This window comes from Kitasatospora sp. NPDC008050, from assembly GCF_042957465.1.
In the GTDB taxonomy this organism is placed as follows: domain Bacteria; phylum Actinomycetota; class Actinomycetes; order Streptomycetales; family Streptomycetaceae; genus Kitasatospora.
The window spans coordinates 226,736-282,280 of sequence record NZ_JBIBIJ010000011.1 but is presented as its reverse complement, the minus strand read 5'-3'; the positions used below and the strand labels follow the sequence as shown (position 1 = coordinate 282,280).

Genomic DNA, 55,545 nt, shown 5'->3' with positions numbered 1-55,545 from the left:
GTGTCGGCAGGAGGCGGCTTGGCGGCGGCAACTTCCCGGAGCCGGTGGCGGTCGACCAGCCTGGTTCGCGGGTGCTGACCGGTTCACTCCGGCGCGGGCAGGCACTCGGCAAGCAGGTCGACGACGTCGCGCCAGGCTCGCTGCGCGTGCCGTGGGTGGTGACCGACGCCGGGGAGCACGGTGTGGTCGACCGGCGGGTGGTGGAAGGCGTGCAAGGCGCCGCCGTAGACCGCGAGGCGCCAGTCGACGCCGGCGGCCTGCATCTCGGCCGTGAACGCTTCCCGTTGCGCGGGCGGCATGATCGGGTCTTCCGATCCGACCCCGGCCCACACCGGGCAGCGGATGCGCGCCGCCTCGCCCGGTCGGCCCGTGGTCAGTGCGTTGACCGTCCCGATCGCGCGCAGGTCGACGCCGTCGCGCCCGAGTTCCAGCACGATTGCGCCCCCGGTGCCGTAGCCGACGGCAGCGATCCGGTCGGGGTCGGTCCGCGGTTCGGCGCGCAACACGTCGAGCGCCGCGTGGCCGATGCCCCGCATCCGGTCGGGGTCGGCGAGCAGCGGCATGCAACGGGCCAGCATCTCCTCGGGGTCGCCCAAATAGCGCCCGCCGTGGAGGTCGAAGGCCAGCGCTACGTATCCCAGCTCGGCGAGCGCATCGGCCCGGCGGCGCTCGACGTCGCTGAGCCCCACGCCCTCTGGTCCGAGCAGCACCGCAGGCCGGCGGTCGACACCGGCCGGGAGCGCGAGGTGCCCGATCATTGTCAGGCCATCGGCCGGATACTCGACCGTGCGTGCAGTAATCGTCGTCATGAGACGGGACTGTAGTGACCGACGAGCCCGGTCGGGCCGGAGTTCACCGCTGGCAGAACAGCGCGGGTGTGCCTCTGGATCACGGCGCCGGCTCATGGCCCCGGCCAACGTGGCAACGTCGCTTGAGACCAGCCGTGAATCCAACAGGGTCACGTGAGACAGCGAGAACGTTGCGAGAGACGGGACACGTGCTGACTCACGGGGGTTGACGCATGCGACAACCCCCGTATGGTTGACGCATGCGGAAACCTATCCCACGGGACACCATGGGCCCCATCCCGCCGAGCAATCCCGGCGGACGCCCCGAAGTCGGCCCCAAGATCGATGTTCGCCTCCCGCTCGACACTCGCCGGCGCCTCGACGACCGGGCCGGAGCCGCCGGCAAGTCCCGTGCCGACACCATCCGCACCCTCATCGACGACGGCCTCGAACACCCTCGCACCCTCGCGGAGCTCGCCGCCGAACGCCCCCTCGAGCTCGTTGACCAGGTCGTCGACGGCAACCGTCCCCACGGCGTGTCCGTCCACAGCAGCGGCCGCACGTTCTGGCTCTCCAGCTGCCCGGACGGATGGATCCTCGCCCACAGCAGGGACACGCACCTCATCGCCGCCTTCCAGGGCGCGGCACTGCTCGCCTTCCAGCGCCTCACCGTCAGCGAAGTGACTCCCCATCTGCACTCCGACGAGCCCGCCTTCCCCGCCCTGGTCGCCGCCGGACGGGCCATCCTCGACGACATCGACGCACAGGAACGCCACCTGACGCGGAACCTCAACACCATGCACTGGCCACCCATGCTCTGACTGCTGCTGCTCCTCCTCGTACTCGGCGAGAGAGCAGCAGTTGCACGCACAGCTGATGTCGCTTCCTGCCGGTGCTTCTCTTCACCGGGTCGTAGCCGCTGGTCGCCTTGAGCACGGTGCCGACGGCTTTCACCGACTGGCTGTCGACGACCGGGGCCACCGGCTGGGGGCTGCGGCCCGGGCGTGAGCGGATCCGCTGCCGGAGCAGGTCGAGGATCCTCCCCAGGGTGCCGTCCTCGGCCAGCGGGCGAAGAACCCGAACACGGTGCGCGGGGGCGGGAAGTCGGCAGGTAGGGCGCGCCACTTCGCGCCGTTGTCGACGACACAGCGGACGGCAGTACCCGGGCGCCCGGGCCCGCCGAGCCCCGCTCCGTTCCGTTCCGCGAGAGGACGGCTGGAGCGGGGGCCGGTCGAGGGGCCGGACGGACCCGGGCGGTGCGGTTCAGCCGGTGGCTGCCGTCGTCACGCTCACGAGCTCTGGCCCGACGGGTGGCCGTGGTCGTGGCCGTGGCCGTGGTCGTGGCCGTGCTCGCAGTCGATGCGCAGGGTCAGGGACTTGTCGGCCTCCTGGTTCTGCGCGAAGTCGATCGAGTGGTACAGCAGTTCGTGCCGGCCGTCCGTGGTCAGCGTGATCGGGCCGGTGTAGTCCGTCCAGCCGGCGCCGTCGAGGTTGTACTCGGTCCGGCTCACGCCCGAGATGTCGTCCGTCGCGCTGATGGTGACGGTGACGTCCTTCGTGAAGTAGTCCTTGCGACCGGCGGGGTCGGTGGCGGCGATGGTGACCGGCGGCGTGGTGTCCAGCGGCAGGATGCCTTCCTCCTGCTCCATGGTCGGCTCGTTGTTCGGGGTCGGCAGGTCGGGGAGGAGGGGGGCGCCGAGCAGGCCGATCCCGCCGGCGCGCAGCCGCAGGGCGCTCCAGTCGTCGTGGCCGGAGAGCCGGGTTTTCTGCCCGTCACCGTTGACGTCGGCAGTGACCACGCCGCGGTTCTGGACGCCGTCGCAGTTCCAGTCGACCCAGCCCTTGCTCCGCGGTGTGGTGATGTACGGGCCCTTCGGGTCGTTCTGGCAGTAGTGGACGACGTCGTAGTTCTTGCTGCTGAACGGGTAGTTGCTCTCGTCGATGAACACCTCGTTCAGGCTTCGGGCGTCGCGGGAGTAGTCGGCGATACCGGTGGTCGTACCGGCGGTCAGGCCTCGAACGGAGTACGAGTAGTTCATCACGCTGAAGTACTGCGGCTTGTAGTTCGGGAGGTCCGCGTCACCGCCGTGCCGCAGGTCCAGGTTGTGGCCCAGTTCGTGCATGAAGTCGACAGCCTGTGCGGCGATCTGGGGGACGTTCGGGGAGAGGGCACCCAGGCTGAGGATGAAGTCACTGCCCGGGAGCTCGGCGATGCCGAGGCTGGTCGATCCGGACTGCAGGTGGTCGGCCGAGATCGCGTAGTGGAAGACCGGGACCCGGCCGGAGCTGACGAAGCCGCCCTTCTCCGTCTTGATCTTGGTGAAGGCATCCCACTGGTAGTTGCCGTTGCCGTCCACGGTGCCGAGGTTGGTCGTCTCGGTCAGTTCCCGCGCCTTGCTGAGCGCGCCCCAGGTGGCGTTGGTGTCGAAGTTGAGGATGCTGTTCGACCCGGCGTCGATGTGCAGGTTGATGCCGGTGGTCGGCGAGTGCTTGTTGTACGGGGAGTTCTTGAACGCCTCGACCACCTGGCGGATGGCCTGCGGGTCGAGTGCGTGGCTGTGGGTCTTGTCGGCCATCCAGTCGAGCTGGACGAAGATGTCCGGCTTGTTCACGGTGGCGCCCATCTTGGGCAGGTCGATGAACTGCGGGCCGCTGCCGTCGCTGGGGAGGATGGTGACGCCGTTGCGCTTCCAGTCGTCGGGGATCCCGTCGCAGGTGGTCGAGTTGCAGTCGAAGGTGAACTGGACGGTCGGGTTCGAGCCCTCGCCGCCGCTCTGGCTGATGACGTAGCCGCCCGGTGCCGTCTGGGTGTAGCTGTTCGGGCCGGTGGTCGGGCTGTCCCAGCTCACCTGCACCGTGCCGACGTTCTCTCCGGCGACCTGGAAGGAGGCGTTGCCCGCACTGCCGTTCGAGCCGAGGCAGGGCCCGGACGACCAGCTGGCGGAGGTGCCCGCGGCGATCTCGCTCGGCTGACCGCCGATCAGGCAGCCCCTGGTCATGGTGAACGTCGCGAGTGACAGGGCGCGGTCGCTGTTGTTGGTGAAGTTGACCGTCACACTGCCGCCCTCGCGCCGCGCGGCGGCGGCCGGCGAGATGACGGCGGCGAAGGTGAACATGGCCAGCACCATCACCAGTACGGCAGGGAGCCCGGTCCGCGGTGCGTGCCCGGGTCTGCCCGGCCTGCCCGGCTCCCCGGCTACGGAGAGTGCATATTCTGTATCCATACCGTCACGCTAGGGTGTGCGCCGACGCTGGACTGTCACGACCTGACGGGTTGTCACCCTCTCGGACGCGCTCCGCTTGCCATGCGGGCCGGGCGAGGTCTATGCGTCGGCGCCCGGAGTGAGGTCGAGGGAGCGGCCCTGCTGGAACGCCCGGACGAACACCGGCTCGCTGCGGAAGTTCACCCGCGGCCGCACCGGGTGGCCCTGAACGTCCCGGATGAAAGGCGCAGTGATCAGTGGTTCGGGGCGTGGCCGATACCGGGTGCCGGGCGACGGGACTCAGCGGGCGGGAACCGGCTCGGACGAGGGCTGCCACTCCCGCCTGATCAGCCCGTAGACCCACGAGTCGGAGACCTCGCCGTTGACGACGCAGTCTTCCCGCAACGTCCCTTCACGCACGAAGCCGAGCTTCTCCAGCACGCGGGCAGATGCCACGTTGCGCGTATCGGCCTCGGCTTGGACGCGATTCAGCTCCAGCGTGTCGAATGCCCACCGCAGCAGAGCACGCGCTGCCTCGGTCGCGTAGCCGTGGCCCCACGCCGCATCGTCGAAGCAGTAGCCGAGCGACGCGCTGCGGAAGTCCGGATTCCACCTGTTCAGGCTGCACCAGCCGATGAACGCCCCGTCGGAGACACGATCTACCGCCAGCCGCGCCCCGGTACCCTCCTGCGCCATCTGCCGGCAAGCCGTGATGAACTTCTCGGCGCGCACGCGTTCGCTCCACGGTGGTGCGTCCCAGTAGCGCAGCACGTGGGCGCTGCTGTGCAGCGCGAAGAGGTCGTTCGCATCCGCGTCCTCGAAGGCACGCAGTCGAAGGCGGGCGGTGTGCAACGAGGGGGTGGGCAGCGACATACTCGCGTTTCCTCCCGTGATCGGTGTCGATCAATCAGACATCCGATGCGGGTCACTCGCAATGGGTTTTCCCGGCGGGCCGGGGCCGCTGCGGGGGATGCTCTTGGCCACGGCCGGCTGTCGGGGCCGGCCGGCCGTGGGCGGTGGACCTGTGTGTTGCCGTCGGGGCCGAGGTCCCCGGCAGTCACCTCAGTGTCCACCGGCGCGGCGCTCGGCATCGACGGCGGTGCCATTGACGGGGAGGTTGTCCGGAGGGGGGAGCGATCCGTGTGCGAGGAGGTTCGTGTACACGGATTCCAGTGCGGTGCTCAGTGGGTCCAGCAGGTCGCGGGGAATTCCACCGAAGAACAGCCGCTGGATCAGTTCGACATGACCGGGGGCGGCTCGTTCGAGGGTGACGCGGCCCTCGGCGGTCAGGCGGACCTCGGTGGCTCGCCGGTCGGAGTCGGCGGTCGCAAGTTCGACCAGTCCCCGGCTCGCCATCCGCTTCGCGTGGTGGGACAGCCGGCTTCGTTCCCAGCCGATCTGGGCGGCGAGGGCGGTGACGGTCAGGCTCGCGGACTGGCTTGCGCCGAGCGCGGTGAGTACATCCCAGTCGGCGAGGGACATGCGGCTGTCAGCCTGTAGCTGTCGGTTCATCTCGTGGACCAGCCGTAGCTGGACCTTGATGTAGGCCAGCCACGCCCGTTGTTGCTCCTCGTCGAGCCATCCTGTGACGGGCTCGGGTGCGGGCCGCTTGCGGGGCATCAGGTGCAGGCCTTCCTCGGTCCAGCCGTCATTCGGCTCGTCTGCTCATTCTCACACCCTCGGCGTGGCGCCAGGAATAACGCGATCCACCTCGGGCTTATGCTTGACATGTCACGTAATCTACGACGGAGGACGGCGATGAAGCAGCTTGAAGGCAAGACGGCCCTCGTGACCGGTGGCACGTCCGGGATCGGGCTCGCGACGGCCCAGCGCTTCGCCGAGGAGGGCGCCCACGTGTTCGTCACCGGCCGCCGCCAGGCCGAGCTCGATCAGGCGGTCACTTCGATCGGTCACGGCGCGGTCGGCGTGCGCGGCGACGTGTCCGACCTGACCGATCTCGATGCGGTCTACGCGAAGATCGCTCAACGCGGTCGCGGCTTGGATGTCCTGTTCGCCAACGCCGGCGGTGGGTCGTTCGCAACGCTCGAAGAGTTGGACGCCGCGCACTTCGACCAGACCTTCGCCATCAATGTCCGGGGCACGGTGTTCACCGTGCAGAAGGCTCTGCCGCTGCTGAACGAGGGCGCCTCGGTCATCCTGGCCGGCTCGACCGCCGCCACCAGCGGCACTCCCGCCTTCGGCGTGTACGCCGCGACCAAGGCCGCCATCCGATCGTTCGGACGGACGTGGGCGGTGGAGCTGGCCGGCCGAAGCGTTCGGGTCAACGTGATCGTGCCCGGCCCCACCGAGACCACCGGCTTGCGCGGCCTGGCCGGCGACGCGGCCCAGGCCGACGGACTCATGGCCCAACTGGGCAGCGCGGTGCCGCTGGGACGCGTCGCCCGACCCGACGAGATCGCCAACGCCGTGCTGTTTCTCGCCTCCGACCAGAGCAGCTTCGTCACCGGCAGCGAACTCTTCGCCGACGGCGGCGAAGAACAGCAGTAGTCGCAGACACCAGCACCCACGCGCGCTCCGCACCACGCCTACGCCGTGCTGACACGACCTTCCAGAAGGAGGACCTCATGTCAAAGGCAGTCCTGCTCACCGACTTCGGACCCCCCGAAGTACTCAAGCTCGGCGACATCACGATCGGCGACCCGGGCCCGAGCCAAATCCGTCTGGCCGTTCGCTTCGCCGGTGTCGGCCCCACGGATCTGGCCATCAGATCCGGGCACCTGCGCAACGTCTTCCCCGCATCCGCGGGCGCGGTGCTCGGCTTCGAGGCCGCAGGGGTGGTCGATGCGGTCGGAAGCGCGGTCACCGATGTCTCGACCGGTGACGAGGTCGCGGTCCTCCTGCCCGGGCTCGGTGGCTACGCCGAACTCGTCCTGGCCGACTACTGGGTACGCAAGCCGCCATCGGTCGACTGGGACGCCGCGGCGGCATTGCCGGCTTCCGGCGAAGCCGCGGTGCGTGTGCTCGATCTGCTGCGCGTGGCACCGGGAGAGACCCTGCTGCTGCTCGGCGGCACAGGTTCGGTTGGCACCATCGCCACCCAGCTCGCCGTCGCGCGCGGCGTGCGAGTCGTCGCCGCGGTCCGACCCGATGACTTCGCCGTCGCCGAGAACCTCGGTGCGATCCCCGTCGAGTACGGCGAGCACCTGGCCGACGCGGTGCGCTCGGCCGTCGGAGGAGTCGACGCGGTGATGGACGCAGCGCGCGCCGGCGACCTGGAAACGGCGACAGCACTCGCCGGCGGTCCGCAACGCGTCATCACCCTCACCAATCCGAGTGCCGAGCAGCTCGGCGCCACACTCTCCGGACCGATCCCGGCTGAGATCCCGGCGGCGCTGACCGAAGCGATGAAGCAACTGGCCGACGGCCATCTGATCCTGCGCGACCGAACCGTCAGACCGCTCGCGGACGCCGCGGACGTTCACGCGCAGCTGCAGGCCGGGACCCTGCGCGGCAAAGCCGTGCTCGCGGTCCCGTGACCGCCGGCCCCCTCGTCACTGCCATCGCCACCCGGTTGGCAATCACCCCCACCCCCCACCGCGCCCGCGCCAAGGTCGACGCGGGCGCAGCGTCGGAGCCGATCCACTGCGCCACATCCGTGCCCAGGAGGGCTGAGAATGGTCTTCCCCTGGTCCTCGGACCAGGGGGGCGAAGCCGCGAGTTGGACGCCGAGACGAGCCGCCTTCATCGCCGCACCGCTCGCGTGCACAGACCGGAGACAGGAGAGAACTCCCATGGCACACACACGGCTCACCACGCCGTTCGGAGCAGAGTCGACCGCGTTGGAAGTCGTCAACGGCATCGACCTGACGGGCAAGCACGCCATCGTCACCGGCGGCTCATCCGGGCTGGGCCTCGAAACGGCACGCGCACTGGCCTCGGTCGGCGCGGAAGTCACCCTCGCGGTACGCAACACCGAAGCCGGCGAGAATGCCAAGAGCGACATCGCGTCGACCACGCGCAACCGGAACCTCCACGTCGCACGGCTCGACCTCGCCGACCAGGAGTCCGTCCGGCAGTTCGTGGCCGCTTGGGAGGGGCCGCTGCACATCCTGGTCAACAACGCCGGCGTGATGGCCATGCCTCTGAACCGCACGGCAGAGGGCTGGGAGATGCAGTTCGCCACGAACCACCTCGGACACTTCGCACTTGCGGTAGGGCTGCACGACGCCCTCGCCGAAGCACGTGGAGCGCGCATCGTGGCCGTCAGTTCCGTCGGCCACATCGGCGGCAACGTCGACTTCGACGACATCATGTTCGACCGCCGTCCCTACGACGAGTGGGTCGCCTACGGCCAGTCGAAGACAGCCAACATCCTCTTTGCCGTCGAGGCGACGAAGCGGTGGGCCGGCGACGGCATCCTCGCCAATGCACTCAACCCCGGCCGTATCCCTTCCACGGGCCTCATGCGGCACATCCCGCAGGTCGACGCCTCCACCGACAGCACCGGCGTCTCCTGGAAGAACGAGGAGCAAGGCGCGGCCACATCGGCCCTCCTGGCCGCCTCTCCCCTCCTCGACGGCATTGGAGGCCGCTACTTCGAGGACTGCAACGAGGCCGGCCCCAACGAACCCGGCGTTCGCCGCGGAGTCGCCGCGTACGCGCTCGGCGAGGACAACGCCGCACGCCTGTGGCAGGTCTCGCTCGACCTCATCCACGCCCGGTCCGGCGCCTCTTCGCACTCCGCGACCCTGACGAATCCGCAGGACCGCTGATCCCGGGTGGCTGCCGCCCGGATACCGCGAGATCCTGGCCGCCATCGAGAAGCTGGAGCGTGGCCGCTGAGAACACCCGGGTGCTGGTCACGGACCAAGAGCTGGCTGAGTTGGCCCCGGCGGGGAGGTGCGTGGTGGGCAAGTGCCCGGCCACGCACGTCTCCCCCGGCTTGGCCCGGGATCAGTTGCGGACGCCGTAGGCGACCTGGTTGGCGGTGTGGTCGATGACGTAGGCCTGGTAGACGTGGCCCGGGCCGTCGTAGTACCACGGGGACTGCGCACCGCTGAAGGAGTCCCAGCCGACACGGCCGTCCAGCAGAACGAACTCGCAGTTGCCGTTGATCCGGGTCGGGTCGATGGCCTGGAAGTCGTGGTACTGGCCGTCGCTGTAGAGCTGCAGCTCGATCTTCTGGTCGGCGGTGCAGTTGGGGGTGTTGAGCCAGTGGTCGCCTTCGTTGGCGGCGAAGGCCGGCGTGGACATGGTCAGGGTGAGCGCGGCGCCCGCGGCGAGGACGGCGACGGCGGTCCGCAGCGAAGTACGGCGAGACAGCATGAGACGGTTCCCCCGAAGATCGTTAGCCGGCACACGCATCGGCGGATGGCTCGCCGAGGTACGGCCGGACAGAGTCATGCTTTCAGCGGACAATCGCAGTGGCAAGAGCCGAAGCTGGTCTTCCGCGCCCCCGGACGATCCCGGACAGCGTTCGTCATGTCCCGAGCCCCATTGCTGCTGGTCTCCGACACGCCGACATGGCCGTCCAGACGCCCTGCACAGGCAGGCCGACGGCCGGTGAGCTGCTCCCACCGGTCGCGCGCCGCATCCAGCTTGCGGCGTGCCCGCGGGATGAGCGCATCGGACTTCTGACGCGCCGCCACGTCGGCGAGTCGGCCGCCGGGTCTGCTTCTGGCCGTCCGTGTCGGCGATTCGCCTCGCTCAGTTCGGCCTCGGCCGGTAGGCGATCAGGGTCGCGAACTCCTCGGGGGTGACGATTCGGATGTCGAGTTCTTCGGCCTTGGCCCGCTTGGAGCCGGCCTTCTCGCCCGCGACGAGCAGGGTGGTGCGCTTGGACACCGAGGAGGACGCCTTCGCGCCGGCGTGCTCGATCAGCTCGTTCATCTCGGTGCGTGACAGGTCGCCAAGGGCCCCGGTCATGGTGCCGGTGACAACCACGCTCTGACCCGCGAGCGGACCTGCCGGCTGCCCGGCCCTCGTACCGCCGCCCACGGCGCCGGCGGCCGGCTCGGACTCGGTGGTGCCGACCTGCTGGGTGATGAGCGCCTCCAGGACGGGCGCGAGCTCGGCGAGCTCGGCGACGATGACCCGGGCCTTCTCCGATCCGATGCCGTCCACCGCGGCCAGGGAGTCGGCGTCGGCAGCGCGGATCGCGGCCATGGAGCCGAAGTGCGCGGCGATCCGGCGCGACATCGTGCGGCCCGTGCCGCGCACCCCCAGGGCGCAGAACACCCGGTGCAGTGGCGCGCTCCTGGCGGTGGCGATCGCGGTCAGGAGGTTGTCGGCGCTGGTGTCGCCCATGCGTTCCAGGGTCAGCAGTTGCTCCCTGGTGAGGGTGAACAGGTCGGCGACGTTGGCCACGAGGCCGGCGTCGACGAGCTGGACCGCCCGGGTGCCGCCGAGGCCTTCGACGTCGAGCTGGTCGCGTCCGGCGGCGTAGCGGATGGAGGCCACGGCCTGGCAGCCGCGACCGCGCACGCAGCGCCAGCGCTGCTCGGTGGCGTCGATGGCGTCCCCGCAGCGCGGGCAGACCTCGGGGAAGGCGATCGGCTGTTCGGTGCCGGTGCGCTCGTCGATCAGCGGGGCCTGCACGCGGGGGATCACGTCGCCGGCTCGGTAGACGAAGACCTTGTCGCCGAGCCGCAGGCCGCGGCGGGTGATGTCGGCTGGGTTGTGCAGCGTGGCGTAGGTGACGGTGACGCCGTCGATCACCACCGGTTCCAGGACGGCTCGCGGTGCGATGATGCCGGTGCGCCCGACGTTCCACTCCACGTCCAGCAGACGGGTCACCTTGTACCGGGCCGCCAGCTTGTGGGCCACGGCCCAACGCGGTGCGCGTGATCCGCTCCCGGCCAGCTCCTGGTCTTCGGCGCTGTCCGCCTTGACGACGACGCCGTCGATGCCGAAGGCGAGTGTGTCCCGCAGCTCGGCGACCTCGTCGATGCGCTGCTGGACCTCGTCGAGGGTGGCGCACCGGACCGGGTGGGCCGCGGTGGCGGCTGCGGTGTTGGCGCCGAGTTCGGAAAGGCGTTCGAGCAGCGCGGTGTGCCCGAGCGCATCGGGGCCGATCGCGCCGTAGGCGAAGAAGGTCAACTCGATCCGGTAAGGGCGGTCCTTGGCGCGCAGCGTGCCGGCCGCTCCGCTGCGTGGGTTCGCGAACGGGATCGCGCCGTGGGCGGTGCGAACCTCGTTGGCGTGGTCGAACTGCTCGGTGGTGAGCAGGACCTCGCCCCGCAGCTCCACGTCGAGGGGCTCGGTGAGCTGTGCGGGCAGGCCCAGGACGGCGTCGGCGGAGTGCGTGATGTCCTCGCCCGCAAGGCCGTCACCGCGGGTGAGCAGCTGGTAGAGGTGTCCGGCCCGGTAGCGGGCGGCGACGGCCAGTCCGTCCAGCTTCGGCTCCACGCACCAGCCGTCCACCGGCCGGGCGAGGCGGCGTTCCAGGCCGGCCGCCCACTGGGTCAGTTCCTCGGCTGAGAAAACGTTGTCCAGTGACAGCATGGGCACACTGTGCGGCACGTCGCCGACCGCGGCGCCGGCGCCGACCTTGCCGCTGGGCGAGTCGGGCAGCACCTGGTCGGGGTGCGCGCCTTCGTAGGCCTCGATCGAACGCAGCAGGGCGTCGTACTCGTCGTCGCCCAGCGGCGTCGCACCGTCGGCGTAATAGGCCGCGGCCGCCCGGACGGCTGTGGCGACGGCATCTGCGTAGGCGGTGGGAGAGGCCAGAATGGCTGCGTCCTTCATGCCCATCATCATTGCGAGCAGCACTGACAATGGTTGCTGAGCCGCTCGGGGTTGCAGGTGAAGGTGATGTCCTGGCCGGTAGCCGGGTCGGTACCGATGGTGGGTGGACTCGGGCGCGGTCGCCCCGTAGGGCGGCGCTGCGGCGCCCGGGCCGGGATGCACCACTCACGCCAAGGGTGGTGGTCGCGGCCTTCTCATGCGGTTTGGTCCAGTCGGCTGCGCGCGCGGAACTGACGGGCAATCATGTTGGGGATGAGGACTTCCTCCCGGCTGTGGGCCGGCGACGAGTATCTGTTCGACTTGATCGACAAGTTGCGTGCCGGTGCCGGTGGTGCCGGGGAGCTTGCGCCGATCCCGTTGGGTGTCGGGGACTGTGACCTGCCGACGCCGCCGGCGATCGTCGCCGCGATGCAGTGATCGTCCCGGACCCGGGCGTACTCTCGCTTCTCCTCGTTGGTGGTGTGCAGGTAGACGCTCATCGAGTCGCCGGCCACCGCAGTGCGGAAGTCGCGGACGGTCGGGATCGATGTTCGGCAATCGTAAGATCGACGACCGCCACCGGCGGGGTGTTGCTCCTAGGCTGGGACGGGATATCTCCGGCGAAAGGAGCAGGACATGACGGTGCGTCAGGCAGGGGACGGTGGCACGGCGCGGGCGGAGCTCGGGGTGATCGGCGGATCCGGGTTGTACTCGCTGCTGGAGGAGGTCAGCGAGGTGGTGGTCGACACGCCGTACGGTGCGCCCAGCGACTCGCTCTTCCTCGGCGAGCTCGCCGGACGGCGGGTCGCCTTCTTGCCGCGGCACGGGCGTGGGCACCGGGTCCCGCCGCATCGGATCAACTACCGGGCCAACCTGTGGGCGCTGCATGCGCTGGGGGTGCGGCAGGTGGTGGCGCCGTGCGCGGTCGGCGGGCTGCGGGCGGAGTACGGGCCCGGCACGCTGGTGGTCCCCGACCAGTTCGTCGACCGGACCTCGGGGCGGCCGGCGACGTACTACGACGGCCTGCCGCTGCCGGACGGGTCGGTGCCGGAGGTGCTCCACGTGTCGATGGCGGATCCCTACTGCGCCACCGGACGGCGGGTAGTGGCCGATGCCGCGCGGTCGGCCGGCTGGGAGCCGGTGGACGGCGGGACCCTGGTGGTGATCGAGGGCCCGCGCTTCTCCACCCGGGCGGAGTCGCGCTGGTTCACCGCCAACGGTTGGTCGGTGGTCGGCATGACCGGCCACCCGGAGGCGGTGCTCGCCCGCGAACTGGGCCTCTGCTACACCTCTTTGGCGCTGGTCACCGATCTCGACGCCGGGGTGGAGAGCGGACAGGGTGTCACGCACGCCGAGGTGCTGGCCGAGTTCGCCCGCAATGTCGAGCGGCTGCGTGGAGTCCTGCTCAAGGCGCTGGAGGGTCTGCCGGCCGTCCGAGGCTGCGTCTGCTCGCATGCCCTGGACGGCCTCGCGACCGGGTTGCCGGGGGTGCCGGGCGCCTGACCCGGGCCCGGGCCCGGGCCCGGCACGAGGTGAACCGGGGCCCGTCCCCGACACCTGCGCCTGGTCGGCTCGCTCCGCCGGTTCGGCCGTGCCGGCCCCATTGGACGTGCCGGCCCCGTCGGACGTGCCGGCCGGACAGGCGGGTGCGTGATCCCGTCCGGTGTCAGCGTCGCCGGTGCCACCGCAGCAGCAGGGTCCGGACGGCGGACAGCAGGGCGATGGCAGCCAGCGTCAGCAGCCAGTTGCGCGCGTACGGCAGCGGCAGCAGGCTCGGGTTCCCGTGGTCCTGGCCGGCCCGCAGGACGGCGGGCAGCCCGACGGCCGTGACCGCCGCCGCGACGACCAGCCCGGCCCGGGCCGCCGGGCCGCGTCTGAGCACCGCCCCGACCAGGCAGACCAGCGGCAGCCACAGCCCGTCGTGGATGACCACCGCGCCGGCCGCCCACCACAGCACGTCCGCCGGGTCGGTGATGTACCGGTCGTGCAGCAGGCCCTGGACGCCGAAGGCGATCAGCGCCAGCCCGGCGAGCGCGGTCGCCGCGCGCACCGCGCGCAGCAGCCACCCGCGCGGCGGACCGGTCACAGCGGCGGGTTCGGATGCCCGAACGACGGGCTGGGTGGGCGGTTGCGGGGTCCGGGCGGGCGGTTGCCGGCGGGCGGGCGTGTCCTGCGGGCCGGCCCGCTCAGGTCGTCCGGCCCGCTCGGGGGTGCCGCCCCGTTCGGCCGGATCGCGGTGCGGCCCGCGGTCCGGCCCGCGGTCCGGCCCGTCGGGCGGACGGTTCTCGTCGAGTGGACAGATCTCGTCGGGCGGACGGTTCTCGTCGAGTGGACGGCTCTCGTCAGGCGGACGGTTCTCGTCGGGCATCAGATGGCCTCCAGCCGGGCGACCCACTTGGTCTGCAGAACCCCCGGCCGGTTCGGCGCGATGATCCGCGCCGGGTAGCCGTGGTCGGCGCTCAGAACCTCGCCGTTGACGCGCAGCGCGAGCAGTGTCAACGGGTCGCGGGCGTAGGGGGCAGGCATCTCGGTCACCGCGTACGGGCCGGCCGCCTCCAGTGAGGTGATCCGCACCTGGGCCGACGGCGGCGCCCCCGCTCGGTCCAGCAGGTCGCGCACCCGTACGCCGGTCCAGTTCGCGGCGGCGCTCCAGCCCTCCACACAGGAGATCGGCAGCTGCGCGGTGACCTGCTCCATCATCAGGAGTTCCGCCATGGTGAGCTCGTAGGGTCTCGGACCGGTGACCGTCAGCCGCCAGTCGGCGGGAACGGTGGTGGTGCCGGCCTGGGCAGCGGTGCGGTTGACCGGCAGGCCCTGCGAGCCGATGTCGGGGCGGCGCGGGGCGAACAGGACGAAGGCGCGCAGCCAGGGCACGCTCTGGCCGGCGGTGGTCACGCTCACCACGCCGACCGCCGCGGTGACCGTGGCCAGGAAGGCCCGGCGCTGGGCGGATCCCGGCCTGACCCGCCGCCAGTGCGCGCCGATCAGCGGGGCCTTGGCGGAGATGTGCAGCAGCAGGCCGCCGGTGGCCAGCCAGCCGAGCCAGAAGTGCGTCTGGCGGAACGGGAACGGCCACGGGTACCACTGCAGGGTGTTGAGCAGTCCGGTGAACAGCTCCAGCAGCATCGACGCCACCAGCACGGCAATGCCCAGCCGCTCCAGCGCGTGTGCCACGCTGCGCGCCGGCGGCCACTCGAACAGCTTCGGGTACACGGTCCAGAGCTTGGCGCCGAGCAGCGGGATCGCGGCGATGCCGCTGATCACGTGCAGGCCCTGGGTGACCCGGTAGCCGTTGACCGGGCGGCTGGGCAGGTGGTCGCGCAACCAGTCGGGCGGCTGCTGCAGGACGTGGCTGATCAGGCCGGTCAGGAAGCAGGTGAGCAGGGCCGCGCCGAGCCAGCGGCCGAGCACCACGGCGGTGCGGGGCTCGTGCAGGGCGGATCGGAAGGTGCCCTCGCGCAGCGGCCCGATGCGCAGGGCCTCGGGCGGGGGCGGCAGCGGGAGGTCGTACGGCCTGCGGCGGGGGGTGTTGTCGTCCACCCCTCCATCAGAACGCCTCGCGGCCCGGCGACGCCGCCGCGACGTGCTTACGAAATCCGAACGTCTCGCCGCTGCTCCGGTCGGCGACCGCGGTCCGGTGACAGGGTGGGCAAATGCCGACCCGTAGCCTGCTGTTCTGTCTGCTCGCGCTCGCCGCCCTGGTCGCCGCCTTGGCGGCGACCGTCACCGTGGGTGGCACGCTGGCCCACCGCACCCCGCTGTACACCTGGTACGCCCTGGACGCCGCGCTGTTCGCGATCAGCGTGCTGCTGCTTCGGCGGGTGCCGGGACGGCACGTCGTGCCGCTGGTGCTGGCGGGCAGCGCGGCGCTCGCCGCGGTGGGGATGCTGGCGCCGCCGCGCACCAGCGACGACGCCTACCGGTACGTCTGGGACGGGCGGGTGCAGGCGGCCGGCATCTCCCCCTACGCGTACACGCCGGACGCCGCGGCGCTCGCCCGGCTGCGGGACCCGGGGCTGTTCCCGGTCACCGGCACCTGCACGCAGTGGGACGAGCACAGGACGACGGCCGGCGACTGCACCCGGATCAACCGGCCTGCCGTGCACACCATCTACCCGCCCGTCGCGGAGGCCTGGTTCCTCGGCCTGCACCCGTTCGGCGGCGCGGTGCGCGGGGTGCAGGCCGCCGGTGCCCTGTTGGCGCTGGCCACCACCGCGGTGCTGCTGCTGGTCGGCGGCGGTGACCGGCGGGCAGCGCTGTGGGGCTGGTGCCCGGGCGTGAGCGTGTGGTCGGTCAACGACGCGCACATCGACACCCTCGGCGCGCTGCTGACGGCGGCGGGACTGGGCTGCACCGTGTGGCACGCGAGAGCGCGGCGCTCGCCCGAGCGGCCCGCTGACGGTGACGGGCGACGCGGTGACGAACAGCCCGCTGACGGGCGGCGCGGTGACAAACGGCCCGCTGACGGGCGGCGCGCGCGGCAGTGGCGCCGGGCCGCTCTGGGCGGTGCCCTGCTCGGCGGGGCCATCGCCACCAAGCTGCTCCCCGCGCTGGCGCTGCCCGGCGCGTTGTCGGGCGCACTGTCCCGGCGGCCGGGCCGGCGGGACCTGGTGGTCCTCGCGGCGGCGCTCGGCACCTTCGCCGTCTCCTACCTCCCCTACCTGGCCGCCTCCGGGAGCGGGGTACTGGGCTATCTGCCGGGCTACCTGCGCGAGGAGGGCTACGACGAGAGCGACATCCAGCGGTTCGGGCTGCTGCGGTTGGTGCTGCCCGACCACCTGGTGCCGGTGGTGGCGGGCCTGCTCCTGACGGCCGTGGTGCTCGGGGTGCTGTGGCGCGGCGACCCGGCCCGCCCGTGGCGCGGCGCGCTGCTGGTGACCGGCTCGGCGTTGCTGCTGGTCGCGCCGGACTACCCCTGGTACGGGCTGCTCGTGGTGGTCCTGGTCGCGCTCGACGGGCGCTGGGAGTGGCTGGCGGTGCCCGCTGCGGGCCAGGTGCTGTATCTGGCGGGCGGGGTACTGGAGGTTCAGCAGGCCGCCTACGGCGCGGCCCTGGTCTGCGTGCTGGTCGGTGCGCTGCTGCGACGGCGCCTCGCGCCCCCGGCGGCTGGACGCGGTCGCGCCGACTCAACCGCCCCGGGTGCGGCGGGCGGGGCGGCGGACGCCGTGTCGCACGGCAGCCCGGCCGCCTCCTGATAGAGCGTCACATCACCGTCACACCACCTGGAACCGTGCGCTCTTCCGCAGTGCGATGAAGTGCCGGCCGTGCGCGGTCCAGCGCTCCGCCTCGGCGAGTCCGGCCTGCCGGGCCCGTCGGGCGGTCGCGTCCGCGCCCAGCCGCGCCCAGGCGAACGGCGGCCCGAGCCGCCCCGTCGGTCCCTCGACCCGGACCATGACACGCTCGTCGATCTCCCGGCCCTCCACCTCCACCAGCAACAGGCCGCCCGGCGCGATCAGTTCGGCGCCGCGCCGCAGCAGTGCGTCCGGGTCCCCGCCGATCCCCAGGTTCCCGTCGGCCAGCAGCGCGGCGCCCCAGCGGCCTTCGGCCGGCAGCCGGTCGAAGACCGAGCGGCAGATGGCCGCGCCACCCAGGCCCAGGGTGCGTTCCACCGCGGCACCGGTGAGGTCGACACCGAGGGCCGGCACGCCGAGCGCGAGCAGTGCGGCCACCAGGCGCCCGGGGCCGCAGCCCAGGTCCAGCACCGGTGCGGCCAGGCGGGCACAGCGCCGCAGCAGGCTGTGGTCGGCACCCGTGGCCGGCCCGCACCAGCGCTCGATGTCCAGGTGGATCCGGCCGCCGTCGGCGCGGCGCAGCCACAGCGGCCCCCGCCCGGTGACGACGGCTTCGACGAAGGGGTCGTCGACCCAGGCGGCGGCAGCCGTCATCGCGCCACCTCCGGCGCGAGAACGAGTGAGCGCAGGCAGCCGGCGAAGCGGCTGCCCGGTGCGGCCGCCGCGACCTGGTGCGCGTCGGGCAGGGTGTCGACGTCGGTGAGCTCGGGCAGTTGGGTGACCGCAAGACCGGCGGCGGCGAGCCGGCCGAGCAGCGCCGCCCCGGTGCCGGACGTGGACATCGGCAGGCCCACCAGCAGTTGCCGGGCCAGCTCGGCGGTGGGCCGGGCCAGCCCCAGGGCCCAGAAGCCACCGTCCGTCGCGGGACCGTACCAGGCATCGGCCCCCACCCGGGCAGCCGGGGAGAGCGGCTCGGCCAGCATCGCGGCGGTCAGTTGCGGGGTGTCCATGCCGACCAGCACAGCGGGGGCGGCGGGGGCCGAGGCGGCGGCGTGCGCGAAGGCCGCCGCGAGGCGCCGGTCCAGTCCGCCGGTGGTCTGCGGAACCACCTGCCACCCCGGCGGCAGCCAGCTCCCGGGCTCGCCGTCCAGGACCAGCAGCCGCTGCCCGGCGGGCACGGTGGCGAGTGTGTGCAAGGTGTCCACCAGGGCGGCCTCGGCCAGGGCAGCGGCCTGTTCGGGCGTGCAGGGCGGGGTCAGCCGGGTCTTCACCCGCCCGGGCACCGGCGCCTTGGCGATCACCAGCAGGGTGGGCGGGGGCGCGGCGAGTACCGCCCGCATGTCGCGCACGGCCTGCCGGGTGCCGCGCAGGGTGCCGGTGACCTTGGAACGCCCCGAGCGCGGCAGGTAGTCGACGGACGTCTCGGCGATCCGCATGCCGGCCGCCGAGGCGGCGAGCACCATCTCCAGCGGATAGCCCGAACGCCGGTCTCCCAGTCCCAGCGCCAGCAGGCGCTCGCGGCGCGCCGCCCGCATCGGACCGAGGTCGTGCAGCGGTGCCCCCGTCCTGGACCGCAGCCGGCGGGCCAGCACGGCATTGGCCAGCCGCGCATGGACCGGCCAGGCACGGGCGCTGACCGGCCGTCGGCGGGCAAGCACCAGGTCGGCCGACCCGGCGGCCACGGGATCGACGACGCGCGGGAGTTGGGCTGGGTCCAGTGAGCCGTCACAGTCGAGGAAGCAGACCAGCTCGGCCCTCGCCGCGAGCAGACCCGCGTGGCAGGCGGCGCCGAAGCCGCGCCGGGCCTCCTCGACGACGGTGGCACCCAGCGTGCGGGCCAGGTCGGCCGAGCCGTCACGGGAGCCGTTGTCCACGACGATCGCCCGCCACCCGGGCGGGATCCGTCCCAGGACCCAGGGCAGCGCCGCGGCCTCATCGAGGCACGGCAGCACGACGTCGACGGAGGGGGAGGTAGGAGGGATCACACCGACCACGCTAAGGGCGGCGGGGGTGCGGGCGGCCGCAGCGACGCCTTACGAAAGTGCGACGTCACCGCGGCCACCGGCCCCTAGCCGAGCCGCTCGCCCGCGTAGCCGGGCGGCCGCACACCCGATCAACACCGCACAGCCGGGCCGCCGGACAGCCGGGCGGCCGCACACCCGGGCCGCCGCACAGCCGGGCGGCCGCACACCCGATCAACACCGCAGTGGCGCCGCGGCGAACTCGGCCATGCCCTCCTGGAACGACACCCGCGGCCGCCAGCCGAGTTCGGCGCGCAGCCGGCTCGAGTCGGCGGTGATGTGCCGGACGTCGCCCAGCCGGTACTGGCCCGTCACCACCGGAGCGGGGCCGCCGTACGCGGCGGCCAGGGCCTCGGCCATCTCACCCACGGTGTGCACGCTGCCGCTGCCGACGTTGTACGCCCGGGAACTGCCGGGCGCCCGCGCGCCCACCGCCGCCAACGCGGCCAGGTTGGCCGCGGCCACGTCCGCCACATGGACGAAGTCGCGCCGCTGGCGACCGTCCTCGAACACCCGCGGGGCCTCGCCCCGGGCCAGCGCGGAGCGGAACAACGAGGCCACCCCGGCGTACGGGGTGTCGCGCGGCATCCCCGGTCCGTAGACGTTGTGGTAGCGGAGCGTCAGAACACGTCCCTGGCAGGCCCGGGCCCAGGCCGCGGCCAGGTGCTCCTGGGCCAGCTTCGTCACGGCGTACACGTTCCGGGGGTCGCCCGGCGCCTGTTCGTCCACCAGCCCGGGCCGCAGCGCGGTGCCGCACCGCGGGCAGGGCGGCTCGAACCGCCCCGCCTCCAGGTCGGCCGGGCGGCGCGGACCGGGGGCGATGTCGCCGTGCTCCGGGCACTGGTACCGGCCCTCGCCGTACACCACCATCGACCCGGCCAGCACCAGCCGCCGCACACCCGACCGGGCCATCGCCGCGAGCAGGACGGAGGTCCCCAACTCGTTGCAACCGACGTACGCGGGCGCGTCATCGAGGTCCAGCCCCAGGCCGACCATCGCGGCCTGGTGGCAGACCGCCTCCACCCCCGCCAGCGCCGACTCCACCACAGCGGCGTCACGCACGTCGCCGCGCACCACCGAGCACCCCTGCGGCAGCTCGGGCAGCCGCCCCGAGGGGTGCACCGCGGGAAGCAGCGCGTCCAACACCCGCACTCCGTGTCCGGCCGCGACCAAATCGCGCACCACAGCCGACCCGATGAACCCGGCGCCGCCGGTGACCAGAATCTCCATACCGCGACGCTAACGCCCACCACCCCCGCCACTGGCGCGCTTCGACACGACGTCAGCCTTCGGTAATCCTCGGCAGTCCGCGGCACACGCAGCCCTGCGACGTGCGGGCGCCCGCGTCGGACACGAACGGGTCGACGCCCGAGGCGCCAGGGGCCGGCCCGCAAGGCGTCAACCCCGCGCGGCGCGCGGGGTTGACGCCTTGCGACGTGCGACGCATCGGACAGCGGCCCCGTCAGCCCGGTACCTGGTCGGATCCGGGTTCTCGGTCGGCTTCCGCGCGGTCAACCGGGCCCAGCGCCTCGTCTTCCCGAGACCTTCTCATCGGTGCGCGGGGGCTTGAAGTCGAAGTGCCGCGGGCCCTGGTAGCCGGCCGACTCCAACAGGTCGACCGGCCAGAAGGCCTGGCGCAGGTCGCCGCCGCCGAAGCGGACGCTGCCACAGAGCGGCAAGTGCCTCGACGTGGCCGGCGGCGGCACCGGTGACGATACCCAGGTCAGGCTCTGAAGCTGCAACGGCACCAGCGCGCAGCAGTGCGTGCTCTGGTTTGTCGCCCCCGCAGGAAGCAACCATGCCGAGAGATGCTTTGGCCTGTCAAACATCGACAACTGAATATTTTATGGGGTAGAGTCTGCACACATTTCAATGCACGTGCACATACCGTCTGGCAGCTACGAGGAACACCCCCTATGAGCATCACTGCGTCTTCCCCCTCCCGCGCGGCCGAGATCCTGTCCCGGCCCATCACGATCAACGGCCTGACCGTCCCGAACCGCATCACGATGGCGCCGATGACCCGCCAGTTCTCCCCGGGCGGCATCCCGGGCGAGGACGTGCGGTCGTACTACGCCCGTCGCGCCGCCGCCGGCGTGGGCCTGGTCGTCACCGAGGGGACCTACGTCGGCCACGAGTCGGCCGGGCAGAGCGACCGGGTGCCGCGGTTCCACGGCGAGGAGCAGCTGGCGGGGTGGGCGAAGGTCGCCGAGGCCGTTCACGCGGCGGGCGGCACGATCGTGCCGCAGCTGTGGCACATCGGCATGGTGCGCACGCAGGGCCAGCCGCCCTACACCGACGCTCCTGCCGTCGGCCCCTCCGGCATCCGCATGGACGGCACCGAGGGCACCGGCAAGGCGATGACCCGGCGTGACCTGGACGACGTCATCAGCGCCTTCGCCCAGGCTGCGGCAGCCGCCGAGCGCATCGGCTTCGACGGCGTCGAACTGCACGGCGCCCACGGCTACCTCCTCGACCAGTTCCTGTGGGCGGGCACGAACCGCCGCACCGACGCCTACGGCGGAAACCCCGTGGCCCGCACGAAGTTCGCCGCCGAGGTGGTGGCCGCGGTCCGCGAGAGCGTCTCACCGGACTTCCCGGTGATCTTCCGCTACTCGCAGTGGAAGCAGGAGGCCTATGACGCGAGGCTCGCCGAGACCCCGCAGGAGCTGGACGCGATCCTGGCCCCGCTCGCCGCGGCCGGCGTCGACGCCTTCCACGCCTCCACCCGCCGCTACTGGCTCCCGGAGTTCGAGGGCTCGGACCTGAACCTGGCGGGCTGGACCAAGAGGCTCACCGGCAAGCCCACCATCACCGTCGGCTCGGTCGGCCTCGACGGGGACTTCATCCGCGGCTTCAGTGGCGAGGGCGCCCCGGTCCGGGGCATCGAGAACCTCCTCGACCGTCTGGAGCGCGACGAGTTCGACCTGGTCGCCGTCGGCCGCGCCCTGCTCCAGGACCCGCAGTGGGCGGCAAAGGTCCTGGGAGACCGGTTCGAGGAGCTGGAGCCGTACGACGTGGCGGCGCTGAAGACGCTGAGCTAGGAGCGTGTCCCAGTAGTGAACGGGCCGGGGCCCGGGCGCAAGCCTGGGCCTGGGCCTGGAGCCGCTCCACAGGTGGGTGCGCAGCGCGCGGCGTCGGACGGCGCGGCCTCAGCCAGGGCAGCGAGGACGACCGGCATCCGTCGGGTGGGAGCGCTTGGCGCGGTGGCCAGTAGTCACTCCAGGACGAAACGGCCGTTGGCCTCGCCGCGGTGACGGGTCGGTGGATCCAGCGCCTCTTCCGGGAATCAGTGCTCATCGGGGTTCCGTTCGGCAGCGCCCGGGCGGGAGCTGGAGCACGGGAAGCCTCGTGCCTGGCACGCCGTCATTCGGTTGAGAGCCGGGTCGGACGAAGACAGGCCGGTGACCAGCTCCCAGCCGCGCGGCCTCCAGCCCCTCATCCCCACCGCCCGCCAGGCGGCGACGCCCGGCGAGCGGGGCGCCGCCCAGCTTCTCCACCTGCGCACCTCCAGCGTGCCGGTGCCCGTGCTGGTGGCCGCGATCGAACTCATCAACACCAAGTTGGAGGACCCGGACCCGGTCACCCGCGAGTCCGCCACCCTCATCCTCCCCCACCTCAACGCCGCCGTAGAGGCCGCCGCCCCGCTCTCACCCGGGACGGCTGAATGACAGGAAGCGCCCGCCGGTGACACCCCGGTGCCTCGGGCCCGGCGGGCACGCCAAAGGCTACCGACCACAGCCGACAAAAGGCCTGCAGCCGGGTACGGGCGCGGCGGGTCCCGGCTGGGAAGCCGAAAGCCGTGCAGGGTGGGGTTGCTGACGGCTCGCCGGGCGCGGCTCGACGGTGCTGAACCGGCGCGGCCAGCCGCCGGAAGCCATCGCGCACCTCTACTCCACGGCTACTGCGTGGATAGAGGTGTCGTCGGCGCCAGTCGGCTTGCCCATAGGGTCTGGGCTGCACAGGCTCCGGCATGCTCATCGAGGGGACTGCAACTTCTCCTGCGGCTGGCGCTCCAGGTCGATGCCGAAGGCGGTCAAGTTCACGATGCCTGCCAGCAGGCCGGCGAGGTCCTCGACCGGAATGTCAGCGGCCCGCCGGCCCTGCACCCGCATGTCCAGTTTGATCAGACCGCCGAGCGAGTCGATCGCTCTGCGGATCTGCGGTGCCCTCGGCACCGGCACGTGCGGCAACCTCGCGACGGTATCGTTCTCCGTCATGGCCCGGACCGTGCCGACTTCCGAGCAGGGCCGGGGGCACACCCGCACCACCGCCCGGGGAGCCGCCGCCGTGCCGGCCTGGCGCCACCGCTACCCCGCCTACCCCCGCATCCTGCTCATCCTCACCGGCACCACCCCCACCTGCACACCCGCCCGCCTGCACCGCCGCATCGCCGATCTGCGCAGCCTCGCCCACACCGGCCCCCTCCTCACCACCACCCCCATCCGCGCCGGCGCCACCACCCTCGACCACCTGCGCGAACACGGCCCCTTCGCGCCGATCTTCACCCCCGTCCTCGGAGCCGCCGACCCCGTCGACGCCTGGCTGCGCCTACGGACGGATGGTGCGTCAACTACCTGATGGGGACACTTGATCCATCCACGGAGCCAGAGCCGAATCGAAGCAACACTGGCAGTCCCGTGGAAGACGCAGGCGCGCTCGTCACAGCACGTCGCCATGGCCTGGTCAGCCCACGACTCGACCCGCTGCGCGATAAAGGCTGCCGTTACGCCGAGCGTCTGAGCGCCGCTGGAGTCACCACTGAGCTCATCCAAAACCCGGGTGCCGTGCACGGGTTCGACCTGCTGGGCATGTCTTCGCAGGTGACGGCGGACGCCGTCGCCGGGGATCACGGTGACAGCGGGAGGAGACCGCCACGTGCGACAAGCGGCGGTCACACTCGCCTCGTCCTCGCTGTGGGCGCCATTCAAGGGACCGGCTACGGGCGTTGAGGGTTTCGCATTTTCGTCAGCAGCGCGAGCAGGGTGTCCTGCTCCTGCGCGTCGAGACCGGCGAACAGCCCGGAGGCGTGCAGCCGCGTTCTGAGCGCCTCCCACAGTTCGTGCCCTTGTTCGGTGAGGACCAGGGTGCGCTTGCGGCCGTCGGCGGGATGGGGCTGACGGGCAACGAGCCCCATGCTCTGGAGCTTGTCGGCGGCGAGACTCACCGTCGAGGGGTCGCAGTGCAGGCGGGCTGCCACATCCCGCATCGTCGGCGGCTCGGTTCCCGGGGCAAGCGCCCACAGCGTGCCGGCGACGGAGGTCGGGACCCCGAACTCGCCGAGCACCTGGCCGACGACCCCGTCCGCGGCGTTGCCCACCTCCACCAGCGCACGGACGATCTCGGCCTTCCGCTCGACGTCCGCGCGGTGAGCCACCGCTGCCTCCGCGTCACTACCCACAGTCATGCGCCCATGATACGCTCCCAATATCAATGAGAAACTCAATGATATTGGAGGAGCAAATGGCTGACAGTCACGACGGTGAGACGGTGCTCGTCACAGGCGGAACCGGCTACCTGGCCGGCTGGGTGATCGTGGGCCTGCTCCAGCGCGGCTACCGGGTGCGCACCACCGTGCGCAGCCTCGACAGAGCGCAGCAGGTGCGCGACGCCGTGCATGAGCAGGCAGGCGGGCAGGCAGCCGGGGCCATCGAGTTCGCGGCTGCTGATCTCCTCAGCGACGACGGCTGGGACGAGGCGACCGCGGGTGCCGACTACGTGCTGCACACCGCCTCGCCGATGCCCTTCGGCCCGGGCGTGGACCTCATCACCACCGCACGCGAGGGCACCCGTCGCGTCCTGGGCGCCGCCGCCCGCGCCGGGGTGAGGCGTGCGGTGCTCACGTCCTCCGGCGTCACGGCCGACACCGGCGACCCGGACACGCCCGCGACCGAGACCACCTGGACCGCGCCGTCCGGTACCCCGCTTCGCGCGTACCCCGATTCCAAGATCCTCGCCGAGCGCGACGCCTGGGATCTCGCCGCCGCGACCGGGCTCGAACTGACCGCCGTCCTCCCGACGTTCATGCAGGGCCCGATGCTGGGCGCAGCGAACAGGCCGGGAACGGTCGAGATCATCCGCCGCCTGCTCGCCGGCAGGATTCCCGCCGTGCCGAACATCGGCTGGAACGTCGTCGACGTGCGCGACATCGCCGAACTCCACATCCTCGCCATGACGAACCCGGCCGCCGCAGGCCAGCGTTACCTCGGTTCGGGCACCTTCCTGTGGTACCGGGACATCGCCCGCATCCTGCGCGAGAGGCTCCCGGACGAAGCCGCCAAGGTGCCCACGCGCACCATGCCCGACCTCGTCGTCAAGCTGCTCGCGCGGCGCAATCCGCAGATGGCGATGCTGCGCCCCGAGCTCGGCCGCATCAGGCTCGTCGACAGCGGCAAAGCACGCACCCAGCTCGGCTGGCATCCCCGCCCCACCGAACAGACGATCATCGACACCGCCGTCGCGCTCCTCGCCGAATCACGAGAGGGCCAGGCAGCATGACGCTCCCACCGGTGCAGCGCACTTCCGTTCCCGTCTACTCACTGGCCGAGCGGGACAGGCGCTGGAACCTGGCCCGCGGCTTCATGGCAGCAGCGGGTCTCGACGGATTGGTCGTGTTCGGCGAAGGAGACGCAGGACCCGCACCCTTCGCCTTCGACAGCTGGTTCACCAATGACCGACCGGGCGTCCTTCTCGTCTTCCCCCGCGACCGGACACCCACCGCGCTCGTACCGATCCCGACGTTCCTCTTCGACCATCGAGAAGCAGTGCACAGAGGCGACGAACTGTGGCTCGCCGCGAACGACCTGCGGCTCGGCCGGCAGTCCCATCAGCTCGTCCAGGCCTTGAAGGACCTGGGGCTCGGCAACGGATCCATCGGAGTCATGGGCCTCGACCCGTACCTTCCCGCGCATCCCGAAGGGCGCATCCCGTACCCGTTCTGGGACACCGTACTGAACCAGCTGCCCGGCGCCGACTTCCACGATGTCGGGCACGCGTTCGCCCGCCTCATGATGCCGCTGAGCGACGAAGAGATCGCCGTGGTGCGTCATGCCGCCCGCGTCGGCGATGCGATGGCAGAGGCCATGGTGGCCACGGCCGCACCGGGCGTGTCCGAAGCCGAGGTGTTCGCCGCGGCCATGGCCACCGCGTACCGGCACGGCACACTCGCGCCCCACCTGCACTTCTGCTCGGGCCCGGCACCATCGGCATCCGGACAGCCCACGTGGGGTTACCGGCCCCAACCACCGCGCATCCTGCGGGAAGGCGACCTCATCGCCACGGAGATCTTCAGCAACTTCGGCGGCCGTCAGACGCAGCACCAAGCCGCGATCGCCATCGGCGAGGTCCACCGGACGATCGAACGCGCCGCCCGGATCGCGAACGAGTGCTACGCCGCCGGCCTGGCGACACTTCGCGCGGGCGCGACGTTCGGGGAAGTCTCCGAGGCCATGCTGGCGCCCGCCGAGGCAGTCGGTGCCTGGTTCCGTGGCCCTCAGATCCACGGACTGAACCCCTACGGCGCCTTCAGCCGCATCCCCGGGGGACTCATCCAGGCCGAAGGCGGCGACCTGTACCCGACAGCGGCCCCACGGCCCGCGACGTTGGCTGACCTGACCCTCGAACCCGGAATGTCCTTCGCCTTCGAACCGAGCTGCGGACTCGGCGACCACATGGTCACCATCGGCGGCACGGTTCTCGTCGGCGAAGACGAGCCGGTCGAACTCAACCCACTGACCGCACAACTGCTGCGGGCCGCATAGTGCCGTCGGCTCGATCCTCAACTGCGGCATCGGGACGCAACCTGCCGAGCAGATCACCTAGTTGAGGCCTGCGGCCGCCGCGCGGAGTTCGTCGAACGCCGCTCGCGTGAGGGCCGCCAGCTCGCCGGGGTCCTCGTCGTGGGCAGGGTCCGCCCACCGTGTGTATCCCAGCCTGAACGCGAGCACGCCCAGTTCGGCGGCCACCTGCAGTCGACTCAGGGCCCGCTGCCCCGCGGTGAGGATCTCGCGCTTGTCCGCGAAGTGGCGAAAGAACGTGCTGCGGGTCAGTTCGGCGCGCTCGGCGATCTGCGCGACCGTCGTCTCGTCGTAGCCCTGCTCGGCGAACAGCCCGAGCGCCGCCACGACCAGACGCTGACGCGCGTCCGGTTTCCACCTCGGCATGTCGCCATCCTAGACGACGGGACACATGTCGCATCACGACGGGACATGTGTCGCATCATGCGCTACGGTGATGGGACACCAGTCGCATCACTGCTTGGAGCCCGTCATGCGCGTCTTCATCACCGGCGGAACCGGCCTCATCGGCTCGGCCGTCGTCGCCGAACTGCTCTCCGCGGGACACACGGTCACCGCCCTCGCCCGCTCCGACGCCTCCGCCGCGCACGCCGAGGCCGCCGGCGCCGAGGTGCTCCGCGGCGCGCTCGCCGACCTCGCCGTACTGCGTGCCGGCGCCGAGCGGGCCGACGGCGTCATCCACCTCGCCTTCAGCAACGACTTCAGCTCACCCGAGGCCCTGGCCCAGGGCATCGCCGAGGAGGCCGCCGCGCTGGCGACGCTCGGCGACACCCTCGTCGGCACCAACCGCCCGCTCGTCACCGTGGCCGGCACGCCCTACCTGCCGGGGCGCGCTTCCACCGAGGACGACGCCCTGCCGACCGAAGGGCCGGTCGCCGGGCGCAGCCGGTCGGTGACCCGCGCGCTCGAACTCGCCTCCCGCGACGTGCGCAGCTCGGCGGTACGGCTGCCTCGCACGGTCCACAACCAGGGCCGGGGCGGGTTCGCCGGGCTGCTCACCGACATCGCCCGCCGCACCGGCGTCGCCGGCTACCCCGGGGACGGTGCGCAGCGCTGGCCGGCCGTCCACGCGCTCGACGCCGCCGTCCTGTTCCGGCTCGCCCTGGAGCAGGCCCCGGGCGGAAGCTCCTGGCACGCCGTCGCCGACGAGGGCGACGCGGTGCGCGACATCGCCGCGGTCATCGGCCGACGGCTGGGCCTGCCCGTCGAGTCGGTACCGCAGGAGAACTTCGGCCCCCTCGGCCCGATCTTCGCCACCGACCAGCCCGCATCCAGCGCCCGCACCCGCGCCACCCTCGGCTGGCAGCCGACCCGGCCGAGCCTGCTCGCCGACCTGGAGAACATCGAACCCTGAGACGCGCCCGGACGGCCCTGACGCCCGGCCGGCACCGGCGGCCGGCGGCCGACCGCGCTGTGCGCAAGCACGACGGCCGGGCGTCAGGGCAACGTCCAAGTCCCCGACGAGTACCCCTTGATCCCACTGCCGGACGGCGCCGGGCCCGGAGCCTGCCCGCCCCCGCCGAGCAGGAACCGGGCACAGGCCCCTACGAGAGGAACAAGGTCCCATGACCTACGTGACCTACGGACCGCACAACCCAGAGGCGACCTACGTCGCTCACGACTACCCCGAGCACGCCTTCGACACCGGCGAGGTCAGCCTCAACCACGCCACGACCGGATCGCCCGACAACCCCGCCCTGCTGCTCATCCCCGCGCAGGGCGAGTCCTGGTGGGGCTACGAGCCGGCGATGAAGCTGCTCGAAGACGACTTCGAGGTCTTCGCCGTCGACCTGCGCGGCCAGGGCCGCTCCACCCGCACCCCCGGCCGCTACACCCTCGACAACATGGGCAACGACCTGGTCCGGTTCATCACCGGACGCATCGGCCGCCCGGTCGTGGCCTGCGGCCTGTCCTCCGGCGGCGTCATCGCCGCGTGGCTCTCCGCCTACGCGCCGCCCGGCATGCTGCGCGGCGCGTACTACGAGGACGCACCGCTGTTCTCCTCCGAGATCGCGCCCGCCTACGGCCAGGGCATGAACCAGGTCATCGGCCCCTGGTTCGAGCTGATGCACAAGTACCTCGGCGATCAGTGGTCGGTCGGCGACTGGCCGGGCCTGAAGCGAGCCATCGCCACCGACCTGCCGCCGGCACTCGCGCGAGGCCTGGCGGCGATGGGCGACTTCCTGGGCGGGGACGAACCACCCCAGACCTTCAAGGAGTACGACCCCGAGTGGGCCCGCGCCTTCGCCAGCGGCTCGGCCAGCGCCTCGGTCGACCACGCCCGGATGCTCGCTGCCGTGAAGGTCCCCGTACTCTTCACCCACCACTTCCACCACGTCGACGAGGAGTCAGGCCGACTCCAAGGCGCCATCTCCGACCTGCAACTCCGACACGCACGCGAGCTGATCACCGGCGCCGGCCAGCGGTTCGACTACAAGACGTTCCCGAAGGCCGGCCACGTCATGCACGGCAGCGATCCACAGCTCTACAGCCGGACCCTGCGCGAGTGGAGCCGCACACTCGACACCTGACGTCAACACGGCAGAGCAGCGCGTCAGCGGTCCCCCGCCCCCGAGGGCCGAGGGCCGAGAGCAAGTGGTGCACTGCCTCGCCGGTCCGCCCGCCCGAACAGGTCATCGCTGATGCCTTCGACCAAGCCCCGGCCCGCGACCCGGAGCATCTGCGGCCCTGGATCGTCCTGGTCGACGACGCCCGCCACCAGCTCGACCTGATCACCGCCGGGACGAGCCGACGCGACGTCACGGTCCACGTGCTGCCGGGCTTCGTCCACGTCGCCGAGTACGCCTGGGCAGCGGCCCACACCTTCCACAAGCCCGGCACGACCGGGGCAGAATGCCCCGCGCGGCCTTTTCCCTTCAACGGATCCGCACCCATCCCAGATCCGCCACGGCCGGGCGGACGAGCTGTCCAGTTCCCCGCTACCCCGGGCAGGTAGGGTCGCGCTGCAGAGCAGCGGCACGTTCCGTGGAAGAGGGTCCGGTGGAGATGCCACCTCCACCGGAGCGGGCGAGCGGTTGCTGACCATCACCGGTGACGCCGGCGACGAGAGTCATGTCGCCGCTGTCGTGCGTCAAGTCGTGGGCTTGTGGGGCCGATTGGACACGGTGATCGCGAACGCCGGGTTCTCCCTGCCCGGCACGCTGGAGGACCACGACCCTGCGGCCATGCGTGCCATGGTTCTCACCAACGTCCTCGGCCCGGCTCTGCTGGTACGCGAGGCACTGCCGCACCTGAGGAAGTCCAAGGGCCGGATCGTGATCGTCGGTTCGGTCGCGGGCACCAGGAACACGCCCGGCAACCTGTACTCCGTCACCAAGTGGGCCGCGCACGCCCTGGCCGAGAACGTCCGACTCCTGGTGGCCGAGGACCGCGTCGGCGTCACTCTTGTCGCCCCAGGGGTTGTGGACACCCCATTCTGGGACGAGCGCGGTGGATCACCCGCAGCGGCGCCGACACTGACCGCCGAGAAGGTTGCCGAGGCGATCCTGTTCGCCGTCAATCAACCCGAGGGCGTGGACATCAACCACCTCGTTATGCGGCCCGCCGGCCAGGTCAACTGATCTCGATCGCGATTCCCGCTGGTCAATGGCCTGGGAGCGGGGAGCGTAGCCGGGTGGGGGCGGGTGTGGGGCGGTCTTGGCCGCCCCGTCCCGCCAACGGGTGACCCCTGCGCGTGTAGTGGCAACGGCGGGCACATGCTTGCTGTCTGCGACGCCGGCGGGACCATCTCATCGCGTGGCTGCGGCGTGGAGCACGGTAGCGGGGTTCAGTTGCCAGCGGACGGCGAATCGAGACATGTGACGATCCGTTGTCGAGGACCAGATGGATTGTCAGGGCAGGGTCGATACTCCCGTCCAGAAGCCGAAGCCAGAGATCTTGGAGGAGATGCTCACTCACGACCGTTCATGATCGCGGTTCCGGCAACGCTCCGTCAGTCCAGCCCGGAGAGTGGCTCTGTCGTGGGTCAGTAACGGGCAAATGGGGTTGTGGATTCAGGCGGGTTCGCGAGATCGTTTGAGGCGATACCCCCCGTCGCTGCCTGTTGGAGGACGTCCGTGGCCGATCTTGCGCCCGCATCGCTGCCCGCCCCGCCCTACTACGCGGTGGTGTTCACTTCCGTGCGGACCGCTGGTGACGAGGGCTACGCGGACAGGGCCGAGCAGATGCTGAAACTGGCTGTCGACCAGCCGGGTTTCCTCGGCGTCGATTCGGCTCGCGGCGCGGACGGTCTGGGGATCACGGTGTCGTACTGGAGCGATGAGGAGTCGATCGCGGCCTGGCGGGGTCACGCGGAGCACGCGCTGACCCGCGCGCATGGGCGCGAGCACTGGTATGCCTCGTTCGCGGTGCACGTGGCCAAGGTCGAGCGCGCCTACGGGTTCCTCCGCCCGGCAGATACGACACGACCCAGGTGAAGACGTTCGGATGACTCATGCCTGATCCAGGCCGGCGAGTATCGACCGCGCCGAAGTCCATCGGCGGGCGCTCCGGCGCGCGTGGCGACCCCGGGTCCGCCACGCAGGATCCGGGGTCGCCCCGCAGCCCACACACGCCGGGCTGGTGCGGCGGAGTCACGCCGATGATCGCCGCCCGTGGTCCGTTTCACCCACCGCCGATGTGTCGCACGGTCTGTAGGTGAAGTGGCCTGGGCGGCGATCATCGGCGTGACCGGCCGTCAGGAGGCGCCCGATGGCTTGTCGAATACGTGCAGGTCTTGTTCGGCGAACACGCGTCGGGCCATGAGCATCGCCTCGGCGACCCGCGCGAACCCGGCGTGAGGCAGGGCTTGCATGATTGTGGCGACGACCTTGGCGGGATCCATCCCGACCCGCAGGCCGATCTCGATGTGGTTCTTCAACGCGAAGTCGGCGCCACCGAGGGTGGTGAGCGCGACGATGCTGGCGATCTGGCGTTCCACCGGGCTCAGCCCGGGGCGGGCGTACACCTCGCCGAACACGAAGTCCACCATGTAGTCGACGAACTCGGGGGCGGTGTCGGCGAACGCCGCCCGCACATGGTCGACCATGTCCGCGCCGGCGAATGCCTCGGCGACCTCGAGTCCCCGTTCCCGCTGTGTGCGGTCGTCTCCGGCTTGCTGCTCCGACGTGTGCATGGATGCCTCCAACGATCGAATCTGGTGGGGTTGCTGTGGCGACGTGCTGGACGTCGTACGGGAAGGCACGCGGGTCACATCGGCGGATGGAGCGGCATGAGCCAGCGCCGGATCGCCTTCGCCGTGCTCTCCGCGTGTTCCCGCACGATGCTGAAGTGGTCGCCCGGGACCTGCGTGAGATCACAGGGGAATCGTTGCCAGGCGCGGTCGTGCCCGGTCCCGGCGGGCTCCGGCGCATCGGTGGCACGCACCCGCAGGACGGGGACGCTGACCGGTGTGGGTGTCCAACCGGCGAAGAGCCGCAGGTAGTGGCCCATCGCGGTGAGCGCGCTGTCTGCAAGGGGCTTACGCGGGTCGATCAGGCTCTGCGCGGCTCGCGTGCGCAGACCGGACCAGGCGTCGTCAGGAGTGGCGGTGTCCAGCAGGACCAGTCCAAGGAGAGCGGCACCGGAACTGGACAGCTGGTCGGCCACCGCGTGCGCGACCCATCCTGCCGAGGAATGCCCGACCAGGACGAACGGTGCGTCGTCGGCGCAGCGCAGTGCGGCTCGGGCCTGCGCCGCGACCAGGGCGGCACGGCTGTCGGGAAGTGTCTCCCCCGGTGCGTACCCCGGGTTGGGCAACGCCCAGACCGTGTGCTCCCGGCCCAGCTGCGTGGCGAGGTGCGCGTACTCATGAGGGCCGGCGGTAGCCTGGAACGACGACAGGCAGATCAGTCGAGGTCGTGCCCCATCGCCGCGTGCCAGGATCTCGGGCCGGCCGACCTCCGGGGGGCCCGCAGGGGTCGTGAAGGTCGGCCGAAGTCGGCTGTGCTTCTCCAGGAGGTCGATGGCCTCCTGGTGGCTCCCCTCCTGCCAGACGGCTTGGAACCGGGTGGCGAGGGAGGCCGCCTCATCCCGTTGAATGGTGACTTGAGCCCGGCTGTCACCGACCTGGTTCTGCTGCGGTACCTGGATCGGCCGTGCCGATGCGACACGGGTGGCACTGGCTTCCTGTGGGGCGCTGGTGGTGGCGAGTTCGGTTGCGAGGTCGTGGACGCCGGCGCCGCCGAGCAGGCGTGAGATCGGTACGTCCTGGCCGAGTTCGCGGCGCAGCAGGTTGCGCAGCTCGGCGGCCATGAGCGAATCCATGCCGCTCTCCTTCAACGGCCGGAAGCGGTCCACCCGCTCAGGATCGACACCGAGCACCGCACCCAGATGCTTCGCCAGGTGCTCCACCATGCCCTCGACACCTGGTGCCGATGGGGAGGACGGGCCCGGAAGGTCCTGCCGCACAGGAGCAACAACCGGCCCGGCCACCTGAGTTGCAAGCACCGGAACAGCTGGAGGTGTGTCGGCCGCCTCATCCGGGTCACGGTCGGCGATCTCGCTCAGCAGCGGGTTGTCGGCGTCCTGCGGGTAGGCGGCGAGGTAGGTCGGCCAGTCCACGGGGAGGTGGATCATCTGGCCGTCCGCGCCCAGCATGGCCGTGAACAGCTCGGGGCCGTCCACGGAGTGGATGGGCAGCATGCCTGCCGGGCGAACGTCATGGCCGCTGCTCTCGCCGAGACGCTGGGCCAGGCCGGTGTCGACCCAGTAGCCCCAGTTGACGACGGTGGACGGCAGACCTGCGGCACGTCGGTGGGTGGTGAGCGCCTCTAGGAACGCGTTGCCGGCGGCGTACGCGCCGAGTTGCACGGAAAGGCTCAGGCCGCCGAGTACGGACATGATGGAGGAGAACACGACGAAGAAGTCCAGCGATTGGTCGGCGAACAGCTGGTGGAGTGTCCACCCGCCGGCGACCTTGGCCCGCAGGGCCGCACGGAGATCGTCCTCGGACAGGTCGATCGTGGGGGCGGGGTCGAGCACCCCGGCGGAGTGGACTACGCCGCCCACTGGCGGCAGGCCCTGTTGTTCCCGTCGGTGGAGCAGTTGCGCCATGGTCTGGGGATCGTCGACGTCGACGGGCGCGTAGGAGACCTCGGCCCCGTCGGAGCGCAGCCGCTTCAGCAGCGTCGCACGGGGGTCGGACCCGTTGGGGTCGACGTGGCTGCGCCCGGTCAGCAGCAGGTGCCGCGCGCCCTGGCCGACCAGCCACTGGGCGACCAGGGCGCCGATTCCGCTGGCCCCGCCGGTCACCAGGTAGGTGGTGTCCGGCCGGATGCGTGCCTGCTGGACCGGTGTCCGGGCGTCGGGGTCCGCCGCGCGCAGACGGGGAGCGAGCCGCTGTCCGCGGCGCAGGGCGAGCTTGTTCTCCGCTCCTGGGGCGAGCAGCAGCGCGGTCAGGTCGGCGGCCTCGCTCGCGCCGCCCGTTCCCTGCTCATCGAGGTCGACCAGGACGGTGGGGCAGTCCGGGCGTTCCTTGCGGAGGATGGGGCCCAGGCTCCACAGCACGGCCTGCCAGGGCGCCGGACAGGTGTCCTGGGGGACGGTCGCCTGGGCGCCGCGGGTGAGCAGGAAGATCCGTGGTGGTGTCGGCTGCGCGAGTGAGCGGACCGATCGGGCCAGCCGGACCACGGTGGCGCACAGTTCGGTGGCGGTCCACTGCACCAGGCGCGGCGAGGCCGCGTCGTCGGAGCCAGCGGACAGTGCCTGTGTGCTGACCACCCCGCGCAGCGGAGCATGGAGCGTGGCCTCGGCCAGCACACGGGCCACGTCGTCCTGCGAACCCGGTGCGGCACGGAAGCGGCCGGGGCCTTCGACCATGAACCCGTTGCCAGGTCGAACGGTGGACACGACGCCACCCGCCGCCGCGAGCTGTTCGGCAAGCCTGCGGTCCAAGTCGGTGTCGTCGCCGACGATCAGCCAGTGCCCCGCCTCGGCGGGTGCGGGCCGACCGGCTGTCTCCCGCCAGACCACGCTGTGACGCCCTTGGGCGAGCGTGTCTGAGCGTGTCGCGTGTCCTGCGTGAGAAGCGGGCACCCGCTTGCCCCGTATCCCGCTGATCCGCATGATCACGGCGTCGGAGTCGTCGAGGACGGTGACGTCCACGGAGGGCTCGCCCTGCGTGGTCCGGCCCAGGAGGGCGTGGCTCCACAGCGGCCCACCGGCGTAGGGCCGCAGCAGGCGCACCCGGTCCATGCCCAGCAGCACGAAGCCACGGCTGCCGGCCTGCGCCGGTCCGGACAGCATGGGCACCGCGACCTGAAGGCAGGCGTCCAGCATCGCGGGGTGGAAGCGGAATCCGCTGCCGTCGACGGGCCGGAGCCGGGCCAGGGCCTCACTGTCGCCGCGCCACAGTTCGGCGATGCCACGGAAGGCGCCCTGCCACGTGTTGCCGGAGTCGCGGTGGTCGCGATAGAACAACTCACCTGGCTGCCAGTCAGAGCAGCGGTTGCGGATGTCACTTGAGGCCGTGGTTGGTTGAGGTGTGTCGCCGAGCTCGACGGGGACGACACGTGCTCGCGCGTGGTCGCTCCAGCCGGTGGTGGCCCCCGTTCGGCCGGCGATCCGCACCCGCCAGCCTTCACCGTCGGGCTCGCCGGTCACCCGTAGCTCGGGACTCTCCGCTGCCTGCGCGTCCAAGGGCAGCAGCTGCCGGAACTCGATCTCGCGCAGCTCGGCCGAGCGGCCGTCGAGGAGCCGCTGCGAGGCGGCCAGTGCCAGCTCCAGGAAACCCGCCCCTGGCATCACGGGCTGTCCGGCCACCGCGTGGTCGAGCAGGAACTCGTCGTGGCCGAGGTCGACCTTCCATCCGCGGGAACCAGGTGCACCGGTGTCGGTGGCCGCGAGCCACGGGTGTGCCGGAGTGGGCGCAGCCGCCGAGACCTTCGGAAGGTTCGTCGCGGGAACCGGGGGCCGGCTGGTGGAACCGATCTCGGGCCACGGGAAGCCAGCCGCCTGATACCAGTGGCGGGTGCGCTGCCACGGGTAACGGGGCAGGTCGAGGAAGGGGCCGGGCGCGCCGTGGACCTGCTCCCAGTCCGGGTCGCACCTGGCAGCGTAGAGGACGGACAACGTCCGGTAGAGGCACGACAGTTCCGGCTGGCCGCGGCGCAGCGACTCCAGCACCACGGTGTCCGCGCCCGCGTTGTCCCGCAGGGCGGTGGTGAGCACCGGATGCGGGGACATCTGCAGGAACACCACGGGCTGCGGGCCGGCCAGGACGGATCGCACGACGTGGTCCAGCTGCACTGTCTCCCGCAGATTGCGCCACCAGTAGTCGCGGTCCAGGGCCGTGCCGGGCAGCTCGCCGCCGGTGACCGTGGACAGGAACGGGACGCTCGTGGCGCTGGGTTCGAGATCGGCCAGCCCCTCGAGGAGCAGTTCCCGCAGCGGATCCATCTGCGGGCTGTGCGCGGCGTAGCCCACGTGGACTCGCTGGCAGGACACCCCGCGTCGCTCGCAGCCGCGGATGATCCGCTCGATCGCCTCCACCGTCCCGGACAGGACCGTAGAGGCCGGGCCTTCCGCGACCGCGACCGACGCCTCTACTCCGAGATCGGCGAGCAGGGCCAGGATGTCGGTGTGCGGGCGTTCCACCCAGCAGACGGCGCCCTCGGGAGCGAGGTGGTCGATCAGTTCGGCGCGCAGACAGCTGAGCCGGCCCGCCTCCTCCAAGGTGAGGGCCCCCGCGCAGTGCGCGGCGGCGATCTCCCCCTGGCTCTGCCCCAGCACGGCGTCCGGTTCGATACCCCACGACCGCCACAGCCGGTCCAACGCCACACTCATCGCCCACAGAGCGGGCTGAACGCGCTCCGTGCGCTGCAGCCAGCCGTCGTCGTCACCGCACAGCGCGTCAATCAGCGACCAACCGCCGTACTTGCGGATGACCACGTCACACTCGTCGATCGCGTCCCGGAACGGACGGTTGGCGGCGAGCAGTTCCCTGCCCATGCCGAGCCACTGGGAGCCCTGCCCGGGGAAGACGAACACGATCCGGGGCTTGCGTGCCCCGGCGCGGGGGCTGCTGACCAGACCGGAGTGCTCCCGCTCGTCAAGGAACGCCCGGAGCCCGTCGGTCATGGCCGCGGCCGAGTCGGCGGTCACGGCCAGCCGGTGTTCCCAGTGGTCCCTACGGGTCGCCGCCGCCGCGCACACCTGCCGCAACGGCGGTGGGCTGCCCGCAGCGGGATCCAGCAGCTCCGTGTACTGGCCGGCGAGCTCCCGCAGCGCCTCCGGCGACCGCGCCGAGATGGCCAGCAGGCCCGGCCGGCCACTGTCCTGTTCCGCTGACCGTTCCACGGACGGGGTGGGCGCGGAGCGGAGCACCACATGGACGTTGGTTCCGGTGGCCCCGAAGCCGCTGACACCGGCCAGTAGCGGCTCGCCGCTCCCCGTCAGATCCACGCTGGTCGCGGGCACCCGCAGCGGAGCCGCCTCCCAGTCGATCGCCGGGTTCGGCTCGACCAGCAGCGGGTTGCCCGGAGCCGTGCGATGCTCCAGGCACAACACCGCCTTGATCAGGCCGACCACGCCTGCCGCTGCCTCGGTGTGCCCGACGCACACCTTTGCCGAGTTCACCAGGAGACGTTCCCGCCCCGCACCCCGTGGCCCGAGTACGTCGGACAGCGCGGTGAGTTCGACCTGGTCGCCCAGGGGCGTGCCGGTACCGTGGGCCTCCACGAACGCCACGTCACGCGGATCGACTCCCGCGTTCGCATAGGCCGCGCGCAGCATCGCCGCCTGCCCCTGCGGACGTGGGGCGACCATGCCGCTGCCGGTGAAGCCGTCATTGTTGGCCGCACTGCCGAGAACGACGGCGCGCACCCGGTCACCGTCGGCGAGCGCGCGGTCCAGCGGTTTGAGCAGGACCAGCCCGACCGCCTCACTGCGCGCATAACCATTGGCCGAAGCGTCTGCGAACTTGCTGCGCCCGTCCGGGGACAGCGCCCCCGCCGATCCCAACGTGACGGTGGAGTAGGGGGCGAGGATGAGATTGGCGCCCCCCGCGATCGCGGCCTCGCACTCGCCTGCGCGGATGCTCTGGCAGGCCAGGTGGATCGCGGTCATCGACGACGAGCAGGCCGTGTCCATGCTGACCGCGGGCCCCTGGAGGTCGAAGGCGTAGGCCATCCGCCCGGACAGTGCTCCGCGCCAGCTCGCCCCCATCTCGGCGTAGAAATCGAGCCCTTCGAGATCGGCGACCTGCCGCAGCCAGTAGTCGCCGGCCACGTTCCCCACGAAGACCCCGGTGCGGGTCCCAGCCATCCGCCGCATCGGGATGCCCGCGTCCTGGGCCGCCTCGTAGGCAACCTCCAGCAGCAGCCGCAACTGCGGGTCGGCCCGGCGTGCCTCGCGCGCGGACATGTCGAAGAACGCCGCGTCGAACAGGTCCAGCCCCGGCAGGAATCCACCTCGGGTCGTCGGCACCTTCCCCGGGGTGCCTGGCTGCGGATCGTGCAGCTCACGCATCCACGGACGGTCCGACGGGGCCTCGGTCACCGTGTCCCGGCCGTCGAGCAACACCTCCCACAGCGCCTCGACGTCGGGAGCCCCCGGGAAGCGGCCACTCATGCCCACAATCGCTATCGGTTCGTCCGCGCGTCGCTCTGATAACGTCACAGTCAGTCCCCTCATGATCACTTTGGGACCACCATGCCACAGTTCCCCTACCGGCGGGTAACAGGTTCACATGCGGAATCCGTGACCTCGATCTCACTTCCGCGCACCTGGTGAGGCTGCGTCATCTCCCCAGCGACACTGACCGCGTGTGAGAAAACTTCCCGCTGTCGACTGGGCCAACGGGCACCCCCGCTTCAAGGGCGGCACCCCGGCGCTCGGCGCCGACATCCACGGCGAGCCCGGCCCGGTCGGCACCTGGAGCGACGAGCCGGACCAGGCCGTCGTCCTGGGCCGCAAGAGCTGGAACGTCGACCGGCTCGGACTTCCGAACGAAGACGTCGAACTGCGGGTCTTCAGCAACGGCCACTACTACGGTCGCTTCCTGCTCCAGCCGACCCCGAGTGTCGCCCCCTCGCTGGAGGCCCGCCTCGTCGCCGTGACCCTGGCCGACCAGGCCGGCAACGCACTGGACACCCTGCAGAGCCCCGCTCTCACCGACTGACGAGAGCTGCGTCGGACGGGAGGCACCGAGCCTTCCGAAACAACAGCGCCTCGTGGCGCACTGACACGTTCGTCAACGGGACACTTCCCCGACTGATCACCGTCCTTGTCCGCGGAAGCTACGAAGCGAGCTTTGCGGCGATCAGCTTCTTCGCGCTTTCGGGCTGGGCCGCCATCCTGAGCCCGTCCCAGTCGAGTCCGAGCGCCGCGATGGTCTTGCGCGCCTCTTCCGTGCGGACGGGGTCGGCGTCCTGCCCGCCTTCGGCCATCCCGTAGAGCGCGGCGGCGTACTCCTCGCGCTTGGCCGGGCCGGCCTTCTTCCAGACGGCGAGGGTCTTGCCGAGTCGGGCGAGAGGGGAACGGGTCGGTTTCCCGTCGGCGTCGTGCTCGGCCAACTGCTCCCAGCGCTTGGCGAAGTACTTCCACGCCTTGTACGTGGCGAGGCCCAGCCCCACCGCGGCGGCAGCACCGGCGAGCGCCCAGCCGACCGGGGTGGCCAGCAGCGCGCTCGCACCCGCGGTCGCTCCCGCCGCGACGGCGATCGAGGCGACAAGGGCAGCGACGGATCCTGACGCCCCCAGAGCCCCGCCCGCGGCCGCGATGATCTTCTTGATCCGGACGCGGGTTCGCCGGGGCGAGAGAGTCGTGTACGCGGAGTGCATCGGTGTGAGCGACCGTGAAGCTGTGGCAGCCACGTGCGGGCTTTGCGCACAGCTCGCCGGCCAGGTGGTGCTGGACGACGGTGTGCGAGGCGGGCACGGTGCGGTCCTCAACCGTAGTCGGGGGCGTCGTAGATCTCGGGGTCCGGGGCGCCGCTCGGCAGGTACCGGGACTTGTCGAGAAGTAGATCGCCGTAGTTCAGCGGCCACGGGCTTGACGGGCTCAGAACGTTCCGTTTCCGATCCGCGAACGATGGTGGCGTTGTTGCTGGTCACGGGCCCCTCGTAGAAGCCGGGGCAAAAGCCCGGCCGAGCGGCCCCCAACGAACGAACTGACCCCCATTCAACTGTTCGCTCGTTGGCTGCAGTGCGCCGTGACGTCTTGGTGCTGCGAGATGATGGTGGTGGTGCTGTGCTGAGCCTTGCGCGACAGTGACGCCGTACTGCTCCGGTCGTCCTGCTGTCGGCCGACCACGAGGTGCTGTTGCTGCCCTTCGAGGGTGGCGTGTCCGGCGCCCGGTGGGGCTGGATGTCGCTGCCGGCGACTCGTACCTCGCGGCTGTTCGGCGCTGCCGGAGAGGGGAGCCGCCTGGCGCCTGGGAGTGCACGAAGGGGTCGGAAGTCTCCTCAGGGTCGTTCAGATAGCACTGCTGTTCCAGCCTTCACGTCGCACGCCTCATGGAATCGTTCCACCACGAGCCCGACCAGTTCGGGCGCGTCGCCCAGCGGCTCGGAGACGCCGACCACGCCGGCCGCGGTCGACGAGTCGACGGCCTGGCGGAACAGCCGACCGGGTGCAAAGCAATAGGACGCGACCGCGACTCGGCGAGCCCCCTCAAGGCGCAGTTGCGCCACCGCCTCCCCGGGCGTCGGCGACGAGGTCGACGCGAAGCCGGCCCGGCACGGCAGGCCGAGGTCCGCGCCCAACGCGGATGCCATGGCGCTCACCGATGAACACGCTTCGACATCGCTACTGCCCGCGGCAGCCATCACCACTGCGTCAAAAGCGACATCCAGCTCGGTGAGGCGGCGGCGCAGCGCCGCGACCAGCCGCCTGTCGGGCGCGTCCGGAGACCTGCCCAACACCGGTGTCACGACCGGCGCCAGGGCCGGTGGGTCGGACAGCGCCCTGGGCAGGTCGACTCGGGCGTGAAATGCGGAGGTCAGCAGCAACGGCACCACGACCACGCGGCCGTGTCCGGTCTCGGCGAGTGTGCGAAGCACTTGACGCGCCGTGGGGTCGGCATGCCGGAGATACGCGACCTCGACCCGGCACGCCAGGGACAGCCCGACCGCGCGGGCGAGCGCGCGAGTGGACTTCTGCGCCTGGGCGTCGAAACTGCCGTGTGCCAACAGGAGCAGCGCGCCCGCGGCCGACTCGGCGACCTGTTGGTGCGGCGTCTCAATCACGTTGGTCACTGTCGTACCACCCTCGTCATGCGGTGCCGGCGCAGTAGAGTGATGACTATCTCACAGTCTGTGACCGGCCTTCAGCAAGACCGGCCTCAGGTCGGCTCCATGCCCGGCCGCCTGACAGCCTCGTCTTCTTCCGAAACGCTGGTCTCTCGCCGGGGCTGATGGCGGCCGCCGGTGCGGGTGTGATCACCACCTTCGCCGCACCGTCCTTGGCCTGGGCGGACAGTGCTCCGGCCGGGGCTTCGTCGAGCCCGGTCAGCCTGTACGTGTTGACCCGAGGCGCGGCCGCAGACCTTGCCGGCCGCAGACCGCACCCTCGGCGCTCGGCGCCCCACTGCGGGTGCCGAGCGCCTCGATCTGCTTGACCAGGTGCACGAGTCGACTCCGAGCCGCCAGCCGCCAGCCGCCAGCCGCCAGCCGCCAGCCGCGAACCGGGAACTCTGGCGGTTGGCTACGGCGCACCTTCGCCCGGCACAACCGCTGTCAGCGGCCGGCCGAGTAGGCGGCGCCCGGGATGGAGGTGGGTGAACCTCCGGCGGGGGTGTAGGTGAGGGTGACATCTCCCTTGAGCTGGAAGACGTTGCTGGGCTTGGCCTTGTTGCCCGGATTGCACACCGGCTCGACGACCGAGAAGTTGGAGACGTACTTCGACCCGTCGGCGGTGGTCACGGTGGTGGTGAAGTTCGCCACGCCCGTCTTGGCCGGGTTGGGGCCGTTCGGCTCCTGACCAGGTCGTTTGTCCAACCAGCTCGAAGGCTCGCTGCTGGGTTCCCGACAAGGTTTCTACGAGCCTCGCCCCAGTGCAGGTACCCGCGGCTCGTCGTTGCTCTCCTGCGGGGGCCGGCGCTTGGGGTGCCGACCGGGCGTACGGTCGGTGTGGGTCAGGTAGCGGAGCGCATTGCTGCGTCCGGCCAGCTGCCCAGCCGTTGCGGCATTGTCGGCCGGTGTCATGGCTTTGCCGAGGCCCTGATGTGCGGGGTGGTGGCCGGACAGGCTAGTTTGCTCGGATGAGTCTCCTTGATGATGTGGCCGAGCGCGACGGCTGGCTGTGCTGGGTGTGCGACGAGCCGGTCGACCCCGACGAGTCGGTGAACGACCCGCGGGGGCCCAGCGTCGACAGCCGGACCGCCGACCGGAAGGCCAAGGTCGCCGAGCGGCTCGCGCACCGCGGGTGCAACACCCGCAAGGGCGCGGTCAAGGTGGTCATCGCCTGGCCGGACCGCCTGTACGTGGTCGAACCCGCGCCGCTGATCACCGTTGCCGGGAGGCTGGAGCGCAAGGGGGGCCGCGAGATGGTGGGCCGTTGTCCGACCAGGCAGGACGCCCAGGAGGCGGCGGACTGGCTGGTGGACCGGTTCTCCCGACTGGTACCGGGGCTGCCGGTGACCGCCGACATCGAGCCGGGCGGCGGCCAGTTCCTCGTCATCCTGGCCACTGGCCGCCGCTGACCGGGGATCACCGGCGCACACTCGCGTCGAGCTGAACCGTCGGCACACATCGACCTGTCCTGGCACGATCTGGCCGACAGGGAGGCACAGCCTGGGTGGGCGGCGATCCGGTGGCGCCGGCTCGTCGGCCCCATCCGCTTCTCCACCAGCAGCGTGTAGGCAGTCCCCGGCAGACACCGTCGGACCCCTCCCACCCATTCAGGTGAGGGACGTCCACTCGATTACTGCAGAAGCTCAAGGCCGTGACATGAACGCACACCTGTCCCATAGTTGACAGGGCATCAGGCTGAATGACCGCAACAGAACCGACCCGAACTGGTCACTCATTCAGTGGCCGGCGCTGACACTCAAGGAGTTGACCACTTGACCACCATCAACGAGTCGGTTCTCAGCGTCGACGAAGCGAACCGGGCGCGCAGGCGCCGCCAGTCCTGGCCGGCCTTCCGCCACAGTTCCCACTCCGTCACCACGACGCCGGGGCGGGTGAGCAGGTAGGGCGCGGTCAGGGCAGAGATCCGGCGTCTGCGCGACCATGAACTGACGAACCGGCGGCGCTGGGGCGGGTGCCCGCCCCAGCGCCGGTGCGACTACTCCTGCAGGTAGGTCTCACTGAAACTGGTGCCGCTGGAGCCGAGCGCGCTGGTGCGGGCCTCGTACGAGCCGTTCGAGGGGTCCATCGCGACCGGGTTCGAGGAGCCGAGGGACTTGCCGTTGACGGTAGCCGAACTGAACTTCAGCGTGCCGAAGTTGGGGTAGGCCCCGGTCGGCGACTCGATGATCACCTCGGCGCTGGCCCGCTGCGCGGAGAGGGTCTTGCTGGTGCTGTAGGTCCAGCCCCGCGAGGAGTCGGTCAGCTTCAGGTTGTACTTGTTGCTCCCGACGTAGGTCACCGAGGCGTTGATGACGTCCCCGGCCGATACCGGGTACGAACTGGTGCTCAGGTAGACCGGGTTGGCCGGGTACATCTCGTACCAGGCCTGGTCGACGGGGCTGCCGCTGGAGCAGTCGGTCGCCACGCCGGTCTGCTCCACGCTGGACGATCCGTACCCGTCGATGCCGACCCAGGGGGCGTAGAGGTCGTTGGTGGAGTTGCAGGTCGCACGCACCTCGGTCCAGGTCGCCGAGACCGAGGTGAAGCCGCTGCCGGTAGCGGCGTAGCCGCCCCAGTTGTAGCCGTTGATGTTGTAACTCAGGGGGCGGAACGCCAGGTGCTGGGCTGCCGCCGCGGTGGTCGGCGCGACGGGGGCGAGAGCGGTGGCCGCTGCCGCGAGGGTGGCGACACGTATCAGGAACTTGCGCATGCTGGATCCTCCGTGGGGGGACGAACAGGATGCTCGCGAGCCCGCCCGAGCCGTGTGGGGGGCTTTGGGGGGCAGTACAGAGTCACCTATTGTCATGCGCTGGGCAAGAGTCTGGAAGCTTCGGGTTTCCCGTGAATTCGTGGGCCCAGCAACAGGACTGACGGCCGCTCCGCCGAATGCGCGCCGAATCAGCGACGGCGGAGCGTCAGGCTCGCGTCAGCGGACCGTCAGCCCGGTGCCGCACCATGGTCATGTGCCCAGCAGACGACGGCGGTCGGTCGAGGAGCACGAGGAGAGGTGCCCGGAGCGGCTGATCGGGGACCTGGGTCGCAAGACCCGGTCGGGTGCATGCCCACGCAGGTTCGAATCCTGCCTTCTCCGCCCGGCCAAGGAGAACGAGCGCCCGAACGGCGACCGGCTACGCGCTGTCGCCGTTCGGGTGAGCCTTGCCCGACGCGGCACCGGTGTGACCACCGCCGACCCGCTGACGAGGGCGAGGGCCGTTTGCTGGTCAACCGCCGCTCGGACCGACGGGCTACTTCCGCTGGAACAGGGAGGTGGCCTGCCCCGGCTCGGCGTCGATCCGGTACCCGGTCGCGGTTTCATGCTGCCCCAAGGCCACCTACGGCTCGGCGGGGGCGCTGCCGCCCTTGGCCCGGGTCGCGTCACCGAATCGCCACGCCTCGATGTCGCGGTACCGGATCGGCCCAGGGCCACGGCCGGTGTTGCTGCCGACCAAGTGGAGGCGCTCGGCCTTCCACGGTCGGCCCACGAACCCGGTGAGCCCGGCCGCAGCCTGCGGCACGCTGGTGGGATCGTCGCGGCGGGACCGTGCCAAGGTCAGATGGGGGCGCAGCGAGCGGTCCCTGAACTCGATCCCGCAGGACCTGACCAGCTCCCGGACATCGGCGGCGAGCAGATGCAGTCCCTCCAGGTCCCCGTCGATCCCGCTCCACAGCAACCGCTCGTCGAAGTGGCCGCCACCGCGCAGGCTCAGTTGCAGGGCGGGGTGCGACGCCGCCCTGCCGGCCAGCACCGACCGCAGCAACGGCACCGTCGCGGAGGGCAGTTCACCGAGGAAGGCCAGGGTGATGTGCCAGTCCTCGATCCGGTTCCACCTCAGCCGCGGGTACCTGGCGTACGCAGGCTCCAGGGCCCGGGCCAGCTCGTCCTTCGCGGCGTCCGGCGGAGCCAGCGCCACGAAGACACGCAGGGTCGAGGGTTCAGGGTGATCGTCCACCAGGGATTTCTAGCATCTCGCCACTGCTGGTGTTGTAGCCGACCACGGCGAAGTAGTGGCTTTCGCCTCAGGTTCCGCCGTCCCAGGGGGCCTTGTCCGGGTCGACCAGGATCATCATGGCGCGCTTCTTGGTGCTGTCGGTGACGACGTGATCCAGAGCCAGTTTGTTGCCGACGTCGGACTCCAGTCGTACGGGCGGGTGGAGAGGATCCGCAGGAGTTCGCGTTCGCCGGCGGTGATGCCGGTGGCGCGGTCGGGGGCGGAGGCCTGCTCCAGCGGGACGGCGTCCGCCCAGATCCGGTCGAACAACTCGGCCAGAGCGGCCACGATCCCAGGGGTGGTCACCAGTACGGCACTGGGGGCCGGTGCGGCGGGGTCGAGCGGGGCGAGGGCGGTGGCCCGATCGACCAGCAGGAGGCGGTGCGGCAGTGCGGGCGCGGTGCGCAGCTGCGCACCGACGGCGGCCATCGAGCGTCCGTAGGCGAGGGAGCGCGGGTTGGTTCGCGCGCCTTCGTGGCAGAGGGTCTTGAGGGCGACACCGCGTGCGAGTAGGTCCTCGTCCAGGGCACGGGACGCTTCCAGAGCCTCGGGAGGCATCTGGGCGGGGACGATCGAGCAGATGTGGAACGGCACTCCCAACTCCTGGACCCAGATCGGCGGAGCCGCGACGACCTTCGCCGTCGGCCAGAGCCACATCGTCGGCCTCTCCAGCGACGGCAGCGCCGTTTCGGTCTGGAACGGCACCGGCGCTGGCCCCGGCTCCTGGAACGTCATCGGCAACGCTGCCAGCGAACTGGCGATCGGCTCCTGAGCGCCTGACGCTGTCGGGGATCCTGGAAACTCCCGCAGGAGGGGAGGATCCCCGGGGAGGACCGCAGGACATCACCGTCCGCTTCCGCGGGATCGATGTCTTCCGAGGCCCCCGCGATGTGGTCACGCCTGGCAATAGATCTTGTAGAGCCAGGAAGGTGAAGATCCGCGTGGCAAGGCCGTCGACGTACAGTCCGGAGTTCAGCTCCGACGCGGTCGCGTTGTGGCGGGCGGCGGCGGGCAGGCGGACGTTCGAGTCCGTCGCCGACGACCACAACATCAACCACGAGACCCTGTGCACCTGGGTGCGCGAGGCCGAGGGGACACCGCCCTCCGGCGGCGGGCCGCACGGCGGCGGGGCGGAGGACGAGCGACCGCGTGGAAGGCCGGCAAGCGGCGGACCTACCGCCCCTGGATCCCTTCTCCGAACTTGACCACGGGGTGCCCCAGGGCTTCGGCAAAGTCGGAGTGAGGGGTCGTTCCAGGTGGGTGCAGGTTGTGCTGGTGTCCCAACGCCAACCGCTCGGGTGACGGGGCACGCGGCCCGCAGCCATCGGCGCGTGCTTTGGCTGCCGCCGTGCCGGCACCGCTGACCCGGATCTGGGTACGCTCACAAGCATGTCCACCTCTGCGCTGTCCTTTGGTTCCGCTGCCCGCCTGTACGACTCGATCCGGCCCGCCTACCCGGTGCGGGCGGTCGATTGGGCCATCGGCGCCAAGCCGATGCGCGTCCTGGATCTGGGGGCGGGCACCGGGCTACTGGCCGGTGTATTGCGCGCCGGCGGCCACGAGGTGATCGCGGTCGAGCCCGACGAGCGGATGCGCGCCGTGGCCGCCGAACGCCACCCAGGCACGCAGGTGCTCGCCGGCAGCGCCGAGGACATTCCGTTGCCGGACGAGTCCGTCGACGCCGTCGTGGTCGGGCAGGCATACCACTGGTTCACTCCGCAGGACGCGCTGCCGCAGATTCACCGGGTGCTGCGCAAGGACGGCGTCTTCGCTGCGATGTGGAACATCCGTGACGATCGGACCCCGTGGGTGGCAGCGCTTTCCGGCATCGTCGGCAACGAGGGATACGGCCTGGAAAGTGTCTGGCAGTACGGGCCGGTGACGCCATGGTTCGCCGAACCCGAACGTGGCTTGATCGAGCACACCGTGACCGTCCCGACGGACCGGCTGATCGACCTGGTGCGGTCCCGCTCCTCCTACCTGACCGCCGACGCCGCCGAGCAGGCCCGCTTGGACCGAGAGATCGGCGAGTTGGCCGCCACCGACCCGGCCCTGGCCGGCCGCGACAGCGTCGAGATGCCCTACCGGACCTGTGTCTACCGGATGCGGCGGGTCTGATTCCTGGCCAGCGGCCCCGGCGAAGCGCATGGCAGTTGCATCCGTTGGTCCCCGTGGAGAACACTGCGGCCGAGCTCGTCCTGGTAGTCGGCGGAGACGACCGGACCTGGCCCTCTCTGCCCGCCGCACAGACACTGAGGGACCGTCGGGTGGCAACCGGGCTTCCCACCGTGCTGGTCGAACAGCTTGCTGCCGACCGCCGTCCCCGCCTCCCGGGAGAGGGACCAGCCGCCCCGTCGACACATCTCCGCCACGGGGGGACCGAAGCGGAGGATGCAGCTCTGGGGCCCGTCGCCCAGACGCTTGATGCTCGCACCAGCGCCGGACTACGTTGGCGGCCGGCAATGCGGCGGTTGGCCGAGACCCAGGCACTGACCGACCGGGCCACCGCAGCGTTCCGGGAGCGTCACGGCCGTCCGATGCCCGAGGACAACGTCCGGCTTCTTCAGCGGCGGGCCGAGCACGCGGCCCTCACGAGATTGCTGGATACGATCCGCGCCAAGCCCGGCCGGGCGGTCCAGGGCGCCGGCTGCGGCACCGCCCCCACCAGGCCCGTCTCTCTTACCCTCGGTCTCGACCGTCACCGAAGGACCCGGCCGTGAGTGACGCCCGCACCGAGCGCACGCAAACGCTCACCACAGCCGCGAAAGCGAAGCCGAAGGCCAAGACCCAGCCGCCGAGCAGGCCATCCGGCGGCTGATCGAGCACGGTGAGGCGATCACGGGCTGAAGCGGCGGCACCGAGAAGAAGTACAGGCCCTGCGGGACGCGCTGGAGCAGGCCCATGGCGAGAACCTCGACCTCCGCCGCGAACTCGCCCGCCGCGGCGGGGCTACAGCGGCCCGTCAGTGACGGTCGACCCGATCAGCCAGCCATGCCGCGTGCTGACGGATGCGGGAGAGATCGTCGGGAAAGCAGCTTTCCCAGCCCTCGTCCAAGCGCATCCATGCCACCGGCTGCCCGGCCTCCGCGACCAACGAGGCTGCCGCATCAAGGATCGCGGCATACGACAACCCGAGGGTGACCGGAAGGTCCGGGTGATAGGAGCGAACCGCAACGGCTGCCGGCTCGGGCAGGAGTTCCGCCCGAAGGCCCGCCTCTTCGAAGAGCTCCCGGATCGCGCCCTCGCGCGGCGTCTCTCCGGCCTCGACCTTCCCGCCGGGCGGAACCCACCCCCGCCAACGGTGCTTCACCAACACCACCCGGGCGAGATCCTCGTCGAACACCCAGACCTCGGCTCCAAGAGGCTCCATCGGCCCCTGCCGGGCATCGGCCAGCCATTGGCGAGCCCCGTCAAACTCGGCCACCGCCCGCCGGGCATCGATGACTGCAGCCTCAAGGGCCCGCTCGTCGACCACATTCCGAACCATCGGGCCAACATACGGTGCCCCACCGACAACGACGCCACGTCACACCGATCTCATGAAGGTCTCTACCAGCAGCAACATGCCGAATCTCAAAGTAGGCGCCGCCGTCCTCGCCGTGGGCGCCGCCGCTTGCGTGGCCCGCTCGCTGCCCCGCCGTCAGGACCCGCCGCCAGGACCCGCCGTCAGGACCCGCCACTCACACCACCGGCCAGCAGCACCTGGGTGATCGGGGAGCGCCGACCGGCGTCCAGCGACACCCGGTACAGGCCGGGCGCGCCGAGACTGACCGTCCCGCTCACCGCGCCCTCCCGACGGGCGAGCGGAATGCCGACCGGCCTGCGTTCGGCGGCAATGTCCTGCACGGTGCAGACCAGCCCGGCGCTCCTGACGGCGCCCCGGACGGTGACGGTCCATCGGGAGCCCACCTCCACCAGGTCGGGCAGGTCGAGCCCGAGGTCGCCGTCACCCATCGGCGGGCCGAGCGCGTGGTCCTGCTCGGTGAGTACCGCACAGACGTGCTGGATGGCCGACTCGTCCTGCCCCAGCGCGCCGTGCGCCACCGGCAGATAGGTGATCGCCGGGCCACCGCGCGAGGCGGCCGGCAGGTGGACCGTGCCGTCCCCGGCCAGATCGGTGCGCAGCGGCCGGTCGTCCGCACCCCGCCGCAGCCCGCCCTCGGGCCGGACGGTGAAACCGAACTGCTGCGGGTGCGCCACCCCGTCGGCCACCCGCACGCTCTGCACGGTCGGCTGCCCGACCCCGACCACCGCGCGCAGGCCCGGCACCGCGACGCCGTCCAGCAACCGGTGGTACCGCCGGGCTGTCCGGGCCAGCTCGGCGTCCCCGCCGAGTTGGCCGACTCCTTCAGGGGTCAGCGGCTCGACCGTGCGCCCCTGGTCCAGGCAGGCGAACCGCGGCAGCAGGTCGTGCACGCCCGGCAGCGTCACGGACAGCTCGCGCATCCGCTGCCGCGGCAGCACGGGCGGGCCACCGAGACCCGAGTTGAGGATCGTGACGGCCTGCACGGACCCGCGGTAGGGGGTACCGAGGGTGACCACCGCCCGGGTGAGCCCGCTCAGTTCGGGATCCTCGTGCAGCGCCCCCAGCGTGACCAGCCCACCCATCGAGTGCGCCACGAAGACCAGTTGGGCCGGCTGGCCGGCGCTCCGCTGCGCGGGGTGTGCCTGCCACGCCGTCAGGTGGTTCCGGGCGGCGAGAGCCAGTCGGGCGCCGTTGACCGCTACCGGCAGCCGCCAGTCGTACCCGAACTCCAGCACGGCGGCCGGGTCCGCGACCACGTTCGCGATCCCGGCCAGCAGCTTGGTGTACGGCTCGATGCCGCGCAGGAACGGTGCGTACCCGACGGCCCGGAGCAGGCCACCGACCGCCACCCGCCCGTACTCGCCGGCCCGCTCGGCCGGGGTCAGGTGCAGCGCCTCCAGGCCCAGCGGCCCGGTCCACGCCGCCGCCAGCCGCACCGGCGACAGGCCCCAGAGCAGTCGCCCGCTCGCCGCTTCACGCAGTTCGGTCCCCATGATCCCCGGAACCACCACCACAGCGTCCGAGGTGATCGGACGGTGCGTCAGGTCTGCCATGGGAGTGCACAATACCCCCTATGGACGACGGGGGGAGGCGCCGGCTGATCGTGCTCGCGGTGCCGGACGGCGATGCGGACTTCACCGCCGGGCTGGCCGAGCAGGTCGAGCTGGTGCGGTCGTGGTGGCACGGGTCCGGGCTCGACGGCTGGGCGTTCGAGCTGGTCATGGCCGATCCGCCGGCCGACCGCGAGGCGGTGGCGGACTTCGTGCGGCGGGCTGGGCTGCGGGTGGCCGGGCCGGCCGAGGTGCTGGTGGTGTTCGTGGTCGGCCACGGGTTGGTGAGCAGCTCCGGGCGGCACTTCCTGAAGCTGCCCGGCACCGATGCGCTCCGCCTGGACGGCACTGCCTTCCGCACCTCGGATCTGATCGCGGCCGCCCTGGACTCGCTGGCCGAGCACGTCCTGGTGATCGTCAGCGCCTGCTACGCGGAGGCGGTGCAGGCGGACCTCACGGCCGTCTGGCAGGACCTCAGCTGGCGCCGCCGGGCCGAGGCGGCACTCACGGTGGTGGCCGGTACCGCAGCCGACGAGGCTGTCCAGGTCCGGGTGTTCACCGAGGTGCTGCAACGGGCGCGGGAGCAGTTGCTCGACTCGGCGGGCATCACCGAGAAGTATCTGTCGGCGCAGGAGTTCGCCAAGGAACTCGGCCGTGCCGCCCGCCGGATGGGGCTGGGAAAGTCGCTCGCTCCCCGGCTGCTGCTGCCCACCGATGTGGTGGAGCAGCGCACTCTCGCCCTGCCCAATCCGGGCTACCGGGCGCCGGACCGGCTGGTCGGCGAGGCGCTGCGCGAGGTGGCGCAGGAGTGGGCCCGCTGGGCCCTGCGCCCGGCACAGCGGACGGTGGTGGCTCGCGATCAGCTCTCCACCGCGCTCGCACGGTTCCTCAAGGACGGGCGCGGAACCCTGGTGCTGGCGGGTGCGGCGGGCAGCGGGAAGTCCCTGCTGCTCTCCCGTCTGGTGGCGCTGAGCGACCCGGCGCTGCGGAGCGACCCGCGCTACGCCGGGCAGCTCGCGGCGCAGCCGGAGCCGACGCTGCCGCCGGCCGGATCGGTGGACGTGGCCGTGCACGCGCGCAACCGCGAGGTGGCGGAGCTGCTCGTCCTGCTGCTGGAGGGATTGGGGCAGACGCCGCTCGTGCCCGGTGGCGGGGACCGGATCGGCGCGCTGCGCGAGCAGTTGCTGGCCGTTGTGGCGGGTGCGGGGCGGACCGTCGCCCTGGTGCTGGACGGGATCGACGAGGCGCGCTCGCCGTACCACCTGACGGCGCAGCTGCTGGTGCCGCTGGCGGCCCGTGCGCGGGACGGTTCGCTGCGGCTGCTGCTGGGGATGCGGACCGGGACCGGCGAGTCGGTCCTGGACCGGCTGCTGGACCGGGCGGACATCCTGCGCACCGACGGGCCCGGGACCGAGACGCAGATCGCGCGGATGCTGGGCGACCATCGTCCCGGGCGGGCCGCCGAGCTGGCGCACCGGGCGACACCGTCCTTCCTGGAGGCCGCGCTGCTGGGCCGCTCCGAACTGACGGCAGACCACCTCGATTGGCCGGACGCCGGGTCGCCCTCCGAAGGCGCCGACGACGCGGCAGAGCGGCTGGCCCGGCTCACCGCCGCGCTGGCGGCCGAGATCCGATCCGCTGCGAGCGCCGAGGTCCCGGCCGAACTGCTGTACGCTCTGCTGCGCTCCAGCGCGCTGGCGCCGGGCGCGGGCATCCCCTGGGCGGAGGTCTGGCCGGCCGCGGCGGCGGCCCTGCTCGGTCATCCGGAGCCGGTACCTGACACGGCCGTCCACCACCTGCTGGACAGCCCGCTGGCCGGCCTGCTGGCCCGCGGCACCGAGGACCGCCGCACCGTCTACCGTCCTCGGCACGAGCGGCTCGCCGCGGCCCTGCGGCACGGACTCGACCTCGTCGAGGCGCACCGGCGGATCGCCCTCGCGCTGCTGGCCACCGCGCGACCCGATGAGCCTCCACACCCTTATGTGGCGCGCCGGCTGGCACAGCATGCCGAGCTGGGCGGGGTGCTGGACGACGAGCACCTGCCGCCATGGCTGCTGGTGCACGACACCAGCAGCGCGGTGCGCGGGCTGCTGGGGCTGCCGGTGATGGACCGGCCCGCGCAGCTGTCGCTGTCCGCCTGGGCACGGATCGAGCCCTTCCTGGACGGGGTGGATCTCCCCGCGCGCACCGCCAGCCTGTGCTTCTCGCGGTTCGCGGTCACGGGCGAACTGCTGGAGCTGCCCGGCACGCCGGTGCGACCGCTCTGGAGTCACTGGGGAGTGGCGGGCAATGTGCTCACGCGGACCGCCGAGCCGCTGCGGGCCGTGGCGGCCTTCGTCGCGCCGGACGGACGGCCGCTCCTGGCCACGGGTGGGGCGGACGGTGCGGTGGGGGTCTGGGATCCGGCCGCCGCCGAGGCCGTCGGCGAGCCGATGACCGGGCATCAGGGGGGTGTGCGGGCGCTGGCGGCGTACGAGCTGGCGGACGGTCGGGTCCTGCTCGCCACGGGCGGCGAGGACGGTACGGTGCGCCGGTGGGACCCGCTGACCGGGTCCGCGGTGGGCTCCGCGCTGACCGGGCATCGGGGCGCCGTGCTGGCGCTGACGGTGTATCAGGATGGGGGACCGCGCCTGGCCACCGGGGGCGAGGACGGCGTGGTGCAGGTCTGGGACGGCGCCTCGGGGGCGCGGCTGGCGGCGCTGCGCCGCGACGGGACCCAGCGGTGGGTGCGTGCTCTGGCTGCGCATCAGGACGCGCGTGGACGGCCCGTGCTGGCCGTCGCGGAGAACGACTCGCTCTGGCTGTGGGATCGGGAGCGCGGATGCGAGCACCTGGTCGCGGACGAGCATCACGAGTCCGCGCGTGCGCTGCTGTCCGTGTCCCAGTACCCGCCGATGCTGGCGATCGGCGGCGACGGCCGTCTCTTCCTGCGCCTGGCGACCGGAGCCGTGCAACTGGTCGCAGACGATCCCCGGGAGGGCTGGGTGCGTGCTCTGACGCTCGCCGGTCCGCTTCGCCCCCCGCTCCCCGGAGAGCGGGGGGCGCGGGGAGAGCGGGGGGCGCGGGGGGAGCGGGGGGCGCGGGGGGAGCGGGGGGCGCGACCGCCGACGGGCCGGCCCCTGCTGCTGGCCCGTGTCGGGGACAGCGGCCGCATCGCTCTGACCGAGCTCGGCGACAGCCCGCGGACCCGGCGATTGCCGACCGGCCACGAAGGCGGCGCGCTGGGCCTGGCGGCCTACCGGCTCGACGGGCGGGACCTGCTGGCGACCGTGGGCAACGACGGGACGCTGCGGATCTCGGACCCGCAGCGGGAGGACCGGCTTTCCGCCAAGCAGGAGCTGACCGACCTGAGGTACGTCCGTGTTGCCGGGCGCCTGCTGCTGGCCGTCTCCGGCAACACACGGCGCGTCGGACTCTGGCTGTTCGACCCGCGGACCGGGGAGGGGGTGGGCCTGCGACTCGCCGGGATCACCCACCGGGCAATCAGCTGCTGCGGCGACGGCGAGTGGCTGGCAGCCATCACCGGCCGGTCCGACCTCTGGCTGGAAGGCCCGGACGGGAGCCTGCGGTCCGTCGCCACCGGTCACCCCCGCGCCACCGCCCTCACCGCCCTGGGCCCCGACCTCCTCGCCACCGGCGGCAGCGACCACACCATCCGCCTGTGGAATCCGCACACCCTTGAGTGCACCGCCGAACTCCCGGACACCACCTGGACCCGCGCCCTCGCCCGCTACGGCGACCGGCTCGCCGCCACGGGTGACGACGGCTCGCTGCGGTTGTGGAACCTAGCCACCCGCACCGCCGTCACGCTGGGCACCCACCCCTCCCCCGGGCGCGCGCTCGCCGTCCTCCCCCATGGCGTACTCGCCACCGGCCACGAGGACGGTGCCGTCCGGCTCTGGCATCCCGGGCGTGCCGCACCCGTACTGGCCACCGGCCACCGCGGCCCGGTCCGCGCACTGGCCGCGCTGCGCAACGGGCTGCTCGCCGGCGGCGGCGAGGACGGCACCGTCCGGTTCTGGGACCCGGCCGCCGGCCGCGCGCTGCTCACACTGGTCACCGGCGCCCCGGTGCTCGCCCTCGCCTGCGACCCGGACCCGACCGACCCCGCGGCCCCCGATCTGGTGTTCGGCGGCCTCGCCGGGCTCGCCGCGATCCACTGCGACCTTCAGCTGATGCGGTGAATTGACGGTGCGTCAGAGACCGGTGCGCCGGTCCGCTACAGTTGCCCGAAATTCCGCCACTCTCATGAGAGTCGAGGAGGATGATTCCGCCTCTCAAGGTCAACTTCGAGCATCTGCGCGAGCACGAGGAAGAGCTCGCCCGGGTGTGCGGAGCCCTGCAGGACCACCTCGACGAGGTGCAGTCCGGCGGCGCCAGACTCGCCGAGTTGTGGACAGGGGAGTCCGCCCGCGCCTTCCAGCAGGCCTTCGCCGAGTGGACCGCACGGGCCACCGACCTGCGTGCCTCGTTGGAGCGCCTGCGCACCGTGATCGAGACCGCACACGACAACTACGCCGACGCCCGGCGGGCCACCCTGCGCATCTGGGGTGGTCAATGACCAGTACGTTCGACAGCGACGACTACTACCGCACCGCGTTGGCCTTCGCCCGTGCCCAGGACGCGATCGGCGACCTGCTCGGCGACCTCGCCCTCGGCCTCGACCAGAGCGCGGGCATGGCCGCGGGCCTGCACACGGCACCGTTCGCCGACCTGTACGACCCCGCGGCCCGGCTCACCGTGCGAGGGCTTGCCGCCGCCCACTTCGCGCTCGGCGAGATGGCAACGGCATTGATCGACACCGTCAACACCTGGCTCGCCGCCGACCACGCCGGCGACGCTCTCACCGTGCACGCCACCCCGCTGCTGCTGCCCGGTCCCGGTCGGCCACCCGCCGTCAGTCGCCGCCTGCCCCCGCTCAGCGGGTCGCCGACGGGCGAGCCCGCGGCGGAGCTGCTGGCCGGCGCCTCAGCGACCTGGCGGCGCACCGCCACGGTGGTCACCGACCAGGCGGCCGGACTGACCACGGCCATGAACGTACTGGGCGAGCGTTCCAGCGGCCCGGAGGCGGACGCGGCCGCGCGGCACTGGCTCCTGCTCGGCGGACACGCCCCCAGCCTGCTGCTGACACTGGAGGACGCCTGCGGGGTGCTCACCGAGGCCTGCTCGGACCTGGCCTTCCTGGTCGGCGACAGCCGGCACTGGGTCGACCGCGAACTCGGCCTGGCGGTGGCGGTCGGGGCCTGGCGGAACCGGCTGCAGGAGATCGCCGATGTGCTGTACGACGCACCCAGGCTGGTTCCCCGACTCGGCACGCCCGACCCGGCACCGACTCCCCTGCCCGCCCTCGACGAGTCGCCCACCCGCGCGCGGCTGCGCCGGGCGGCCAGGAGCATCTCCCGGCCGCCGCAGCTCGACCCGACCCTGGAACTGGTCGCCCTCCTCAGCGGCGGCCGGTCCCTCTACAACGCGGCGGGCGACCCGGGCCAGCTGATCACGCTGCCGGGCCAGGGCAGCACCGAAG

General features: G+C 71.6%; 50 protein-coding genes, 1 tRNA gene and 2 pseudogenes (1 of these 53 running past the window's edge). 26 read left to right on the top strand and 27 right to left on the bottom strand.

The window, feature by feature from the left end; all coding sequences use genetic code 11:
- Positions 1 to 83 precede the first annotated feature (83 nt).
- The gene (locus ACFZB9_RS23160; protein WP_391449949.1) at positions 84 to 809 is read right to left on the bottom strand and encodes a dienelactone hydrolase family protein; all 726 of its coding nucleotides are present in this window, start codon (positions 807 to 809) and stop codon (positions 84 to 86) included.
- Positions 810 to 1,048: 239 nt separating this feature from the next.
- Between ACFZB9_RS23160 and ACFZB9_RS23155 the strand changes: the two genes are divergently transcribed.
- Positions 1,049 to 1,609, top strand: a complete 561-nt coding sequence (locus ACFZB9_RS23155) for a hypothetical protein (protein WP_391449947.1) — start codon at positions 1,049 to 1,051, stop codon at positions 1,607 to 1,609.
- Between the two features lie 49 nt (positions 1,610 to 1,658).
- Here ACFZB9_RS23155 and ACFZB9_RS23150 read toward each other — a convergent pair.
- The 4 genes and pseudogenes from ACFZB9_RS23150 to ACFZB9_RS23135 form a co-directional block, all read right to left on the bottom strand.
- Positions 1,659 to 1,945: pseudogene (locus ACFZB9_RS23150) on the bottom strand (transposase); the annotation flags it as partial.
- Positions 1,946 to 2,077: 132 nt separating this feature from the next.
- Entirely contained in the window at positions 2,078 to 3,904 is a 1,827-nt protein-coding gene (locus tag ACFZB9_RS23145) for an OmpL47-type beta-barrel domain-containing protein (RefSeq protein ID WP_391449945.1), read from the bottom strand.
- Positions 3,905 to 4,291: 387 nt separating this feature from the next.
- Positions 4,292 to 4,864 carry a GNAT family N-acetyltransferase gene (locus ACFZB9_RS23140; RefSeq protein ID WP_391449943.1) on the bottom strand — a complete coding sequence of 191 codons (573 nt, stop codon included), beginning with the start codon at positions 4,862 to 4,864 and terminating at the stop codon, positions 4,292 to 4,294.
- Between the two features lie 189 nt (positions 4,865 to 5,053).
- Positions 5,054 to 5,611: a MarR family winged helix-turn-helix transcriptional regulator gene (locus ACFZB9_RS23135; RefSeq protein WP_391449941.1), complete on the bottom strand. Its 558-nt coding sequence runs from the start codon at positions 5,609 to 5,611 to the stop codon at positions 5,054 to 5,056.
- A gap of 138 nt (positions 5,612 to 5,749) precedes the next feature.
- On the opposite strand from ACFZB9_RS23135, the gene ACFZB9_RS23130 reads away from it, so the two are divergent.
- The 3 genes from ACFZB9_RS23130 (at position 5,750) to ACFZB9_RS23120 (ending at position 8,724) form a co-directional block, all read left to right on the top strand.
- Entirely contained in the window at positions 5,750 to 6,499 is a 750-nt protein-coding gene (locus tag ACFZB9_RS23130) for an SDR family oxidoreductase (RefSeq protein ID WP_391449940.1), read from the top strand.
- Between the two features lie 77 nt (positions 6,500 to 6,576).
- Entirely contained in the window at positions 6,577 to 7,488 is a 912-nt protein-coding gene (locus ACFZB9_RS23125; RefSeq protein WP_391449938.1) for an NADP-dependent oxidoreductase, read from the top strand.
- Between the two features lie 255 nt (positions 7,489 to 7,743).
- Positions 7,744 to 8,724: an SDR family NAD(P)-dependent oxidoreductase gene (locus ACFZB9_RS23120; RefSeq protein WP_391449936.1), complete on the top strand. Its 981-nt coding sequence runs from the start codon at positions 7,744 to 7,746 to the stop codon at positions 8,722 to 8,724.
- A gap of 181 nt (positions 8,725 to 8,905) precedes the next feature.
- Here ACFZB9_RS23120 and ACFZB9_RS23115 read toward each other — a convergent pair whose 3' ends face one another.
- Positions 8,906 to 9,277, bottom strand: coding sequence for a hypothetical protein (locus tag ACFZB9_RS23115; RefSeq protein ID WP_391449934.1), 372 nt, complete (start codon positions 9,275 to 9,277; stop codon positions 8,906 to 8,908).
- Between the two features lie 381 nt (positions 9,278 to 9,658).
- Entirely contained in the window at positions 9,659 to 11,698 is a 2,040-nt protein-coding gene (gene ligA / locus ACFZB9_RS23110) for an NAD-dependent DNA ligase LigA (RefSeq protein ID WP_391449932.1), read from the bottom strand.
- 252 nt (positions 11,699 to 11,950) lie between these two features.
- Between ligA and ACFZB9_RS23105 the strand changes: the two genes are divergently transcribed.
- Positions 11,951 to 12,115: a hypothetical protein gene (locus tag ACFZB9_RS23105; RefSeq protein WP_391449930.1), complete on the top strand. Its 165-nt coding sequence runs from the start codon at positions 11,951 to 11,953 to the stop codon at positions 12,113 to 12,115.
- 198 nt (positions 12,116 to 12,313) lie between these two features.
- On the top strand, positions 12,314 to 13,180 hold the full coding sequence (locus ACFZB9_RS23100; RefSeq protein ID WP_391449928.1) for an S-methyl-5'-thioadenosine phosphorylase: 867 nt from the start codon (positions 12,314 to 12,316) through the stop codon (positions 13,178 to 13,180).
- Between the two features lie 163 nt (positions 13,181 to 13,343).
- On the opposite strand, the gene ACFZB9_RS23095 is transcribed toward ACFZB9_RS23100, so the two are convergent.
- Both ACFZB9_RS23095 and ACFZB9_RS23090 read right to left on the bottom strand, forming a co-directional pair.
- A complete protein-coding gene (locus tag ACFZB9_RS23095; RefSeq protein WP_391449926.1) occupies positions 13,344 to 14,045 on the bottom strand; it encodes a hypothetical protein in 702 nt (233 codons plus the stop codon).
- Positions 14,045 to 15,154: a molybdopterin-dependent oxidoreductase gene (locus ACFZB9_RS23090; protein ID WP_391449972.1), complete on the bottom strand. Its 1,110-nt coding sequence runs from the start codon at positions 15,152 to 15,154 to the stop codon at positions 14,045 to 14,047. The genes ACFZB9_RS23095 and ACFZB9_RS23090 overlap by 1 nt, the downstream gene beginning before the upstream one ends.
- Positions 15,155 to 15,330: 176 nt before the next feature.
- Between ACFZB9_RS23090 and ACFZB9_RS23085 the strand changes: the two genes are divergently transcribed.
- Positions 15,331 to 16,872, top strand: coding sequence for a hypothetical protein (locus ACFZB9_RS23085; protein ID WP_391449925.1), 1,542 nt, complete (start codon positions 15,331 to 15,333; stop codon positions 16,870 to 16,872).
- 18 nt (positions 16,873 to 16,890) lie between these two features.
- On the opposite strand, the gene ACFZB9_RS23080 is transcribed toward ACFZB9_RS23085, so the two are convergent.
- The 5 genes and pseudogenes from ACFZB9_RS23080 to ACFZB9_RS23060 form a co-directional block, all read right to left on the bottom strand.
- Positions 16,891 to 17,562 carry an SAM-dependent methyltransferase gene (locus ACFZB9_RS23080; RefSeq protein WP_391449924.1) on the bottom strand — a complete coding sequence of 224 codons (672 nt, stop codon included), beginning with the start codon at positions 17,560 to 17,562 and terminating at the stop codon, positions 16,891 to 16,893.
- The gene (locus ACFZB9_RS23075) at positions 17,559 to 18,086 is read right to left on the bottom strand and encodes a DUF2064 domain-containing protein (protein ID WP_391449970.1); all 528 of its coding nucleotides are present in this window, start codon (positions 18,084 to 18,086) and stop codon (positions 17,559 to 17,561) included. Before ACFZB9_RS23075 ends, ACFZB9_RS23080 begins: the two co-directional genes overlap by 4 nt.
- 102 nt (positions 18,087 to 18,188) lie before the next feature.
- Positions 18,189 to 18,902: pseudogene (locus tag ACFZB9_RS23070) on the bottom strand (glycosyltransferase family 2 protein); the annotation flags it as partial.
- Positions 18,903 to 19,103: 201 nt separating this feature from the next.
- Complete coding sequence (locus tag ACFZB9_RS23065; RefSeq protein ID WP_391449923.1) at positions 19,104 to 20,159, bottom strand: NAD-dependent epimerase/dehydratase family protein; 1,056 nt, start codon at positions 20,157 to 20,159, stop codon at positions 19,104 to 19,106.
- 281 nt (positions 20,160 to 20,440) lie between these two features.
- Positions 20,441 to 20,764 carry a hypothetical protein gene (locus ACFZB9_RS23060; RefSeq protein WP_391449979.1) on the bottom strand — a complete coding sequence of 108 codons (324 nt, stop codon included), beginning with the start codon at positions 20,762 to 20,764 and terminating at the stop codon, positions 20,441 to 20,443.
- Positions 20,765 to 20,845: 81 nt separating this feature from the next.
- Between ACFZB9_RS23060 and ACFZB9_RS23055 the strand changes: the two genes are divergently transcribed.
- The gene (locus ACFZB9_RS23055) at positions 20,846 to 21,973 is read left to right on the top strand and encodes an NADH:flavin oxidoreductase (protein ID WP_391449922.1); all 1,128 of its coding nucleotides are present in this window, start codon (positions 20,846 to 20,848) and stop codon (positions 21,971 to 21,973) included.
- Positions 21,974 to 22,333: 360 nt separating this feature from the next.
- Positions 22,334 to 22,600 (top strand): hypothetical protein, encoded by a 267-nt coding sequence (locus ACFZB9_RS23050; protein WP_391449920.1) that lies wholly within the window; start codon positions 22,334 to 22,336, stop codon positions 22,598 to 22,600.
- A 306-nt stretch (positions 22,601 to 22,906) separates the two neighbouring features.
- Here ACFZB9_RS23050 and ACFZB9_RS23045 read toward each other — a convergent pair whose 3' ends face one another.
- On the bottom strand, positions 22,907 to 23,149 hold the full coding sequence (locus tag ACFZB9_RS23045) for a hypothetical protein (protein ID WP_391449918.1): 243 nt from the start codon (positions 23,147 to 23,149) through the stop codon (positions 22,907 to 22,909).
- On the opposite strand from ACFZB9_RS23045, the gene ACFZB9_RS23040 reads away from it, so the two are divergent.
- Positions 23,148 to 23,510 carry a hypothetical protein gene (locus tag ACFZB9_RS23040; protein WP_391449916.1) on the top strand — a complete coding sequence of 121 codons (363 nt, stop codon included), beginning with the start codon at positions 23,148 to 23,150 and terminating at the stop codon, positions 23,508 to 23,510. The two genes, ACFZB9_RS23045 and ACFZB9_RS23040, sit on opposite strands and share 2 nt — an antisense overlap.
- The gene (locus ACFZB9_RS23035; protein WP_391449914.1) at positions 23,510 to 23,881 is read left to right on the top strand and encodes an alpha/beta hydrolase fold domain-containing protein; all 372 of its coding nucleotides are present in this window, start codon (positions 23,510 to 23,512) and stop codon (positions 23,879 to 23,881) included. The genes ACFZB9_RS23040 and ACFZB9_RS23035 overlap by 1 nt, the downstream gene beginning before the upstream one ends.
- Here the strand turns inward: ACFZB9_RS23035 and ACFZB9_RS23030 are convergent.
- The gene (locus ACFZB9_RS23030; protein ID WP_391449913.1) at positions 23,869 to 24,336 is read right to left on the bottom strand and encodes a MarR family winged helix-turn-helix transcriptional regulator; all 468 of its coding nucleotides are present in this window, start codon (positions 24,334 to 24,336) and stop codon (positions 23,869 to 23,871) included. The two genes, ACFZB9_RS23035 and ACFZB9_RS23030, sit on opposite strands and share 13 nt — an antisense overlap.
- A 56-nt stretch (positions 24,337 to 24,392) precedes the next feature.
- Between ACFZB9_RS23030 and ACFZB9_RS23025 the strand changes: the two genes are divergently transcribed.
- Together ACFZB9_RS23025 and ACFZB9_RS23020 are read left to right on the top strand one after the other, a co-directional pair.
- A complete protein-coding gene (locus tag ACFZB9_RS23025; protein ID WP_391449911.1) occupies positions 24,393 to 25,427 on the top strand; it encodes an NAD-dependent epimerase/dehydratase family protein in 1,035 nt (344 codons plus the stop codon).
- An 11-nt stretch (positions 25,428 to 25,438) separates the two neighbouring features.
- A complete protein-coding gene (locus ACFZB9_RS23020) occupies positions 25,439 to 26,689 on the top strand; it encodes a M24 family metallopeptidase (RefSeq protein ID WP_391449909.1) in 1,251 nt (416 codons plus the stop codon).
- A 57-nt stretch (positions 26,690 to 26,746) separates the two neighbouring features.
- Here ACFZB9_RS23020 and ACFZB9_RS23015 read toward each other — a convergent pair whose 3' ends face one another.
- On the bottom strand, positions 26,747 to 27,091 hold the full coding sequence (locus ACFZB9_RS23015) for a TetR family transcriptional regulator (protein WP_391449908.1): 345 nt from the start codon (positions 27,089 to 27,091) through the stop codon (positions 26,747 to 26,749).
- A 106-nt stretch (positions 27,092 to 27,197) separates the two neighbouring features.
- Between ACFZB9_RS23015 and ACFZB9_RS23010 the strand changes: the two genes are divergently transcribed.
- From ACFZB9_RS23010 to ACFZB9_RS22995, 4 genes are all read left to right on the top strand, one after another.
- Positions 27,198 to 28,079: an SDR family oxidoreductase gene (locus ACFZB9_RS23010; protein WP_391449906.1), complete on the top strand. Its 882-nt coding sequence runs from the start codon at positions 27,198 to 27,200 to the stop codon at positions 28,077 to 28,079.
- Between the two features lie 211 nt (positions 28,080 to 28,290).
- The gene (locus tag ACFZB9_RS23005) at positions 28,291 to 29,256 is read left to right on the top strand and encodes an alpha/beta fold hydrolase (RefSeq protein ID WP_391449904.1); all 966 of its coding nucleotides are present in this window, start codon (positions 28,291 to 28,293) and stop codon (positions 29,254 to 29,256) included.
- A 504-nt stretch (positions 29,257 to 29,760) separates the two neighbouring features.
- Positions 29,761 to 30,306 carry an SDR family oxidoreductase gene (locus tag ACFZB9_RS23000; protein WP_391449901.1) on the top strand — a complete coding sequence of 182 codons (546 nt, stop codon included), beginning with the start codon at positions 29,761 to 29,763 and terminating at the stop codon, positions 30,304 to 30,306.
- A 495-nt stretch (positions 30,307 to 30,801) separates the two neighbouring features.
- Positions 30,802 to 31,161 (top strand): antibiotic biosynthesis monooxygenase family protein, encoded by a 360-nt coding sequence (locus ACFZB9_RS22995; RefSeq protein WP_391449899.1) that lies wholly within the window; start codon positions 30,802 to 30,804, stop codon positions 31,159 to 31,161.
- Between the two features lie 260 nt (positions 31,162 to 31,421).
- On the opposite strand, the gene ACFZB9_RS22990 is transcribed toward ACFZB9_RS22995, so the two are convergent.
- Complete coding sequence (locus ACFZB9_RS22990) at positions 31,422 to 31,859, bottom strand: carboxymuconolactone decarboxylase family protein (protein ID WP_391449897.1); 438 nt, start codon at positions 31,857 to 31,859, stop codon at positions 31,422 to 31,424.
- A 74-nt stretch (positions 31,860 to 31,933) separates the two neighbouring features.
- Entirely contained in the window at positions 31,934 to 38,356 is a 6,423-nt protein-coding gene (locus ACFZB9_RS22985; protein WP_391449896.1) for an SDR family NAD(P)-dependent oxidoreductase, read from the bottom strand.
- Positions 38,357 to 38,489: 133 nt separating this feature from the next.
- On the opposite strand from ACFZB9_RS22985, the gene ACFZB9_RS22980 reads away from it, so the two are divergent.
- On the top strand, positions 38,490 to 38,843 hold the full coding sequence (locus tag ACFZB9_RS22980; RefSeq protein WP_391449895.1) for a hypothetical protein: 354 nt from the start codon (positions 38,490 to 38,492) through the stop codon (positions 38,841 to 38,843).
- Between the two features lie 118 nt (positions 38,844 to 38,961).
- Here ACFZB9_RS22980 and ACFZB9_RS22975 read toward each other — a convergent pair whose 3' ends face one another.
- The 3 genes from ACFZB9_RS22975 to ACFZB9_RS22965 all read right to left on the bottom strand — a co-directional run bounded on the left by ACFZB9_RS22975 (position 38,962) and on the right by ACFZB9_RS22965 (position 41,661).
- Positions 38,962 to 39,504 (bottom strand): hypothetical protein, encoded by a 543-nt coding sequence (locus ACFZB9_RS22975; protein ID WP_391449893.1) that lies wholly within the window; start codon positions 39,502 to 39,504, stop codon positions 38,962 to 38,964.
- 624 nt (positions 39,505 to 40,128) lie between these two features.
- Entirely contained in the window at positions 40,129 to 40,920 is a 792-nt protein-coding gene (locus ACFZB9_RS22970; RefSeq protein ID WP_391449891.1) for a sirohydrochlorin chelatase, read from the bottom strand.
- Between the two features lie 480 nt (positions 40,921 to 41,400).
- Positions 41,401 to 41,661, bottom strand: a complete 261-nt coding sequence (locus ACFZB9_RS22965; protein ID WP_391449889.1) for a hypothetical protein — start codon at positions 41,659 to 41,661, stop codon at positions 41,401 to 41,403.
- A gap of 263 nt (positions 41,662 to 41,924) precedes the next feature.
- Here ACFZB9_RS22965 and ACFZB9_RS22960 point away from each other — a divergent pair, with 263 nt between their 5' ends.
- A complete protein-coding gene (locus tag ACFZB9_RS22960; protein WP_391449887.1) occupies positions 41,925 to 42,365 on the top strand; it encodes a hypothetical protein in 441 nt (146 codons plus the stop codon).
- A gap of 587 nt (positions 42,366 to 42,952) precedes the next feature.
- On the opposite strand, the gene ACFZB9_RS22955 is transcribed toward ACFZB9_RS22960, so the two are convergent.
- Entirely contained in the window at positions 42,953 to 43,666 is a 714-nt protein-coding gene (locus ACFZB9_RS22955) for a G1 family glutamic endopeptidase (protein ID WP_391449885.1), read from the bottom strand.
- A gap of 291 nt (positions 43,667 to 43,957) precedes the next feature.
- Here ACFZB9_RS22955 and ACFZB9_RS22950 point away from each other — a divergent pair.
- Positions 43,958 to 44,047: transfer RNA gene (locus ACFZB9_RS22950), tRNA-Cys, on the top strand.
- Between the two features lie 241 nt (positions 44,048 to 44,288).
- Here ACFZB9_RS22950 and thpR read toward each other — a convergent pair.
- Both thpR and ACFZB9_RS22940 read right to left on the bottom strand, forming a co-directional pair.
- On the bottom strand, positions 44,289 to 44,906 hold the full coding sequence (gene thpR, locus ACFZB9_RS22945; protein WP_391449883.1) for an RNA 2',3'-cyclic phosphodiesterase: 618 nt from the start codon (positions 44,904 to 44,906) through the stop codon (positions 44,289 to 44,291).
- 114 nt (positions 44,907 to 45,020) lie between these two features.
- Entirely contained in the window at positions 45,021 to 45,539 is a 519-nt protein-coding gene (locus tag ACFZB9_RS22940) for a hypothetical protein (protein WP_391449881.1), read from the bottom strand.
- Between ACFZB9_RS22940 and ACFZB9_RS22935 the strand changes: the two genes are divergently transcribed.
- From ACFZB9_RS22935 to ACFZB9_RS22925, 3 genes are all read left to right on the top strand, one after another.
- Positions 45,526 to 45,717, top strand: a complete 192-nt coding sequence (locus tag ACFZB9_RS22935; RefSeq protein WP_391449880.1) for a hypothetical protein — start codon at positions 45,526 to 45,528, stop codon at positions 45,715 to 45,717. The two genes, ACFZB9_RS22940 and ACFZB9_RS22935, sit on opposite strands and share 14 nt — an antisense overlap.
- A 118-nt stretch (positions 45,718 to 45,835) precedes the next feature.
- Entirely contained in the window at positions 45,836 to 46,150 is a 315-nt protein-coding gene (locus ACFZB9_RS22930) for a transposase (protein WP_391449878.1), read from the top strand.
- A 184-nt stretch (positions 46,151 to 46,334) separates the two neighbouring features.
- A complete protein-coding gene (locus ACFZB9_RS22925) occupies positions 46,335 to 47,063 on the top strand; it encodes a class I SAM-dependent methyltransferase (RefSeq protein WP_391449876.1) in 729 nt (242 codons plus the stop codon).
- Positions 47,064 to 47,907: 844 nt separating this feature from the next.
- Here the strand turns inward: ACFZB9_RS22925 and ACFZB9_RS22920 are convergent.
- Positions 47,908 to 48,420, bottom strand: coding sequence for an NUDIX domain-containing protein (locus ACFZB9_RS22920; RefSeq protein ID WP_391449874.1), 513 nt, complete (start codon positions 48,418 to 48,420; stop codon positions 47,908 to 47,910).
- Positions 48,421 to 48,611: 191 nt separating this feature from the next.
- Entirely contained in the window at positions 48,612 to 50,024 is a 1,413-nt protein-coding gene (locus ACFZB9_RS22915) for a hypothetical protein (protein WP_391449872.1), read from the bottom strand.
- Positions 50,025 to 50,044: 20 nt separating this feature from the next.
- On the opposite strand from ACFZB9_RS22915, the gene ACFZB9_RS22910 reads away from it, so the two are divergent.
- From ACFZB9_RS22910 to ACFZB9_RS22900, 3 genes are all read left to right on the top strand, one after another.
- Positions 50,045 to 54,205: a hypothetical protein gene (locus ACFZB9_RS22910; RefSeq protein WP_391449870.1), complete on the top strand. Its 4,161-nt coding sequence runs from the start codon at positions 50,045 to 50,047 to the stop codon at positions 54,203 to 54,205.
- An 80-nt stretch (positions 54,206 to 54,285) separates the two neighbouring features.
- A complete protein-coding gene (locus ACFZB9_RS22905; protein WP_391449868.1) occupies positions 54,286 to 54,582 on the top strand; it encodes a WXG100 family type VII secretion target in 297 nt (98 codons plus the stop codon).
- Positions 54,579 to 55,545: the 5' portion of a hypothetical protein gene (locus ACFZB9_RS22900; RefSeq protein WP_391449864.1), read on the top strand. It continues 239 nt past the right edge of the window; the window shows 967 of its 1,206 coding nt (coding positions 1-967); it begins with the start codon at positions 54,579 to 54,581; the stop codon falls past the right edge of the window. Before ACFZB9_RS22905 ends, ACFZB9_RS22900 begins: the two co-directional genes overlap by 4 nt.

Excerpts from the sequence above, each read along its gene's own strand:
- ACFZB9_RS23160 (WP_391449949.1), bottom strand. The coding sequence starts at position 809 with ATGACGACGATTACTGCACGCACGGTCGAGTATCCGGCCGATGGCCTG.
- ACFZB9_RS23155 (WP_391449947.1), top strand. The coding sequence starts at position 1,049 with ATGCGGAAACCTATCCCACGGGACACCATGGGCCCCATCCCGCCGAGC.
- ACFZB9_RS23145 (WP_391449945.1), bottom strand. The coding sequence starts at position 3,904 with ATGTTCACCTTCGCCGCCGTCATCTCGCCGGCCGCCGCCGCGCGGCGC.
- ACFZB9_RS23140 (WP_391449943.1), bottom strand. The coding sequence starts at position 4,864 with ATGTCGCTGCCCACCCCCTCGTTGCACACCGCCCGCCTTCGACTGCGT.
- ACFZB9_RS23135 (WP_391449941.1), bottom strand. The coding sequence starts at position 5,611 with ATGCCCCGCAAGCGGCCCGCACCCGAGCCCGTCACAGGATGGCTCGAC.
- ACFZB9_RS23130 (WP_391449940.1), top strand. The coding sequence starts at position 5,750 with ATGAAGCAGCTTGAAGGCAAGACGGCCCTCGTGACCGGTGGCACGTCC.
- ACFZB9_RS23125 (WP_391449938.1), top strand. The coding sequence starts at position 6,577 with ATGTCAAAGGCAGTCCTGCTCACCGACTTCGGACCCCCCGAAGTACTC.
- ACFZB9_RS23120 (WP_391449936.1), top strand. The coding sequence starts at position 7,744 with ATGGCACACACACGGCTCACCACGCCGTTCGGAGCAGAGTCGACCGCG.
- ACFZB9_RS23115 (WP_391449934.1), bottom strand. The coding sequence starts at position 9,277 with ATGCTGTCTCGCCGTACTTCGCTGCGGACCGCCGTCGCCGTCCTCGCC.
- ligA (WP_391449932.1), bottom strand. The coding sequence starts at position 11,698 with ATGAAGGACGCAGCCATTCTGGCCTCTCCCACCGCCTACGCAGATGCC.
- ACFZB9_RS23105 (WP_391449930.1), top strand. The coding sequence starts at position 11,951 with ATGAGGACTTCCTCCCGGCTGTGGGCCGGCGACGAGTATCTGTTCGAC.
- ACFZB9_RS23100 (WP_391449928.1), top strand. The coding sequence starts at position 12,314 with ATGACGGTGCGTCAGGCAGGGGACGGTGGCACGGCGCGGGCGGAGCTC.
- ACFZB9_RS23095 (WP_391449926.1), bottom strand. The coding sequence starts at position 14,045 with ATGCCCGACGAGAACCGTCCGCCTGACGAGAGCCGTCCACTCGACGAG.
- ACFZB9_RS23085 (WP_391449925.1), top strand. The coding sequence starts at position 15,331 with ATGCCGACCCGTAGCCTGCTGTTCTGTCTGCTCGCGCTCGCCGCCCTG.
- ACFZB9_RS23080 (WP_391449924.1), bottom strand. The coding sequence starts at position 17,562 with ATGACGGCTGCCGCCGCCTGGGTCGACGACCCCTTCGTCGAAGCCGTC.
- ACFZB9_RS23065 (WP_391449923.1), bottom strand. The coding sequence starts at position 20,159 with ATGGAGATTCTGGTCACCGGCGGCGCCGGGTTCATCGGGTCGGCTGTG.
- ACFZB9_RS23055 (WP_391449922.1), top strand. The coding sequence starts at position 20,846 with ATGAGCATCACTGCGTCTTCCCCCTCCCGCGCGGCCGAGATCCTGTCC.
- ACFZB9_RS23040 (WP_391449916.1), top strand. The coding sequence starts at position 23,148 with ATGGCCCGGACCGTGCCGACTTCCGAGCAGGGCCGGGGGCACACCCGC.
- ACFZB9_RS23045 (WP_391449918.1), bottom strand. The coding sequence starts at position 23,149 with ATGACGGAGAACGATACCGTCGCGAGGTTGCCGCACGTGCCGGTGCCG.
- ACFZB9_RS23035 (WP_391449914.1), top strand. The coding sequence starts at position 23,510 with ATGGGGACACTTGATCCATCCACGGAGCCAGAGCCGAATCGAAGCAAC.
- ACFZB9_RS23030 (WP_391449913.1), bottom strand. The coding sequence starts at position 24,336 with ATGACTGTGGGTAGTGACGCGGAGGCAGCGGTGGCTCACCGCGCGGAC.
- ACFZB9_RS23025 (WP_391449911.1), top strand. The coding sequence starts at position 24,393 with ATGGCTGACAGTCACGACGGTGAGACGGTGCTCGTCACAGGCGGAACC.
- ACFZB9_RS23015 (WP_391449908.1), bottom strand. The coding sequence starts at position 27,091 with ATGCCGAGGTGGAAACCGGACGCGCGTCAGCGTCTGGTCGTGGCGGCG.
- ACFZB9_RS23010 (WP_391449906.1), top strand. The coding sequence starts at position 27,198 with ATGCGCGTCTTCATCACCGGCGGAACCGGCCTCATCGGCTCGGCCGTC.
- ACFZB9_RS23005 (WP_391449904.1), top strand. The coding sequence starts at position 28,291 with ATGACCTACGTGACCTACGGACCGCACAACCCAGAGGCGACCTACGTC.
- ACFZB9_RS22990 (WP_391449897.1), bottom strand. The coding sequence starts at position 31,859 with ATGCACACGTCGGAGCAGCAAGCCGGAGACGACCGCACACAGCGGGAA.
- ACFZB9_RS22985 (WP_391449896.1), bottom strand. The coding sequence starts at position 38,356 with ATGAGGGGACTGACTGTGACGTTATCAGAGCGACGCGCGGACGAACCG.
- ACFZB9_RS22975 (WP_391449893.1), bottom strand. The coding sequence starts at position 39,504 with ATGCACTCCGCGTACACGACTCTCTCGCCCCGGCGAACCCGCGTCCGG.
- ACFZB9_RS22960 (WP_391449887.1), top strand. The coding sequence starts at position 41,925 with ATGAGTCTCCTTGATGATGTGGCCGAGCGCGACGGCTGGCTGTGCTGG.
- ACFZB9_RS22955 (WP_391449885.1), bottom strand. The coding sequence starts at position 43,666 with ATGCGCAAGTTCCTGATACGTGTCGCCACCCTCGCGGCAGCGGCCACC.
- ACFZB9_RS22935 (WP_391449880.1), top strand. The coding sequence starts at position 45,526 with ATGTGGAACGGCACTCCCAACTCCTGGACCCAGATCGGCGGAGCCGCG.
- ACFZB9_RS22925 (WP_391449876.1), top strand. The coding sequence starts at position 46,335 with ATGTCCACCTCTGCGCTGTCCTTTGGTTCCGCTGCCCGCCTGTACGAC.
- ACFZB9_RS22915 (WP_391449872.1), bottom strand. The coding sequence starts at position 50,024 with ATGGCAGACCTGACGCACCGTCCGATCACCTCGGACGCTGTGGTGGTG.
- ACFZB9_RS22910 (WP_391449870.1), top strand. The coding sequence starts at position 50,045 with ATGGACGACGGGGGGAGGCGCCGGCTGATCGTGCTCGCGGTGCCGGAC.
- ACFZB9_RS22905 (WP_391449868.1), top strand. The coding sequence starts at position 54,286 with ATGATTCCGCCTCTCAAGGTCAACTTCGAGCATCTGCGCGAGCACGAG.